General features: G+C 54.1%; 49 protein-coding genes, 1 pseudogene and 1 riboswitch (1 of these 51 running past the window's edge). Of the genes and pseudogenes, 28 read left to right on the top strand and 22 right to left on the bottom strand.

Translation table 11 applies throughout. The features are described from left to right. The 8 genes from GO984_RS15845 to GO984_RS15810 all read right to left on the bottom strand — a co-directional run. Window positions 1–766, bottom strand: partial view of an NAD-dependent epimerase/dehydratase family protein gene (locus tag GO984_RS15845; protein WP_157023597.1) — the 5' portion only. The gene continues 260 nt to the left of window position 1, outside the view; only the first 766 of its 1,026 coding nucleotides appear in the window; its start codon is at window positions 764–766; its stop codon lies off the left edge, out of view. Window positions 767–904: 138 nt separating this feature from the next. Next, the gene (locus GO984_RS15840) at window positions 905–2,284 is read right to left on the bottom strand and encodes a M20 family metallopeptidase (protein WP_157023596.1); all 1,380 of its coding nucleotides are present in this window, start codon (window positions 2,282–2,284) and stop codon (window positions 905–907) included. After that, window positions 2,281–3,864 (bottom strand): gamma-glutamyltransferase family protein, encoded by a 1,584-nt coding sequence (locus GO984_RS15835; protein ID WP_157023595.1) that lies wholly within the window; start codon window positions 3,862–3,864, stop codon window positions 2,281–2,283. Before GO984_RS15835 ends, GO984_RS15840 begins: the two co-directional genes overlap by 4 nt. A gap of 55 nt (window positions 3,865–3,919) precedes the next feature. Continuing rightward, window positions 3,920–4,885, bottom strand: coding sequence for an ABC transporter ATP-binding protein (locus tag GO984_RS15830; RefSeq protein WP_157023594.1), 966 nt, complete (start codon window positions 4,883–4,885; stop codon window positions 3,920–3,922). Continuing rightward, window positions 4,882–5,919 (bottom strand): ABC transporter ATP-binding protein, encoded by a 1,038-nt coding sequence (locus tag GO984_RS15825; protein ID WP_157023593.1) that lies wholly within the window; start codon window positions 5,917–5,919, stop codon window positions 4,882–4,884. The genes GO984_RS15830 and GO984_RS15825 overlap by 4 nt, the downstream gene beginning before the upstream one ends. A gap of 3 nt (window positions 5,920–5,922) precedes the next feature. Continuing rightward, a complete protein-coding gene (locus tag GO984_RS15820) occupies window positions 5,923–6,834 on the bottom strand; it encodes an ABC transporter permease (RefSeq protein WP_157023592.1) in 912 nt (303 codons plus the stop codon). A gap of 1 nt (window position 6,835) precedes the next feature. Then, window positions 6,836–7,753, bottom strand: a complete 918-nt coding sequence (locus GO984_RS15815; protein WP_138163591.1) for an ABC transporter permease — start codon at window positions 7,751–7,753, stop codon at window positions 6,836–6,838. Window positions 7,754–7,883: 130 nt separating this feature from the next. Continuing rightward, a complete protein-coding gene (locus GO984_RS15810; RefSeq protein ID WP_157023591.1) occupies window positions 7,884–9,398 on the bottom strand; it encodes an ABC transporter substrate-binding protein in 1,515 nt (504 codons plus the stop codon). 168 nt (window positions 9,399–9,566) lie between these two features. Between GO984_RS15810 and GO984_RS15805 the strand changes: the two genes are divergently transcribed. Continuing rightward, the gene (locus GO984_RS15805; protein ID WP_157023590.1) at window positions 9,567–10,346 is read left to right on the top strand and encodes an IclR family transcriptional regulator; all 780 of its coding nucleotides are present in this window, start codon (window positions 9,567–9,569) and stop codon (window positions 10,344–10,346) included. Between the two features lie 375 nt (window positions 10,347–10,721). Then, window positions 10,722–11,165: a hypothetical protein gene (locus GO984_RS15800; protein WP_157023589.1), complete on the top strand. Its 444-nt coding sequence runs from the start codon at window positions 10,722–10,724 to the stop codon at window positions 11,163–11,165. Window positions 11,166–11,858: 693 nt separating this feature from the next. Here the strand turns inward: GO984_RS15800 and GO984_RS15795 are convergent. Then, window positions 11,859–12,467 (bottom strand): helix-turn-helix domain-containing protein, encoded by a 609-nt coding sequence (locus GO984_RS15795; protein WP_157023588.1) that lies wholly within the window; start codon window positions 12,465–12,467, stop codon window positions 11,859–11,861. Between the two features lie 294 nt (window positions 12,468–12,761). Here GO984_RS15795 and gcvT point away from each other — a divergent pair, with 294 nt between their 5' ends. The 4 genes from gcvT to GO984_RS15775 all read left to right on the top strand — a co-directional run bounded on the left by gcvT (window position 12,762) and on the right by GO984_RS15775 (window position 18,315). Next, entirely contained in the window at window positions 12,762–13,859 is a 1,098-nt protein-coding gene (gcvT, locus tag GO984_RS15790; protein ID WP_157023587.1) for a glycine cleavage system aminomethyltransferase GcvT, read from the top strand. A gap of 18 nt (window positions 13,860–13,877) precedes the next feature. Further along, window positions 13,878–14,243: a glycine cleavage system protein GcvH gene (gene gcvH, locus GO984_RS15785; RefSeq protein ID WP_157023586.1), complete on the top strand. Its 366-nt coding sequence runs from the start codon at window positions 13,878–13,880 to the stop codon at window positions 14,241–14,243. 115 nt (window positions 14,244–14,358) lie between these two features. Next, window positions 14,359–17,214 (top strand): aminomethyl-transferring glycine dehydrogenase, encoded by a 2,856-nt coding sequence (gene gcvP / locus GO984_RS15780; RefSeq protein ID WP_157023585.1) that lies wholly within the window; start codon window positions 14,359–14,361, stop codon window positions 17,212–17,214. Between the two features lie 102 nt (window positions 17,215–17,316). Beyond that, window positions 17,317–18,315 (top strand): helix-turn-helix domain-containing protein, encoded by a 999-nt coding sequence (locus GO984_RS15775; protein ID WP_245231143.1) that lies wholly within the window; start codon window positions 17,317–17,319, stop codon window positions 18,313–18,315. Here the strand turns inward: GO984_RS15775 and GO984_RS15770 are convergent. Further along, window positions 18,312–19,307 (bottom strand): zinc ABC transporter substrate-binding protein, encoded by a 996-nt coding sequence (locus GO984_RS15770; protein ID WP_157023584.1) that lies wholly within the window; start codon window positions 19,305–19,307, stop codon window positions 18,312–18,314. The two genes, GO984_RS15775 and GO984_RS15770, sit on opposite strands and share 4 nt — an antisense overlap. A gap of 99 nt (window positions 19,308–19,406) precedes the next feature. Between GO984_RS15770 and GO984_RS15765 the strand changes: the two genes are divergently transcribed. The 3 genes from GO984_RS15765 to GO984_RS15755 are packed head-to-tail and all read left to right on the top strand — an operon-like array spanning window position 19,407 to window position 21,441. Further along, entirely contained in the window at window positions 19,407–19,889 is a 483-nt protein-coding gene (locus GO984_RS15765; RefSeq protein WP_138163601.1) for a transcriptional repressor, read from the top strand. Beyond that, a complete protein-coding gene (locus GO984_RS15760) occupies window positions 19,886–20,638 on the top strand; it encodes an ATP-binding cassette domain-containing protein (RefSeq protein WP_157023583.1) in 753 nt (250 codons plus the stop codon). Before GO984_RS15765 ends, GO984_RS15760 begins: the two co-directional genes overlap by 4 nt. Continuing rightward, entirely contained in the window at window positions 20,635–21,441 is an 807-nt protein-coding gene (locus GO984_RS15755) for a metal ABC transporter permease (protein WP_157023582.1), read from the top strand. The genes GO984_RS15760 and GO984_RS15755 overlap by 4 nt, the downstream gene beginning before the upstream one ends. Before the next feature lie 19 nt (window positions 21,442–21,460). On the opposite strand, the gene GO984_RS15750 is transcribed toward GO984_RS15755, so the two are convergent. Further along, window positions 21,461–23,740, bottom strand: a complete 2,280-nt coding sequence (locus GO984_RS15750) for a response regulator (RefSeq protein ID WP_157023581.1) — start codon at window positions 23,738–23,740, stop codon at window positions 21,461–21,463. Window positions 23,741–23,761: 21 nt separating this feature from the next. Beyond that, window positions 23,762–24,583: a PhnD/SsuA/transferrin family substrate-binding protein gene (locus GO984_RS15745; RefSeq protein WP_245231146.1), complete on the bottom strand. Its 822-nt coding sequence runs from the start codon at window positions 24,581–24,583 to the stop codon at window positions 23,762–23,764. 487 nt (window positions 24,584–25,070) lie between these two features. Between GO984_RS15745 and GO984_RS15740 the strand changes: the two genes are divergently transcribed. Beyond that, window positions 25,071–28,940 carry a PEP/pyruvate-binding domain-containing protein gene (locus tag GO984_RS15740; protein WP_167740380.1) on the top strand — a complete coding sequence of 1,290 codons (3,870 nt, stop codon included), beginning with the start codon at window positions 25,071–25,073 and terminating at the stop codon, window positions 28,938–28,940. A 76-nt stretch (window positions 28,941–29,016) separates the two neighbouring features. Here the strand turns inward: GO984_RS15740 and GO984_RS15735 are convergent, their stop codons facing one another. The 7 genes from GO984_RS15735 to GO984_RS15705 form a co-directional block, all read right to left on the bottom strand. Further along, window positions 29,017–30,450, bottom strand: coding sequence for a mannose-1-phosphate guanylyltransferase/mannose-6-phosphate isomerase (locus GO984_RS15735; protein ID WP_167740371.1), 1,434 nt, complete (start codon window positions 30,448–30,450; stop codon window positions 29,017–29,019). A 14-nt stretch (window positions 30,451–30,464) separates the two neighbouring features. Then, complete coding sequence (locus GO984_RS15730; protein ID WP_157023579.1) at window positions 30,465–31,631, bottom strand: DegT/DnrJ/EryC1/StrS family aminotransferase; 1,167 nt, start codon at window positions 31,629–31,631, stop codon at window positions 30,465–30,467. Continuing rightward, on the bottom strand, window positions 31,628–32,563 hold the full coding sequence (locus GO984_RS15725; RefSeq protein WP_157023578.1) for a GDP-L-fucose synthase family protein: 936 nt from the start codon (window positions 32,561–32,563) through the stop codon (window positions 31,628–31,630). Before GO984_RS15725 ends, GO984_RS15730 begins: the two co-directional genes overlap by 4 nt. Window positions 32,564–32,566: 3 nt before the next feature. Further along, window positions 32,567–33,688, bottom strand: a complete 1,122-nt coding sequence (gene gmd / locus GO984_RS15720; RefSeq protein ID WP_157023577.1) for a GDP-mannose 4,6-dehydratase — start codon at window positions 33,686–33,688, stop codon at window positions 32,567–32,569. 106 nt (window positions 33,689–33,794) lie between these two features. Then, the gene (gene tviB / locus GO984_RS15715; RefSeq protein ID WP_157023576.1) at window positions 33,795–35,069 is read right to left on the bottom strand and encodes a Vi polysaccharide biosynthesis UDP-N-acetylglucosamine C-6 dehydrogenase TviB; all 1,275 of its coding nucleotides are present in this window, start codon (window positions 35,067–35,069) and stop codon (window positions 33,795–33,797) included. A 320-nt stretch (window positions 35,070–35,389) separates the two neighbouring features. Then, window positions 35,390–36,451 (bottom strand): ABC transporter ATP-binding protein, encoded by a 1,062-nt coding sequence (locus tag GO984_RS15710; protein WP_157023575.1) that lies wholly within the window; start codon window positions 36,449–36,451, stop codon window positions 35,390–35,392. A gap of 18 nt (window positions 36,452–36,469) precedes the next feature. Next, complete coding sequence (locus GO984_RS15705; protein WP_157023574.1) at window positions 36,470–37,261, bottom strand: IclR family transcriptional regulator; 792 nt, start codon at window positions 37,259–37,261, stop codon at window positions 36,470–36,472. Window positions 37,262–37,397: 136 nt separating this feature from the next. Here GO984_RS15705 and GO984_RS15700 point away from each other — a divergent pair, with 136 nt between their 5' ends. The 18 genes from GO984_RS15700 to thiD all read left to right on the top strand — a co-directional run bounded on the left by GO984_RS15700 (window position 37,398) and on the right by thiD (window position 55,681). Further along, window positions 37,398–38,651 (top strand): ABC transporter substrate-binding protein, encoded by a 1,254-nt coding sequence (locus tag GO984_RS15700; RefSeq protein WP_157023573.1) that lies wholly within the window; start codon window positions 37,398–37,400, stop codon window positions 38,649–38,651. 81 nt (window positions 38,652–38,732) lie between these two features. Continuing rightward, a complete protein-coding gene (locus tag GO984_RS15695; protein WP_157023572.1) occupies window positions 38,733–39,665 on the top strand; it encodes a carbohydrate ABC transporter permease in 933 nt (310 codons plus the stop codon). After that, window positions 39,665–40,513: a carbohydrate ABC transporter permease gene (locus GO984_RS15690; protein ID WP_138163624.1), complete on the top strand. Its 849-nt coding sequence runs from the start codon at window positions 39,665–39,667 to the stop codon at window positions 40,511–40,513. The genes GO984_RS15695 and GO984_RS15690 overlap by 1 nt, the downstream gene beginning before the upstream one ends. Continuing rightward, on the top strand, window positions 40,510–42,576 hold the full coding sequence (locus GO984_RS15685; RefSeq protein ID WP_167740370.1) for an alpha-galactosidase: 2,067 nt from the start codon (window positions 40,510–40,512) through the stop codon (window positions 42,574–42,576). The genes GO984_RS15690 and GO984_RS15685 overlap by 4 nt, the downstream gene beginning before the upstream one ends. Next, complete coding sequence (locus GO984_RS15680; protein ID WP_157023571.1) at window positions 42,573–44,288, top strand: IlvD/Edd family dehydratase; 1,716 nt, start codon at window positions 42,573–42,575, stop codon at window positions 44,286–44,288. Before GO984_RS15685 ends, GO984_RS15680 begins: the two co-directional genes overlap by 4 nt. Beyond that, the gene (locus GO984_RS15675; protein WP_157023570.1) at window positions 44,288–45,058 is read left to right on the top strand and encodes an SDR family NAD(P)-dependent oxidoreductase; all 771 of its coding nucleotides are present in this window, start codon (window positions 44,288–44,290) and stop codon (window positions 45,056–45,058) included. Before GO984_RS15680 ends, GO984_RS15675 begins: the two co-directional genes overlap by 1 nt. Next, on the top strand, window positions 45,058–45,981 hold the full coding sequence (locus GO984_RS15670; protein WP_157023569.1) for a 2-dehydro-3-deoxygalactonokinase: 924 nt from the start codon (window positions 45,058–45,060) through the stop codon (window positions 45,979–45,981). The genes GO984_RS15675 and GO984_RS15670 overlap by 1 nt, the downstream gene beginning before the upstream one ends. Then, entirely contained in the window at window positions 45,978–46,583 is a 606-nt protein-coding gene (locus tag GO984_RS15665; RefSeq protein WP_157023568.1) for a 2-dehydro-3-deoxy-6-phosphogalactonate aldolase, read from the top strand. Before GO984_RS15670 ends, GO984_RS15665 begins: the two co-directional genes overlap by 4 nt. After that, the gene (locus tag GO984_RS15660; protein ID WP_157023567.1) at window positions 46,580–47,428 is read left to right on the top strand and encodes an SMP-30/gluconolactonase/LRE family protein; all 849 of its coding nucleotides are present in this window, start codon (window positions 46,580–46,582) and stop codon (window positions 47,426–47,428) included. Before GO984_RS15665 ends, GO984_RS15660 begins: the two co-directional genes overlap by 4 nt. A gap of 7 nt (window positions 47,429–47,435) precedes the next feature. After that, window positions 47,436–49,361 (top strand): beta-galactosidase, encoded by a 1,926-nt coding sequence (locus tag GO984_RS15655; protein ID WP_157023566.1) that lies wholly within the window; start codon window positions 47,436–47,438, stop codon window positions 49,359–49,361. Between the two features lie 120 nt (window positions 49,362–49,481). Continuing rightward, window positions 49,482–49,727: a dihydrodipicolinate synthase family protein gene (locus tag GO984_RS23845; RefSeq protein ID WP_167740369.1), complete on the top strand. Its 246-nt coding sequence runs from the start codon at window positions 49,482–49,484 to the stop codon at window positions 49,725–49,727. Continuing rightward, window positions 49,712–50,005 (top strand): dihydrodipicolinate synthase family protein, encoded by a 294-nt coding sequence (locus tag GO984_RS23840; RefSeq protein ID WP_342448102.1) that lies wholly within the window; start codon window positions 49,712–49,714, stop codon window positions 50,003–50,005. Before GO984_RS23845 ends, GO984_RS23840 begins: the two co-directional genes overlap by 16 nt. Before the next feature lie 436 nt (window positions 50,006–50,441). After that, window positions 50,442–50,562, top strand: a riboswitch (TPP riboswitch). Window positions 50,563–50,674: 112 nt separating this feature from the next. Next, complete coding sequence (gene thiC / locus GO984_RS15640) at window positions 50,675–52,474, top strand: phosphomethylpyrimidine synthase ThiC (RefSeq protein ID WP_157023563.1); 1,800 nt, start codon at window positions 50,675–50,677, stop codon at window positions 52,472–52,474. Then, window positions 52,471–53,412 carry an FAD-dependent oxidoreductase gene (locus GO984_RS15635; protein WP_157023562.1) on the top strand — a complete coding sequence of 314 codons (942 nt, stop codon included), beginning with the start codon at window positions 52,471–52,473 and terminating at the stop codon, window positions 53,410–53,412. The genes thiC and GO984_RS15635 overlap by 4 nt, the downstream gene beginning before the upstream one ends. Beyond that, window positions 53,409–53,606 carry a sulfur carrier protein ThiS gene (gene thiS / locus GO984_RS15630; RefSeq protein WP_157023561.1) on the top strand — a complete coding sequence of 66 codons (198 nt, stop codon included), beginning with the start codon at window positions 53,409–53,411 and terminating at the stop codon, window positions 53,604–53,606. Before GO984_RS15635 ends, thiS begins: the two co-directional genes overlap by 4 nt. A 1-nt stretch (window position 53,607) precedes the next feature. Beyond that, window positions 53,608–54,375, top strand: coding sequence for a thiazole synthase (locus GO984_RS15625; protein ID WP_157023560.1), 768 nt, complete (start codon window positions 53,608–53,610; stop codon window positions 54,373–54,375). Next, a complete protein-coding gene (locus tag GO984_RS15620) occupies window positions 54,375–54,968 on the top strand; it encodes a thiamine phosphate synthase (protein ID WP_157023559.1) in 594 nt (197 codons plus the stop codon). The genes GO984_RS15625 and GO984_RS15620 overlap by 1 nt, the downstream gene beginning before the upstream one ends. Further along, window positions 54,965–55,681, top strand: coding sequence for a bifunctional hydroxymethylpyrimidine kinase/phosphomethylpyrimidine kinase (gene thiD, locus GO984_RS15615; RefSeq protein ID WP_157023558.1), 717 nt, complete (start codon window positions 54,965–54,967; stop codon window positions 55,679–55,681). Before GO984_RS15620 ends, thiD begins: the two co-directional genes overlap by 4 nt. A 100-nt stretch (window positions 55,682–55,781) precedes the next feature. On the opposite strand, the gene GO984_RS15610 is transcribed toward thiD, so the two are convergent. From GO984_RS15610 to GO984_RS23380, 3 genes and pseudogenes are all read right to left on the bottom strand, one after another. Beyond that, window positions 55,782–56,330 carry a chemotaxis protein CheD gene (locus GO984_RS15610; RefSeq protein ID WP_157023557.1) on the bottom strand — a complete coding sequence of 183 codons (549 nt, stop codon included), beginning with the start codon at window positions 56,328–56,330 and terminating at the stop codon, window positions 55,782–55,784. A gap of 24 nt (window positions 56,331–56,354) precedes the next feature. Further along, on the bottom strand, window positions 56,355–57,296 hold the full coding sequence (locus GO984_RS15605) for a CheB methylesterase domain-containing protein (RefSeq protein ID WP_157023556.1): 942 nt from the start codon (window positions 57,294–57,296) through the stop codon (window positions 56,355–56,357). A 175-nt stretch (window positions 57,297–57,471) separates the two neighbouring features. Continuing rightward, window positions 57,472–57,671, bottom strand: a pseudogene (locus GO984_RS23380) (hypothetical protein); the annotation flags it as partial.

Here is a 57,671-nt window from a genome sequence, read left to right as displayed (position 1 = left end):
GGCTATCGCGATCTGAAACCGGAGCATCTCCGGGCACGGCTTCAATCAATCCGCAAATACCAGCAATCAAATCATCGATGTAAGTGAAATCACGACTCATGCGGCCATGGTTATACACGTCGATCGCTTCGCCAGCGAGCATCGCACGGGTGAATTTGAACAAGGCCATATCAGGACGACCCCAAGGCCCATAGACCGTGAAAAACCGAAACATTGTGGTGGGTAGCTGATACAAATGCGCATAGGAATGCGCCATAGACTCTGTCGCCTTCTTGGTGGCGGCATAAAAGGACATCTGCGTTTCGACCTGCATCCGTTCGTTAAACGGCATTTCGGTATTGGCACCATAGACGGATGACGTCGACGCCAGCAACATATGAGCAGGTGGATGAGCGCGGCCTGCCTCGAGCAATTCGAAGGTGCCAACCAGATTGGATTCCACATAGTCGCGCGGCGCATCAATGGAGTGACGGACACCTGCTTGAGCGGCCAGATGCACCACAGCATCGGGTTGATGTTCAGCAAACAATTGCATCAGCAAACCGGGGTCCTCCAGCTTGCCAATTACGGGGATGAATTCAGCGCTCTCTTGCAAGACCGCATGGCGGCGTTCTTTCAATGTGACGTCGTAGTATGGCGACAGGCAATCCAGTCCAATCACCCGCCAACCCTCTGCCAGCAAACGGGCCGAAAGATGATAGCCAATAAATCCGGCGGAACCCGTGACAAGCGCGGTACGGTGCGGGGTGAGCTTTTGATCCAACATGAGCCTTGACTGCCGCTATTTCCATTCGGTTGCAACGAGAAAGAGAGTGCTCGCACCATTGTACACAAAGAATAAGAGCTGAATGGAGCAACAGCTACTAAAACACAGCCTCTAGCCTAGTGGGCCACCGTTTTGGGTTCAAGGTGCCCCTGTTCCGATATCCCAAAACAGGCCAGCCATGAGACGTAGGGAATCTTGGCAAACCGCCTTTAAAACATGCTCGTTTGGTGCGTGCTGTGAGCAGCCGAGATAACTGTGCGGCACCCAGACGGTCGGCAGACCAAGGATATCCGCAAAACATTCGTTGGGCAAAGAACCGGCAAGGTTGGGAAGGATATGTGGCTTTTGACCACTGGTTCGGGTCAGCGAGTCTTCGACATATTTCACCCAGGGGTTTGCTGGGTCAAGACGGGTTGCCGGAAAGAATGCACGCTCATGTTGCTCGATCTGTACCTTCTGAAATCCGTGTTGATCAAGATGTCGGCGCAGCGCTGGCAAGATGTCTTCGGGCTTGGTCCCTACCACATAGCGCAATTGGCAAGTGGCGCGTGCCTTGGCAGCAATCGCATTCACTGGCGCTTCGGGGACTCCGCTCGTCATGGCGAGTATTGCAAAGGAATTCCACCCATAGACCCGTTCATTGGGCGTTAGGCTTTCCTCGCCCCAGTCCTCATCCACCTTTGGATCGTTGCTGTCATTGACGGGCAGTTCACTTATTGTGGCGCGGATATCGTCGGTGAGGCTGGTTGGGCGCCACGCGGGAATTTGGATTTGACCCCGGGCGTCGCAGATTGAGGCAATGGCATGTGAAAGGATGATGGCTGGATCTGCCAACAGGCCGCCCCAATTGCCGGAATGATGCGCTCCTTTACGCAAATCCAGTGTCAGATCAAATGATATGCCACCCCGCGCACCCATGAACATGGTTGGACGATCCGGCTGCAGTCGTGGCCCATCCGATGCAATCAGGACATCGGATTTCAGGCGGTCCTTATTGGCCTCCATAAATTCAGCCAAACCGGGTGAGCCTATCTCTTCGCTCATCTCGATCACGATTTTTATGTTAAAGCCCAACCTGCCACGTACCGCCAGAACGGACTCGAGTGCAGCGAGGTTGATGAGATGCTGAACCTTGTTGTCGGCTGTACCTCGGCCATACAGACGATCCCCTTCGTCAATCAGCTCAAACGGGTGCAACCCTTCGCGCCATTGTTCGGTCTGGGCCAAGACAACGTCACCATGCCCGTAGGTCAGGATTGTCGGCAAAGAAGGGTCTTCAATGCGGGCGCCGGTTAAAATGGGACCACCGCCGGCGTCTGGGTTATTATGCAGCACGCATTCAAACCCCAATGCTTCAAGCCGAGGCACCATAGCATCGGTCAAGTACTGCCCCAGTATGGAGGCTTGGTCCGGGTTCTGGCTCTCTGTCGCGAAAGCCACTAGCGTGGCCAGATCGGTGAAAAACTCACCACCTTGGAAATAGGTTTCTACGTGCTCCAACGCATTGTTACGGCTCATTGCGCAACCTCCTGCTCATGTATTGCATCGCCCCATGGCGACATGATTTCTGTACACCCCGAGTTCATTCCTTTCCGCCGCATGACCCCAGCCGGGCAGGCAAAAGCATAGGGAAAGACGGTTCGGCGCGTGGTGGTCACCGGATGCTCTGCGGCAAGCGCAGAAATCACATCAGGCGGCAGGCTTTCATCGGCCATAATTCGTTCCCCCCCCGAGACATCAATCCTTGCATGATGAAACGCAGCTGCCAGATCCATGTCAAAATCGGTGGCAAAGCTGCTGAGCTGAGCTACGGCTGAAACAATTTTGCGCCCCCCCGAAGCGCCAAAGGCAAAGCGTGTATCGCCTGTTTCGCCGATCACCGGGCAAACATTCATCAAACAAGGCTTACCACCGGCAAGGGAGTTTGGCCGTCCCTGTACCGGATCAAACCACATGATACCGTTGTTCATAACAAACCCTGTAGAGGGAGAGACAACTCGGCTGCCAAATATCGACAGCAACGTCTGGGTTTGTGACACCATGTTTCCGTCACGGTCGACCACTGAAAAATGTGTGGTACAGCCCTCAGTACCGGGGGCCTCGCCATCGTGGCCCATATGGGCTTGGCGATCTGCATAGGCCGACTTTAGTCCTGTAGCATAGGCGGTAAAGGCCCCTGCGCCCGGCACAGCGCCTTGCATATTGGTTTGTTCCATCACCCCCAAGGCATGACGGAATGTGGGCCCGGCTGTCAGGCCCGGTAGTGCGTGAAACTGTGATTCCCGATAGGCAAAGGTAAGCGCATCAGCAAAATGGGCATGGTAACTTCGCATATCCTGCATTGACAAACAGCCGCCTTTGGCCTGCACATCCTTGACCATGGCCTCGCCCAGGTCGCCGTCATACAGATCCCGCGCGCCTTTATCTGCCAATTGTTGCAAGCTGGCGGCCAGCGCCGATTGATCCAGCCGCTTTTCTGCAAGTGCCGTCCAGCCAGTAATCGTTGGCCAATGGCCATCTTCCAAAAATAGCTGTGCCGCATCTGGATCCTGGGCCAAGGCACGAGTGGTCGAGGCAATGATCAGGGCCGCATACCAATCAACCAGCAGCCCCTCTTGGGCAAATTCGATAGCTGGGGTCAGCAGTTCTGCCCAGGGCATTTTGCCATAGCGCCCATGCATCTTGCCCATGCCATCAACCACCCCGGGCACTGCGATGGATGTCGCGCCCTGCAGGTTTCGATCATCCACGACATGTTCCCAAGGGAACAGGTCGCCTGCCTGCCCTGCCCCACTCAACGGATAGTTGGCCGGGTCCAGCGCCGCAGGGGAGCGCATACCGTAATTCAACGCTTGTGCTTGGCCGTCTTCTGCCCGCCATAACATCAATGCACCGCCTCCTGCCGGGCCGCTCATCCAGGGTTCCAGCACACCAATGGCAAAGGATGTCGCGACAGCTGCGTCGACTGCATTCCCACCAGCGGCAAGAACCTGGGCACCGACCTCAGCCGCCAGGCTATGCTGAGCGGCAACAACACCGTATTCAGTTTCAATGACTGTTTTGGTGGTGGTTTGACTGCGCGATAGGCTGGAACGCATAGAGCGTCCTTTCTTAGGATAAAAACAAACGTTGAGGAAAGTAGAGTCCGATGCCTTATGGGCTATGCAAATGGCATTCGATTCTGCCATTTGGGTCAAACAAAGGTTCTGGGCGTTTTGATTTGCACAGATCCGAAGCGGCAGGACAGCGCGGGTGAAAATGGCATCCCTCAGGCGGCGCAATTGGGTTGGGATAGGACATGCCAAGATGGGTGTCCGGAATGCCAAGTTCAGGTTCTGGTGTAAGGACGGATTTCAGCAAAGCATCTGTATAAGGATGGCGCGCGGCGTCGAATAAGCCTCCAACGCTTGCTTCTTCGACAATACGTCCAAGATACATCACCGCCACGCGCGTCGCCAAATGTTCGATCACCGCCAGATTGTGGCTGATGAACAAATACGTGAGGCCAAATTCCTGACGCAACTCGTTCAACAGGTTCAGGATCTGGCTCTGTACGGATACATCCAGTGCCGAGGTCGGCTCATCGCAAATGACAATTTCGGGTTTCATGATCAAGGCCCGAGCAATAGCGACCCGCTGACGCTGGCCGCCTGACATCTGGCTAGGATAGTTGTTCATCACCCGCGCAGGCAGGCCGACAATATCCAGAATCTCACGAACGGATTTTTGTCGGCTGGCCTCATCCCCTATGCCATGCACGCGTAGGGGCAGCGCTATGATATCATAGATATTTTTGCGTGGGTTTAGCGAGGAATACGGATCTTGAAAAATCGGCTGTATCCGTCGCGCCAACGCTAAACGGTCCTGGCCACCCAAGGTTTGACCATCGACCAGGACCTCACCCGAGGTTGGAGCCTCAAGCCCAAGCAGGATGTTTGCTAAGGTAGACTTGCCACATCCGCTTTCGCCGACAAGTCCAAGCACCTCTCCACGAGCCAGTTTGATCGATACATCACTAATCGCGGTTAGCGGTTTGGATTTTCCAAGCAGACCCTGCTTAACTGAATAGGTCTTGGTCACATTGCGGAGTTCAAGAACAGGTGTGTCTGACTGGCTCATGCGTTGGCTCCTGTAGACTGAACAGCATCGGTTTCGAGGTCTTCGGGTTGATGAATACAACGGAAGGTGTGGGTCCCGGTTGGCGACGTATGCAACGGGATTGTGCCACGACAGGCAGGGGACGCATGCTCGCAACGGGTTCGGAAGGTGCATCCATTGACCTCGCCTACCAGCGACGGAACAATACCGGGAATGGTGCCCAGAACGGAACCACGTTTGGTTTTGCCCGGCAGAGGAATGCAGCGCAGCAACCCGCGTGTGTAAGGATGGGATGGCGCGGCGAAAATTTCGTCAACCGGCCCGGTTTCGACCAGCTCGCCCGCATACATCACAGCCACCTTGTCAGCGACCCGTGCAACCACACCCAGATCATGGGTGATCAGGATCATCGCCATGTTCATTTCGCGCTGAAGTTCCGCCAACAGCCGCAGGATTTGCGCTTGAATGGTGACATCCAGCGCGGTTGTAGGCTCATCTGCGATGATTAACTCCGGTTCACACATCAATGCCATTGCGATCATTACCCGCTGTCGTAATCCGCCAGACAGCTGGTGCGGATACTGGGACAAACGGCTTTCAGCAGCGGTGATGCCGACCTTCTCCAGCAGTTCGATGGCGCGCGCCCGTGCCTTTTTCCGATTGGTGCTACCGTGCAGGGTCAAGGCCTCCATCAGCTGATCCCCAATGGTGTAGGCGGGGTTCAACGAAGTCATCGGCTCTTGAAAAATCATCGACATCCGGGCGCCGCGCAGATTGCGCATGGTGCGGGCACTGGCCGTGGTCAGTTCAACTCCGTCAAACTCCATTTTGTCGGCGCGTGGGGTGATATTCTTCCCCAGCAACCCCATCAGCGCCAATGAGGTCAACGACTTACCAGACCCGCTTTCGCCCACGATGCACAGTGTCTCACCGCGTTTTAGGTCGAAACTGATGCCACGCACCGCATGTAGCGTGCCAGCAGCAGTGGGAATGTCGATTGTAAGATTGTCGATTGACAATAAGGGGATGTCCTGGCGGAAATTGTTCTGCGACATGGGTCAGCTCCGGTTTTCAGGGGCAGTGACGTCACGCAGACCATCGCCCATCAGATTGATTGCCAGCACCAGCACGAAAAGCACCGCACCGGGGATCAACACCAGCCAGGGTTCGAACAACATCATGTTTTTGCCTTCTGACACCATCAGTCCCCAGGACGGAGTCGGAGGCTGCACCCCCAGACCCAGGAACGATAGGGTTGCCTCTAGAAGAATGGCATGGGCCATCTCCAGCGTGATCACGACGATCAGATTATTCAGAATATTGGGCATGATTTCAGACAGCAGGATCCGAGGGGTCGAGGCCCCAACCGCCTGCGCTGCGGAGACATATTCCCGCCCCCTTACCTGTAATGTCGAGGCGCGCATGACCACCGCAAACCGATCCCACAACAAGAGCCCCAGCACACCAATAACCACTTGCAAGGACCCGCCCAGAATGGCCACGACGGCCAGCGCCACCAGTACCACCGGCATCGCAAGTCGGACGTTGATCAGGAAGGTAACAACAGCATCAGTGCGGCCCCCAAAATATCCAGCTGCGACGCCCATTGCAGTACCGATGGTGCCTGAAATCAATGCTGCCACAAAGCCGATAAGCAGCGAAACTCGGGCGCCGTAGATCAGCCGTGACAGGTAATCCCGGCCTAGATGATCAGTGCCCAAAATATGCTCCCAGGTGCCGCCCAGAAACACTGGCGGTTTCATCCGCGCCAACAGGTCCTGCGCATAGGGATCATGTGGGGCAATAACGGGAGCTAGCAGTGCAATCACCAATAGAACCGCCACCACCGAGGCGCCAATCATCAGCCCCCGATGGCCGAAGAACCGCCGCCGCAGCTGTTGACCCGGAGTGGGGCCGACGATGTCCTGCAGTAAAGGATCAACACTGTTTGTCGAAGGTGCAAGGGTCATATCAGCTGCTCCTCATGCGGGGGTCAAGCCAGGCGTTAAGCACATCGGCCAGAAAGGTGAAGGTGATATAGAACATTGAAAAAACCAGGATCAGTGCCTGAACTGTCGGTAGGTCATTGCGTGAAATGCTTTCCCAGGCGAGATAGCCGGCACCATGCAGCGCAAAGATCGATTCAACGACGATAGATCCGCCCAGCATGAATCCCATCTGCACCGCAGCCAGACTAACCACCGGAATAATCGCGTTGCGTAGTGCATGTTTGAACATTACCCGCATTTCCGACGCACCCTTGGCGCGCGCTGTACGGATGTAATCCGATGACAGCACATCCAACATACCAGCCCGGGTCAGGCGCATGATTGCTGGCATCGCGTAATAGCCCAGCACCACGGTTGGCATGATAAAGTGCCGCCAACTGTCTGTGCCTGACGGTGGCAGCCAGCGCAGCTTGATCGAAAACGCAACAATCAGAATAAGGCCAAACCAGAATGACGGCATCGCCTGTCCGGCAACCGACAGAAACAAAGCAAATCTGTCGATGATGGAATTTGGCCGAATGGCGGCAATCACCCCCAATGGTACCGCAGTGAGCAGTGCAAAGCTGATGCCGCATAGCCCAAGCAGCATTGTGACCGAGAGGCGGTCTGCAATCAGCGACGACACGGGCAGTTTAAAGTAATAGCTTTCGCCAAAATCACCCGAAAGTGCGTTCACTAACCAGCTTGCATATTGCACCAGCATTGGCCGATCGAACCCATAAAGCTCTCGAATGGCTACAACGTCCTGATCGGTGGCGCCCTCGCCTGCTAAGGCAATGGCGGGATCCCCCGACAGAAACAGCAGGCTAAAGCTGATGAAAGAGACGGTAAGCGCCACCAAAAAGGCCAGCCCTAGTCTTTTGAGGATGAAATTGAGCACGGGGAAGCAGGCCTCCGGTTGTCGTCGTCCAGCTAGATCTGCAGCAGTCCAAAGGAGCGGCTGTCAAATCCGACATAGTTTTTGGAAAGTGGCCCGACCGCCATCAAGGCAATCGGGCTGTGACAGTGGATTAGTTCCAGGTCATCGTAGTGAACCGCAGAACCTCGTCCGGAGTAGGTGTATAAGAGATGTCATTTCCATATACATAGTTGGTGTTGTACGAGAACATTGGCACCCAATAGGCATTGTCAGCAATTTTGTTCAGCGCCTTTGAGTAGAACTCTTTGCGGGTGTCTGGATTTGTTGAACTGTCTGCAACGTCCAGCCAATCGCGCAGTTCCGGGTCGCGGGCATCGTCCAATGCACCTAGTTTAAAGAACTGACTGGTGATCGCTGAGGTGTCGTTGATCGAGTAAGACCCCCAAGTCTGGAAAGATACGGGTGTACCCTTGGCTGTACGCAACTCGCGCAGGGCCGAATACTTCAGCATCTTGAAGTCGGTCTTGATACCAACTGCATTCAGATAGCTCGAAATCGCTTCGGCATAGTCCCGGTTACGATAGGCGTAAAATTCAGTTGTGAACCCATCCTCATATCCGGCCTCAGCCAACAACGCCTTGGCTTTTTCGGGGTCATAGTCATAGCTTTTGACAGCTTGATCACAGCCAAACTGGCTGGGGAAGCAGGCCGTCGAAATCACCTGACTCTTACCCTTTAGCAAAGCAGAAACCAGTGCTTCGCGGTTGATCGCATGGGCAACGGCTTGACGGACCTTCAGATTGGTGAAGGGGTTGTCCTCGCCTGTGCGGCCGGCAGCATCCAGTGTCAGATACCCAATGCGCATGGTGCTTTCGTTGGCGACGGTAAACTGATCCATCTGGGCCAGCTTTTCAGCCTGATCCGCAGGGGTCTGCCAGATCAGATCCAGCGTGCCGTTGAACAGTTCTGCAATCTGCGTGTTGATGTCGGGGATGGTGCGGATGTCTACACGTTCAATACTGGGCTGACCCTTAGGGCTATCATGGTAACCAGCATTTTTTTCCAGCACGAACCGCTGCCCAGGAATGACTTCTGCAACTTTGTAAGGGCCAGTGCCAACCGGGTTTAGCCCCATGCCCTTTGGCCCAACTTCGGCGTAGTATTCATTTGGATACATCGAAACCGGACCAGACAGAAACTCGATCGCTGCAGGGAAAGGCGCCTTGAGGTTGATACGAACGGTATAGTCGTCGATTTTCTCAGCTGATTTCATCCAGCTCACATTGCGCTGGGTTTTGACCCCATTTTCTGCGTCGGCGACAAAATTGACGGTAAAGACAACATCGTCAGCATTAAAGGCTTCGCCGTTGTGGAATGTGACCCCTTCGCGGAGCTTGAACTCCAGGGTGACATCATCAATCCACTCCCAGGCGGTTGCAAGGTTGCCTTTATATTCGCTGGTCACCGGATCGCGATATACCAAGCCGTCCCAGACCGCGCGCTGAAGCACCACACCTTCGCGGGATGAGTTGAAGTAGCTATCAACGTTTTCAAGTTCTTTGGTAAAGGCCACCGACAGCGTGCCGTCCGATTTGTCGGCATAGGCCGCTCCTGCGGCACATATCGACAGTACGGCGACGGCCGATTTCAATTTGCTATAAGCCATGTCTCTTCCCTTGCTGGTCGGCCGGAGCCGATAAGTTGCTGGTTGACAAGATATCATAATATGATATTCTTTATTGTTATATGCGCTAAGTAATCATTTTTCACATCAACCAGTCAAGCCCGTTTCGGCTTGGGCTGACGAAACGCGGGTTAACAAGTTGGTATCTGTATGAAAGAAAAGCAAAATACACTGTTTGTTGGCTCTTTGGCCAAGGGCCTGAAATTGCTACGGGCCTTTGACGAAACCACAACTGAGATGTCATTGACGGATCTTGCCCGCCGCACAGGGCTGGACAAAAGTGCGACTCAGAGATTGGCGAATACACTTCACGTCGAAGGCATGCTGGACAAAGATCCGGAAACCAAACGCTTCCGCCCGTCGCATGCCTGGCTAGAGTTGGCCTATGCGTATTTCTGGTCTGATCCGCTGGTCAGACAAGCTATGCCACAACTGATTGACCTGTCTCAGCGGTTAGGATCGACCGTCAACCTGACCGAACTTTCAGGGGATCATATTATCTACGTCAGCCGATTGCCCAACGGCATCAGCCAGTTTTCAGCCACACTTGTTGGACGGCGCCTCCCTGCGCTGAACGCATCGGCAGGCCGTGTAATGATTTCAACTTGGCCAGTTGAGGAACGGGATCGTGTCGTAGAGAGCTGGCCGATCCACCAGTTCACACCTAAGACAACGATTGATCGTGATGTCATTCGCGAGGGTATCGAAGAGGCGGCCCAAAAAGGCTACGCCACAACCCAGAACCAAATGATCCTGAATCAAACCGGCGTTGCTGCGCCAATTATTGGTCCTGACGGTCGAGCCTATGCGGCTGTGCAATGTTCAGTATCCTCACATCACTGGGGCCAAGACCGGATTCAGGAAGAGCTCGTACCGTACATTCTGGATGCTGCACTAGCTATCGCGCCACAGTCGCGGGGTGTTTACTGACCTAGCGCTGATGTCAGGCCTATTCTATATGGTTTGGTACAGGCGGCATTGCTGCCTGCTGAACGCAGCCATCGTTTTGTCTTTAGCTGCTGTGACGTTCTTGATCACATGCAAAATCCAATTGGTCAGACATTATGAGTTTGTGAATCACATCTCTCAATAAATGTGAATATTATCTAAAATATTCAACGTATTAATGAGCCGTTAAAAGGCGTCGTTAACCGCCAACATGCTACCAAATTTTTCGCTGCGGAACATGGAGAGATCCATTTCTCAGGACGCGAAAAATTTGGGGGATGTATGGTGGTGTGGATAATACCTATTCGTAGGTCAGTGAAGGCTGTGGCCAGTAACAAAGGTCGCGGAAAAACAACATTGCGCGGCACATTACCAACCGCATTGGCGCTTGTCATGGGGTTGGCTGGGGCAGAAAATCGTGCCTACGCTAGCGTGCAGCCTTATGTGATTAACAACGATCGCGGCGGCACTGTCAGTGATCGCTTGCTCGAAATTGATACCCTGCGCACTACAGGTCAGCCGGTCGAAATCCGCGGTCAGATATGCTATTCCACCTGCACCATGTTGCTTGGCCTCCCCCAAACCTGCGTCTCGCCAGGAACTGTTTTTGGGTTTCATGGACCCTCTCGCAGCGGCAAGCGACTAAAGCCAGACGAGTTTGAGTATTACTCACAACTGATAGCGGAGCATTATCCCGAAACTCTGCGAAATTGGTACATGAAGAAAGGCCGAAAGAGGATCCGAGGCATCTACCGAATGAGTGGCACCGAGATCATCAGAATGGGAGTGAAGGCCTGTTAGCATGGACCTGTTGAACCTGCCCACCGAGCAGCGCTCTGGTGGGTTGGCCCCCGGGCCACCTGGCTCAGGGCCTGGGGTCTTTAGGGCAAGCCCTTCATCAGCGGCTTACAAAATTCCTCTCATTAACGACAAAATCTAATTTGTTGTGCCGTCACCCGCCACATTGTGGACACAAAGCTTCATGAAATTGACTCCTTAACTTGGGTTTTCATAATAAGCTGCTAACGTTTTCGACTTTATACTGATCATCACGCATTGCTTTGTTTCGGAGGGAAAAATGGTTGTTGGTATATTAGCCTTGGCAGTGATTTCCGGCAGTGTGTTGGCTGGTGCAGCTCTCGTTGCGGGCCATTCGTTTCTCTTCGCTCTTGCAATTTACATGGGCGCCGGATGTCTGAGTGTTTTTCTGACCTCGATCTTGGTTTTCGCTGGGTCAACACTTCGGAACTCTCATTTGAGCAACCCCACATAGACTGAAATCGAATTTTCCACGTCTACGACTTCTGCATACCTTCGCACGGGCAGTTCCAAATCCGTTTGCGCCCCCACTAGTAACCGCATCTGGGACTATCTGAAACGGCGCGCAAGCAGTCTTACCGCAGAGAAACGACTTTCAATCTTCGCCGACGTTAGAGTGAATTAGGGCCCCTCTTGTTCCAGCAACGGAAAAAGCTTCCTTCCTGCCCAATCAGCTTACAGTGACACCCACAGCACCCGCGCATCTTCGGTGCTGGTAGACACGCAGCCATGCCCCATCCCGCTGTCATAATAGACACTGTCACCCTCAGTCATTTCCAGTGGTCGGTAATGTTCCGTGTACAGTGTTAGCGAGCCACTAATCACAAACATGAACTCTTCACCGCGATGGCGAACCCAGCTTTCAAACTCGCTGACATCTCGTGCCTTAATTGTGCTGATATACGGCAACATCCGTTTGCTGGTCAGCTCAGTGCATAGCAACTCGTGATCATAGGTTGCTGTCTCTTGGTGTTCCCCACGACCGGCCAGAGTATAGTCGCGGCGACCTGATATATCCCCATCGCCCGACTGCACAAACAGCTGTGGCGTCTTTAAGTCCAGTGTCTGCATCAACCGGCGAATGATGTCGAAACTTGGTTTGGTCAGGTTGTTCTCAATCTTTGAAAGGGTTGACCGACCAATCGCCGCAGCTTTGGCAGCCTCCTCCAGCGTCAATCCCTTTTCTTTGCGCGCATCTCGAATCATCTGGCCAAGAACCTGCCCATCCGGCGCGTCACGAGCGTCACGTGCTGGGCCTGTTTCTTCGGTCTGTACCGGTTCCATTTGGAATTTCTCCTATTTACAAGCGGCTTAATCCTGTCGCCTGCTTCAGCTGAATTCATCTTATCATCAAATTTGTTGCCAATAGGGAAAAAGTTTCCTAAAGGAACATTATTGCGTTATTCACGTATACAAGCGCATACATCGCTGATTTGACCCTGACATTCACAGAGGCCGCCAGATGAATATTGCTCGCCCTAACGGGATTGCCCGTTTCTCCATTAGACAGGTTCGCCCGGGCGTCTTGTCAGGCGCAATCTGCACCTCTGTTCCATCCCAAACCGAAAGGCCTCTGTCATGACTGACGCGCCAAAACGCACACCGCTATATGACCTGCACGTCGAGCTTGGCGGCAAGATGGTTGATTTTGCTGGGTGGGAAATGCCAGTGCAGTATCCCATGGGAATCATGGGTGAGCACAACCATACCCGCACCAAGGCCGGTCTGTTTGATGTTAGCCATATGGGTCAGGTGATCCTGCGCGGCGAGGGGGCTGCAGAAAAGCTCGAAACACTGGTGCCCTCGGCAATGACCACCCTAAAGGAAGGCAAGGCACGCTATACTTTCTTTACCAACCCAGACGGTGGCATCATGGACGACCTGATCGTCGCCAATGCCGGCGATTACTTGTTCCTCGTGGTCAACGCCTCGATGCGTCATCAGGATATACCGCATATGGCGGACAATCTGGACGGTATTGAGGTCACAGAAATTTTTGACCGCGCTCTGGTCGCGGTGCAAGGACCAGCCGCTGAAAACGTGGTCGGAGATCTCTGCCCAGCGGCCCGCGACATGACCTTCATGCAGACCATGGTTGCTGATATTAACGGCGTTGAATGCCGTATCTCTCGGCTGGGCTATACAGGCGAAGATGGTTTTGAAATTTCCATCCCAGAAGACAAAGCCATTGAAATCTGCCGCGCCTTTCTGGCGCACGAGGATTGTGAGCCCGTTGGACTGGGTGCGCGCGACAGCCTGCGTCTGGAATCTGGCCTCTGCCTCTATGGCAATGATATCGACAACTCCACCTCTCCGGTCGAAGCCTCGCTGACTTGGGCCATGCAGAAACGCCGCCGCGAAGAAGGTGGCTTTCCGGGCGCTGATCGCATCCAGCGCGACCTTGCCGAAGGCGCAGCTAAGAAACTGGTCGGAATTCGACCAACCGGCCGCGCACCAGCCCGTGCCGGTGTCGAAGTTCAGGATTTGGATGGCAACACTATTGGCAGCATTACCTCGGGTGGTTTTGGCCCAACAGTTGGCGCACCGGTTGCGATGGGCTATGTGGCAACCAAACACAGTGAGCCAGGTCAAAAGATCAATCTCATCATCCGTGGCAAGGCGCAGCCAGCTGAAATTGCAGCACTGCCTTTTGTCGCCCAAAACTACAAACGCTAAACCCCAGGAGTGTCCAAAATGACCACCTATTATTCCGAAGAGCACGAATGGCTGACTGTCGAGGGTGAAACTGCCGTAGTCGGCATTACTCAACACGCAGCCGACCAGCTGGGCGAAATTGTTTTTGTCGAGCAAAAAGAAGTCGGCGATGACTTCGAAAAAGGCGACGACATTGGCGTTATTGAATCCGTCAAAGCAGCTTCGGAAATCTACGCCGCCGTTGACGGTGAAGTGACCGAAGTTAACGAAACACTGGAAGAAAATCCAGGTACGCTGAACGACTCCCCCGAAGGCGACGCCTGGATCTACAAGATCAAGCTGACAAACACCGACCAGCTCGAAGAGCTGATGGACCTGGACGGCTACAAAGCCTTTATTGGCTAACCCATCCTGAAGCGGGTCCGCCATTCGGTGTGATCCGCTTTTCATCTAGCTAAAAATATCCCCGCCGGAGGCTCCCTTCCTCCCGGCAAGCGCTGATTTTCCAAAGGAACACCCCATGGCCTTCAAGCTGACCGACTACGAAGCCTATGACTTTGCCAACCGACGCCATATCGGCCCCAGCCCCCGCGAAATGGCGGATATGCTGCAGGTGATCGGCTTCAAAACGCTGGACGAGATGATCGACGCCACGGTGCCGCCTGCGATCCGGCAGGCTGAGGCATTGGATTGGGGTCCGGCAATGACCGAACGCGATGCGTTGTTCCACATGAAAGAGGTCGCCAATAAGAACAAGGTTCTGACGTCACTGATTGGACAGGGCTATTACGGCACCACCACACCGGCGCCGATCCTGCGTAATATCTTGGAAAACCCAGCTTGGTATACGGCTTATACTCCCTATCAGCCAGAAATCTCACAGGGCCGTCTCGAAGCACTGCTGAACTTTCAGACCATGGTCAGCGATTTGACCGGCATGGATATCGCTAATGCCTCGCTGCTGGATGAAGCAACTGCCGCTGCCGAAGCTATGGCTATGGCCAAACGGGGTAGCCGTTCCAAAGCCAATAACGCGGCCTTTTTTGTGGATGAGAGCTGCCACGCTCAGACCATAGCGGTGATCAAAACCCGCGCCGAACCACTGGGTGTTGAAGTCATCGTAGGGAACCCGGATGACCTGGTTGCCGAAACGGTGTTTGGTGCGATTTTCCAGTATCCCGGCACCTATGGCCATGTTCGCGACTTCACCCCTGAAATCGCGGCTCTACATGAAAACAAAGGCTTGGCCATTGTTGCAGCTGACATCCTGTCGCTGGCGTTGCTGAAATCCCCCGGTGAAATGGGCGCAGACATTGCCATTGGCTCCACCCAGCGCTTTGGCGTACCCATGGGGTATGGTGGACCACACGCCGCTTATATGGCCACAAGTGACAAACTGAAGCGCGCTATGCCCGGCCGTATCATCGGCGTCTCCATCGATGCGCGCGGCAACAAAGCTTATCGTTTGGCCCTGCAAACCCGAGAGCAGCACATCCGCCGTGAAAAAGCTAACTCAAACGTCTGTACCGCACAGGCGCTGCTGGCTGTCATGGCATCAATGTATGCAGTCTATCATGGCCCTGACGGCATCAAGGCCATCGCGCAATCGGTCCACCGCAAGACCTCGCGTTTGGCAGCTGGCCTAGAGGAAAATGGCTACAAGGTTGAGCCAGAAGTCTTCTTTGACACAATCACCGTTGAAGTTGGACCATTGCAGAAAACTGTAATGGAAGCAGCAATTGCCCGCGGCATCAACCTGCGTAAAGTTGGGGAAACCAAGGTCGGGGTCTCCTTAGACGAACAAACGCGTCCCGAAACAATCGAGGCTGTCTGGGGTGCCTTTGGCATCGACAAGAAAGACGACAGTCAGGCCAACCGCGCCTATCGTTTGCCAGAGCATGCGTTGCGGGAAAGCGAGTACCTGACTCACCCGATTTTCCACAAGAACCGGGCTGAAGCCGAAATCACGCGCTATATGCGCCGCCTTGCAGACCGTGATCTAGCACTCGATCGTTCGATGATCCCACTGGGATCCTGCACAATGAAACTGAACGCCACCATCGAGATGATCCCGGTGACCTGGCCTGAGTTCAGCAACTTGCACCCCTTCGTGCCTACCGATCAGGCCATGGGCTACACCCAGATGATCGACGATCTGAACGACAAGCTGTGCCAGATCACAGGATATGATGCGATCAGCCAGCAGCCTAACTCCGGTGCGCAGGGTGAATATGCCGGCCTGTTGACCATCCGCAACTATCACACCGCCCGTGGGCAGGGCGCCCGCAATGTCTGCCTGATTCCAACTTCGGCGCACGGCACCAACCCTGCCACTGCGCAGATGGTTGGCTACAAAGTGGTCCCAGTCAAAGCCGACGAAGATGGCAACATCGACATCTCTGACTTCCGCGAAAAGGCAGAAAAGCACTCGGATGCATTGGCTGCCTGCATGATCACTTACCCGTCTACTCACGGCGTGTTCGAGGAAACCGTGCAGGAAGTTTGCCAGATCACCCATGATCACGGCGGGCAGGTCTATATCGACGGCGCCAACATGAACGCCATGGTTGGCCTGGCCCAGCCCGGCAAGATCGGAGGTGATGTCTCGCACCTGAACCTGCACAAAACATTCTGCATTCCGCACGGTGGCGGCGGCCCCGGCATGGGTCCAATTGGGGTCAAATCTCACCTCATCGATTTCCTGCCCGGCCACCCCGAGTACGGCACGGATGTTGGCCCTGTTTCAGCAGCACCATTTGGCTCGCCATCAATTCTGCCTGTAAGCTGGGCTTATATCCTGCTGATGGGTGGCGCTGGTCTGACTCAGGCCACTAAGGTAGCGATCCTGAATGCCAACTACATCGCGGCCCGGCTCAAGGATGCTTATCCCATCCTCTACACCTCCAGAACGGGTCGCGTTGCGCACGAGTGTATTCTGGACACTCGCCCGCTGAATGATGCAGGTAACATAACTGTGGACGATGTCGCCAAACGTCTGGTGGATAGCGGTTTCCATGCGCCAACGATGTCTTGGCCAGTTGCAGGCACGCTGATGGTCGAGCCAACCGAATCCGAGCCCAAGGCAGAATTGGACCGCTTCTGCGATGCGATGTTGTCTATCCGGGCCGAAGCACAGGATGTGATCGACGGTAAAGCTGATCCTGAAAACAACCCATTGAAACATGCCCCACACACGGTGCGTGATCTGGTGGGGGATTGGGATCGCCCCTACAGCCGTGAAGAGGCCTGCTTCCCTCCCGGCTCGTTGGGGGTCGACAAATATTGGTCTCCCGTCAATCGGGTCGACAATGCCTATGGTGACCGCAACTTAATTTGCACCTGCCCGCCAATGTCGGACTACGAAGACGACGCTTGATTTTCTGACCCCGGCTGCTCCGCCCTATGCGGTGGGGCAGCCTTCTTCGTTTCAGTATATTTTGAACATCCCGCCGAACGTATTCCGCAGTAGGAGCCAGCCATGAACAGTCAGACTGCTGCCCCCTTTTGCGCCAACAAACAGTCAGGGCCCAACGCGGTCCATGACATTGAAATCATTCTGCCTGAAGGTGCCGCGGCATCGGGGGCGCAAATGTTTCGAGATCTGTTTGATGCCGCCAATGATCTGATCCCAGCACAGCATTACCGGGTGACTTTACGCAGTCTTTTGTCTCCCCTGCCCGAAGACCCGCAGCTGTGGCAACGTCGCACCGTGATTTTCTTAGGCGACATCCAATCTCGCTGGCAGGTTAGTCCAGCACAGCGCAGCCGACTGCGGCAACTGTTGCGATTGGCGGCCCGAGTGGTTTTGGTCGGCGGTGCCGTATTCCTGCCGCGCGTTGCGGGGCAACTAAAGACCTCGCCTCTTGCCATCCATCCCAACTTTGCAGCAGCCGCCGTCGAAGAGCAATTGGTCGCCAGCGACCCGGGGCAACATGTGGCATCGGCAGGAATCGTCAATAGCGCCAGTAGCCCCTTTGCGGCGTTACGACTGCTGTTAACGCTGATCCGTGACGATCACGGCCAACAGATTGCCAACGCGCTAGGCCAATACTTAGGCCTCTCTGACAGCTCAAAACATGAAGTAAGTAAGGTCTCGCTGCACTTGCGCCAGCGGGCCTGCGGTGACACTTTGATCGCCACCACATTACAATTGATGCAGGACAACCTGGAAGACCCAAAGCAGATCCGCGAATTGGCAGCACAGGTCGGTGTTTCAACTCGAAAATTGGAGCGGCGGTTTCAGGATAAAACTGACACTACCCCGCTGGCCGCCTACCGCATGCTGCGGGTTGAACGTGCGCACCAGTTGCTCGTTCATACCGATCTGCCGCTGGCTGAAATTGTGGTGGCCACAGGCTTTGGTTCGCGTACCAACCTACGGCACTGGTTCAAAAAGGGTTATGGCACCAGCCCGCAAACCCTGCGCCAGCAGTCCTTTGCGGGCAAGACGCCATCCGCCCTGCCCGCATATAATTAGTGACAGCTAGCCATTCGGTTACCCAGATCGAGCAACAGCGAAGGATAGAACTGCGGTCCCAGCGGCAAGGCAGTTCCCATGGGGTCAATTACAGCCGTTTTTGCGTTGGTCCCATCCAATACTGTCGCAACCAGTCCCTGGTTAAACTGTGGCTCTGAAAAGACACAGGTTGCTCCTAGCTCAGCCACCGTGTCGCGAACCTCGGTGATCCGCGACGGGCTAGGTGAAGACGCATCACTTAGCGAGATGGCCCCCAAAGCAGACAGGCCGAAGCTGGTCTCAAAATACTGATAAGCATCGTGAAACACCACAAATCCACCACTGCGCAGGGGATCAAGCGCAGCGTTGACCTTGGTCACAACGGCCTCGATCTCGGCCTGACCTTCAGCGGCGTTTTTTAAATATGAGTTTGCATTTTCTGGATCAAACTGCGCCAGTTCGTCCGCAATCAGTCCTAACCAGAGCTTGCCATTTTCCGGGGCTAGCCAGGCATGTGGATCAACACCTTCGTGATCATGCCCATCGTGCTCCTCATCGTGGTCACTTTCTTTCTCATGGTCGCCTTCGTGCTCATCTTCATGATGTTCTTCTTCCTCATGGCCATGCTCATCACCCTCTTCCTCGTGACCAGCAAAACGCGCACCGGTCCGAAATGCCAGCGTTGTTGTCCCTTCGGCGTGTAGCAATTCGATAACGTGTGCCTCTGCGGCCAGGGTTTCTAACGATCCCTCTAGCCAAGGGGTCAGAGCCTCTCCCATCCAAAACACAAAATCTGCTTGGTTCAATGCCAGCGCTTCGGAAGGACGCATCGAATATCCGTGTGGAGAGGCACCAGGTTGCACTACTAAATCTGGCGACCCGACACCCTGCATCACGCGCGCAACTAGTCCGTGAACGGGCGCGATGTCAGTGGCCACCCGTGGTACATCTGCCTGCGCTACCCCGGTTAGAATCAGTCCGGATAACGTGACAAAAGCAGTTGTTTTTAACATCAGTGACCTCATGTGATTTTATAACATTACGCGGCTTGTTAATTGTCATACTATAACATATCAAGCGCTAAATGATCTGGCCAAGCGGGGAAATGTAGAATGGGAACTATTGGCTTTGAAACCCACGACCATTCCAGTTGTATCAATGACTGTGTTGCTGTGGTTGACAAACACTGCAAGGCAGAAGGGTTGCAACTGACGCCAGTGCGGCGCCGTGTGTTGGAAATTTTATTGCAGGAACATCAGTCACTTGGCGCCTATGAAATTCTGGATCGTCTGCGCGAAGAGGGAATGGGGTCGCAGCCGCCCGTCGCATATCGGGCATTGGATTTCTTGGTTAAGCATGGGTTTGCTCACAAAATTGAGCGGCTAAATGCCTTTATAGCCTGTTCGCACCCTGGCCAAAGCCACACTCCGGTATTCATGATCTGCCGGGAATGTAGTGCTGTGGCCGAAACACATACTGACCTGGACAAAGGCCAGCTGGGTCAACTGGCTCGCGATGTTGGGTTTCAAATTGAATGCAGCGTGGTTGAGGCCGAAGGCCTGTGCCCCAAATGCCAACAGCAGGCCTCGGCATGAGCCTTGTTACCCTGAACAATCTAACTATCCACCATGGTGGGAACCCGGTGCTGACCGGAGTGAATTTCAACATTCAAGCTGGAGAGATCGTTACCGTAGTTGGGCCAAATGGATCCGGAAAATCCACTTTGCTGCGGGCTATTATCGGTGCTCTGCAGCCCAGTTCTGGGCAAGTAGTTCGCGCCAGTGGGCTGCGGGTTGGGTATGTCCCACAAAAATTGCATATAGACCCCACCCTGCCACTGACCGTGCGCCGGTTTCTGAGCCTGCCTTTGCGTGTTACCAATGCAGCTGCAACGCAGGCTTTGGAACAAGCAGGCGCAGGCCGATTGGCAAATCAACAAATGGCAGGGCTGTCGGGTGGCCAGTTTCAGCGCGTGCTGCTGGCACGCGCGTTGTTGTGCGATCCCCAGCTGTTGATACTGGATGAAGCGACCCAAGGGTTGGACCAGCCCGGGTCCGCCGCCTTTTATCAACAGATTGAAACGGTACGGCAACATCTTGGCTGTGCTGTCCTGATGGTCAGCCACGAATTACATGTTGTGATGGCCGCCTCAGACCGGGTGATCTGCCTGAACGGCCATGTCTGTTGTGAAGGAGAGCCGGAGCAGGTTGCCTCAGCTCCTGAATACCGGGCTCTGTTTGGCTCTGGGACCCAAGGGGCATTGGCCTTGTACCGGCATGAACATAACCATTCGCATGATCAAGATTGCACCCACGAACACCATGACCACGAGGCCGCGCAATGACCCTGCTTGACAGTTTTTTGATCCGCGCGGCATTAGCTGGGCTTGGCGTAGCCATTGCCGCGGCGCCTTTGGGTTGTTTTGTGGTTTGGCGCCGGATGGCCTATTTTGGCGATGCCACAGCTCATGCATCAATTCTGGGGGTCGCGCTGGCGCTCAGTTTTCAAACCTCTATTTTTACTGGCGTCCTGGTGGTGTCTTTACTGATGGCCACCACAGTTTCGACCCTCAGTAATCGGGGATACGCCATGGATACCCTGCTAGGTGTTCTGGCCCACTCTGCGCTGGCCTTTGGTCTGGTCGCAGTGTCATTTCTGCAGGGGGTGCGTATCGACCTGATGGCCTATCTGTTTGGTGATATTCTGGCGGTGGGGCGGCTGGATCTGGCGGTGATCTGGGGTGGTGCTCTCTTGGTGTTGGCGCTGCTATGGTGGCGCTGGTCTGCCCTGCTGACGGCAACACTCAACCCTGATTTGGCCTATGCTGCAGGCATCGACCCACGTCGCGAGCAACTGGTCCTGACCATCGCGCTGGCTTTGGTTGTCGCGGTTGCCATCAAAGTTGTTGGGGTTTTGCTCATTGCCGCAATGCTGATCATCCCTGCGGCCACCGCACGTCCTTTTGCATCTACGCCAGAGCGTATGGCGCTCATCGCTGCCGCTATAGGAGGATTGTCTGCTTTGGGCGGGCTACAGTTGGCTTTTGCGCTCGACACGCCAACCGGGCCAACCATCGTTTGCCTCGCCGCAGTAATGTTTGCTCTGTCCAGCTTGACCAGCCTGTTCCTCCGCGGCAACCGGATCTAGCCCCACATCCACCTGTGCATCAGCTTCCGGTCCGCACGATCTTATGTCGGCGTGAACTCTCCTCAATGGCGCCCCACAGCGCCTTTTTGTTGATTGGCTTGCTCAGGAAACCGTCCATGCCGGCCTGCAGACATCTGTCTTTGTCTGCGGGCATAGCATTCGCGGTCAAAGCAATGATTGGGCAGTGACCCACACCGTTTGCCTCCTCGTATTCTCGAATGACCATGGTGGCTTCAAGCCCATCCATTTCTGGCATCATCATATCCATCAGCACGACATCAGGTCCGGTTTCGCAGTACATCTCCACCGCCTCGACCCCATTGGCTGCAATACAGATTTCAACTGGGGCATCTTTTAGCATTTTGCGGACCACCAGCTGATTGGTTTTGTTATCTTCCGCCAATAGCACGCGGAGTGTACCTTCCATTGCCACTTGAACCTCGGGCGAACTACGTGCGCTGACATGGGTTCGTCCCGGACGTAGGGATCGGCTTATCACACTATGCAGCTGCGCTGATCGAACCGGTTTCAGAGCAAGCTCGCACACGCCCAAAGCGATGCGTGTTTTCGCATCCAGAGACTGCTCGACCGACGACAAGATGACCAAAGGCAGTTCAACATGCTCGGGGATTGCGCGGATCCGCTCTGCAAGCTCAAGGCCATCCATACCTGGCATCTGGTAATCCTGCACAACAAGATCGAAAGTCTCGCCACGCAATCTTGCCGCGGTTAGAGCCGCCAAAGCCTCGGCCCCTGAACCAGCCAGCGTACAGTGCATACCCCAGGTCGACAGCCGCTCAAACAGGATTGTTCGGTTCAGTTCCAGGTCATCTACAACCAGAACCCTTAGACCATTCAAGTTAACCTGATTATGCAACACAGGTTCACATCTACCCGCGCTGACCTGCAACGGTAGATCCATCGAGAAAACGGACCCCACCCCAGGATCTGAACGCGCCGAAATGTCACCGCCCATCAACCGAAGGAGACGAGTAGAGATCGCCAACCCAAGTCCTGAGCCCTCAAAATTCCGTGTTGCCGCGCCATCCACCTGTTCAAAGGCGTTAAAAATATGATCAATCTTATCGCTTGGAATACCAATACCAGTGTCGGTCACCGAAATTCTAAGATCACAAAGATCAGCGTCAGAGCTTCCAGAGACATCGATAAATACATAACCTTCCAGAGTGAACTTGACCGCGTTACCAGCGATATTGGTCACCACCTGACGAATACGCCCCACATCTCCTTCAAACACTGTTGGCAAATCTGGATCATAGCGCAAAGTAATTTCGACGTTCTTTTCTGCCGCCGTTGGTGACAGCAATGTTACGATATCCTCCATCGCTGTCTGCAGATTGAATGTTTCACAATCCAGCTCCATCTTGCCCGCCTCAATCTTGGAGAAGTTGAGGATATCATTGATGATGGTGAGCAGGGCAGAGCCCGATTTGGCAATTGTCTCGGCATACATAGTCTGGTCTTCATCCAGATCAGTTTCAAGGATCAACTCCGCCATACCAATTACCCCATTCATCGGGGTGCGGATTTCATGCGACATGTTAGCAAGGAATTCAGATTTTGCCCCGTTCGCAATGTCTGCGGCTTCCCGTGCCTGCTCCAATGCAAACTCTCGTTCGTCCCTTTCAACAAAGGTGTCTTCCATCACCCCAACTGAAAAGTTCAGCGCCCAGAATTCCCGAGAAGCAAACCAGGGCAAATGCAGGGTCGGTCGTTTAAGACCAGAGATAGCATCTGACATCCGTTGGTGAATCATTTGCAAAGGGCGCATCGCCAACAAATGGGTTAAGTACAATACCAGAGATGACAAGGCAGCGACGGTCAGGACAGTCCACCAGATTGTCTGATTTACCTTCTCCTGTACCATGGCCTGACCTTCGCTGATTGACCATTTGACAATCATATGGGCAAACACGACACCATCCCATTCGACGGGACGCTCATACATCACATAAGTCCATGTGTCTGGGCCTTGCGTAGCATTGGCCTCCGCAATGACACTTCGGTCTTCCGCAAGGATCTGGATTCCCAGAATTTGTGGTTTGCGCCTAATGGCTTCATTCAGACCGGTTTCCAGCACCGGTACGTCTTCGACGATAATGGCGTCAATCATCAAGCCGCTCAGCAAAGAAACCGTAAGGTCCGCCTGCTCAGACAGTTGTTGCGTCAGTCGCTGTGTCTCGTATCGGCGCGCAAGATCACCAACAACCCAGGCGACCAATGCCGCCGCCAGAGCCATCGAAACAACAATTTGGAACAGAATACCGGAACGCTTCATCTGGGATGGCCTTCGAGGTCATTAAAATAATTGACTTTTCTCCATTGCACTGCGGACAAGGTCATAATCCGAGTCCGAGCCTTCCAAAAATCCATTTTTGGCAATCTGCTGTACAATGTCTTCGTTCTCGGATGACAACATCACCCGGCGCATCGCCGCTACAATATTGGGTGGAACGTCTGCTCCGGCCAGCCAGGGTTTGGTTACATTATCGAAGGTCGCCAAAACGCGAATAGGAACCCCTTTGGCAACCAATTTTTTGTAGGTGCTTTCCTTGAGTGCACCAGCGCTAAAGCGCCCTGCTCCCACTGCTTCCCCAACCAGGTCATGGCGACCCAAGTAGGAAAAATCCTGCAGGTCTCCACTACCAACCCCCGCGTCCAGCAATTCAGCTTGTGCGAGATAGCGGCCAATGGTCGACAATTCGTTGCCAAAGGCAAAACTGTGTCCCCTTAGCTGTTCCAAAGACTGAATGTCGCTGTCTGCGTGAACAACGATCACGCCCTTGAAACGCTTGCCGCCCTTTTTTGACTCCATCGCAACCATCTGAACGTCAGAATTTTTGTTCACAACATGCACGTAAGACGCGGGGCCAAATCGAGCGAAATCCACAACACCGTTGGCCAGCTGCTCAATACCGGCTTCATACTCTTTGGCGATCTTCATCTTGATGATCACTGGTTCGCCCAGTTCTTCACTCATCCGTTCAGCCAGAAAGGACAGGAATGGACGATATTTTCGAACGGTTTCTGTAGGCTTGTCGGCGGCATAGGTACCAAAAGTCAGCGTCACATCTGCCTTTGCCGTCATTGGTAGCACCCACAGGCAAGCAGCCAAAGTCATGGCCCCGATTTTAGCCGCGATTTGCGGTTTGGGTATGTAGCCGTCGATCACTCGTAAACACAACATTGCACAATTCATTCTAAACCACCTCAGGTTTTAATTCCTGTACTCCTACAGGCTCGTTCCCACGCATATATTGGTCACATCGGTCAAAAGATAAGGTTAACCAGTCACCAGTCTGATCGTTCTTTTTCACGGTACAGCGGGCTTTTTACCGAACGGTTAACCAAACGGTAAGATTTGTGACGCTTTCATGACATCTTAATAAAAATTTTAGGGGTTGGCGCGAATCCGCCCAACAGACAGACACGTGAAAAATCAAATTTGCGCTCAGATCCAGAACAGGATCACCAATGTAACACGACCTTTGCTGGCCTTGGTAACAGCCGTTGTATTGTTGCCTGCGCCTGCCAATGCCATCCCATCGCCCGAACTGGTGATTGGCTCGGTTTCCTCGCTGGGTCAAATTTTTGCAGTTGGCATCGCGATGGTTTCCGGAGCGGGGGCCTTAGTCGCCCGAAAACTAGGATTTGCGTCAAAGAATGGGGCAGTAGCAGCACGCTATCCAGTGCGGTTGATTGCGGCGCTGGGTTTCATGGTTCTTACGCTTATCTATGTTAATTATTTGCAATATAACAATAATAAAACTGATGAGCTGAACCGGCTGCAGGCCACACTGGTGCGTCCTGCGCAATTCGATGGCACAACAATCCAAGATGCGACCCTCAAAGAAACGAGCTTTTCCCGGCAAGGCAATCACCCGCTGGCCATCTCAACCACACATGCTGCTGAATTGTTGAACGATGGCGACACACTATTTTATGACATCCGTGAAACAGGTGAGAATGCGATGGGCACGCTGCCCGGCGCCACTCACATTCGTTTCCCAGATTTTCTAGAGTCACGCCCCATCAGCGACCAATCCGTAGTCCTGTTCTGTCATAACGGTAATCGCAGCTCGGAAACCTGCGAGAAGCTGGCTGCACACGGAATTAACTGTTCTTTCATTGCTGGCGGCATTGAAAAGTGGATCGTTGAGGGTCGCGACTTTAGTGATGCAGAGGTAAAGACCCTATCCGATTTGCGCGCCATTCCAGAATACCCCAATAAGGATACTTTACTGAATACAGATGATTTCAAATCGCTGCTGGATACCGAAGATCTACAAATCGTTGACACACGTTATCCGGGCGATTTTGCCAGTGGTCACTTGCCCGGCGCAATTAACATACCAATCCGAAAATTGACCACCGATGACCTGATGCAGCGCATAAGTGCTTTGGACAGTAGTAAGCCAACCATAGCAGCTTGTTATGACCGTCGCAGTTGCTTCATGAGCCAGGTTTTGGGCTTGGAACTCGCCCAAAAGGGAGTGGATTTTCGCGGCCGCTATACCCTCCCGTGGGAATTTTTTATTCCGCCCGAGCCCAAGCCGCATATCCAGGATTGGCTAGGTGAGCAACAGACAGGACTGTGGGCCAAGATGATTTCCGCAGTCGCTGCAGGTTTGCTATGGGTTCACAGTCAAAGCCATATTCTATTAGGTCTGTTCGCACTGTCGTTGGCGACTCGCCTATTGGTTCTGCCAGTAGCGTTGAAATCCGAACGCGATCAGATCACCACCAGTCAAACTGCTGATGAACTATCGGCCATCAAAGCAAAGTTAGCCGATGATCCAGTGCGCAAAGGACGCGCGATACAGGCCTTTTATGCTGACAAGGGGCTCACACCACTGCGCAACTTAACTGCGCTGCTGTTCCTGCCGGTGATGATGATAGGTGTTTCAGCCGCGCAAGAGGCCAGTGCATCCCTGAAAGCCCCCTTTCTGTGGGTGACTGATCTGGGCCTGGCTGATCCAACATTTCTTATGCCCACCCTGTTTACTGCCTTGGGCGGCATCTATTTGATCTGGGCCGTAGCCAAAACCCGGCGCCAAACCTTGGTCTGGCTGGGTCTCGGACTGCCTGCCCTGTTTGCTATGGTGTTTTCGCTCAGCGCCGCGGCCAATGCCTATCTCTGTTGCAGTCTCGTCTTACTGCTTGTGCAGCGAGCCTATGTCACAGGATTGTTTACCCGACTACGCAACACACTGACCTTACACTACCATGCCCGCGCCCTGCGTCGTTTGCCACACGGTGTGATCCCCATGGGTTATTCAGAAGAGCTGAAAACCTCGGGAAACAAAGCGTTGCGTTTGTCGCTTCTCAAAAATGCAGGGTTGCCGGTCCCTGGTGGAGTGGTGGTCCGTGCTGACGCTATTCAGGACTACCGCCAAATGACACTTGCGCAAAAAGGGGTCTTTGCGGCGGAGATTTGGCAACTGGCGGGGCAAAAACCATGCGCCGTTCGCAGTTCGGCCAGCAACGAAGATGGTGCAGACCAAAGCTTTGCCGGGGTCTTTGAATCCGTTTTGGATGTTAGTGCTCTTACTATGCAAAGCGCGCTACAGACCGTGGTGGACAGCTTTACCTCTGAACGCGCCGCCAGCTATGATTCTGAGGCAACGGATGAAAACGCGGGAAATATTCTGGTGCAGGAAATGGTGGAGGCCGAGTATGCAGGTGTGATGTTCACCCAAGATCCCACCGCACCAGGCATGGTCATGATTGAGTGGGTCGAAGGTTGTGGCGAGGATTTGGTTTCAGGTCGTGTCACCCCAACCTCGCTGCGATTTGGCCGCTACACTGGCCTTGCAGCGGACACAGATCAGGACCAAACGTTGGATATGGCCCCGCTGCTGGAATTGGGCCGCCAGATCGAAGACATCTTTGGCAGCCCGCAAGATGTCGAATGGGCCTATGCGAATGGACAGTTCCAAATTGTGCAAAGCCGCGACATCACAACACTGAATTTAGGCAGCGAACAGGAACAGATCCGGTTGAGCGAATGGCGGAGCGTATTGGATCGCTTTGCTTGTGCCGAACCTGACCAGATCATACTGGAGCAGGATGAAATGTCAGAAGTCCTGCCCCGCGCGACCCCTCTGTCCTTTTCGTTGATGGGGCGTCTATGGTCGCCGGGTGGCAGCGTTGATCTGGCCTGCCGTGAATTGGGTGTTCCCTATGGCCTGCCCGAAGGTCCGGATGGCCACTTGGTCAACCTGTTTGGAAAAACCTATGTGGATGTTGCGCTGAAACAGAGCATGACGCTGAACCTTAGTTCTTCCAAGGCCAAACAGCTGCGCAAAATTGCGGACCCACTGATCACTCAATTCCGCGCTGAAACCATTCCGGCCCTAACCCAAAAACTGTCACTTTGGCAGGCGGTGGACTATACCGCCCTACCCTTACCCAAGCTGATTGAAACCATTGATCTGTTGCAGAAGATGCTAGTGCAGGACATTTATGTAGAGGCCGAGAAGGTCAATATTCTGGCAGGTTTCACGATGGGTGAGGCCAGCGCTGCCGCACAGGATGATCCCACATTGCGGACCCATTTGATGCAGGCAGAGCTGCCCAATGCTCCAACCAGCCTGATTGCAAGCTGCAAAGGTAAGTCGGCGCAGACCCGGGCGCTGCAACTGATGGGCCACCGGTCAATCTTTGACTACGAACTCAGTACACCGCGCTATATCGAAGCGCCGAGTTTGCTGTGGTCATTGCTGGACAATTCGGAGGCTGACACTGAAATCGCAAAACCACGCGCGTCTCAATTGCCAGCCAACTTGCCCGGTGAGCTCAGCACGGTGTTGGAACGGGCTTTGGCTTTTCAGGATCTCAAGGAACAGGCGAAACACGAAGCCCTGCGAGTTGTCGCTGAAATTCGTCGCGCGGCCTTGGCACTGGGCCGGGTCAGTAGACTGGAGGATCTTGTTTTCTACCTGAGCTTTGATGAGTTGCTTATGGGCGACTGGAGCCAACCCGCACAGCTCCGCCAAATGGCAACGACACGTAAAGATCAGGCTGCTTTGAGAAAAAAATCAGCTCCGACCGCAGTTACCCTGAGTCTGCGTGACTGCGAAATGTTGTCACTCGGAAAACTGGCTCAGAGCAGCGATGGTACACTTGGCGGGACTTGTGTAGCTGGCAGTGGTGCCTCCACTGGCCGGGTATTCTGGATCGAAGATGATAGTTCCGCTAATCCTGCTCTTTTTGATGGTTTCCGCGACGGTGACATTTTGGTTTGCCGGATGATCAATCCCGCCTGGTTGCCATGGGTACAAAGATCAGGCGCAGTGTTGTCCGAGGTCGGCGGTTGGCTTAGCCACATGGCAATCGTCGCTCGTGAAAAAGACATCCTGATGTTGGTGGGCTGCAAGGCGCTGGAACAACTTGACAGTGGTACTCGGATCACCGTTTCTGACGATGGTACCATTGAGCGGACCCCGCCAACCGAACTCAAGGTTGTCTCGGCCTGAACCAAACAAAAATGCCACGCAACAGGTGTTTCCCTGCTGCGTGGCATAAATATAAGCGGGTTAGTGCAACTCTGTATCAGCTGCGGGCGTAGACATCTTCATATCGGATGATGTCATCCTCACCCAGATAACTGCCAGTCTGAACTTCGATCAGCACCATTGGCACTTTGCCCGGGTTTTCCATTCGGTGTACCGCACCCAGTGGAATGTAAACTGACTGGTTTTCAGTCACCAGTTTTACATCGTTGTCCACCGTAACCTTTGCCGTCCCTTCGACCACAATCCAGTGCTCTGAGCGATGGTGGTGGCTTTGCAGACTTAGCGCTGCGCCGGGGTGGACCACGATGCGCTTGACCTGAAACCGGTCTCCCACCACCAAACTTTCGAACCACCCCCAAGGTCTGTGGTCTTTTGGGAAGGCCGTGGCCTGGTTGGCTTGTTTAGCCTTCAGTGCAGCAACCGCCAGTTTCACGTCCTGTGCCCGGCCGGCATCTGCCACCAGAACAGCATCCGGCATCGCAACTGCAATGATATTTTTCAAGCCGATGCCGACCACTTCCAGCCCTGCATCCTCGGACCGCAACAGGCTGCCTTCACAATCAATCGCTGTTGCCGACCCTTGCGCCACCACACCGTTCACGTCCGGGCCTGCCTCGCGCCAAACGGCATCCCAGCCGCCCAGATCGGACCAGCCAGCCGCAAAGGGAACCACTGTTAAGTTCTCAGCCTGCTCCATCACTGCATAGTCGATCGAAATATCATCGGCTCCGCTCCAAGTCTGAGGATCAAGACGCAAGAACCCCAAATCAGGTAAGCCATGTTCCACCGCCGCCTGCACAGGGGGCATCAGATCAGGCGCATGGGCCTGAAAAGCCGTGATAATACTTTTGACCGAAAACAGGAAAATCCCGGCGTTCCACAAGTAGTTACCCGCAGCCAGCATCTCCTCGGCGGTTTTGGCATCTGGCTTTTCGACAAACTGCTTTAACCCAATTGGGCGTGGAGAAAAATCGCCTGCATCCCCATCCAGTTCCAGATAACCATAGCCCGTTTCCGCATGGGTGGGCTTAATGCCAAAGGTGACCAGTTGCCCGTCTTGTGCCGCTGTCACACCGGCCTCAACTGCCGCACGGAAAGCGGAAGCATCAGGCACCACATGATCCGACGGGGCCACCAACATCAGCCCATCTGGATCGGACTTTTGCAAATGTAACGCCGCGGCCAGCACCGCAGGTGCTGTGTTGCGACCTTCGGGTTCGATCAAAATGGCGCCGGGATCAATGCCCACCTCAGCCAGCTGTTCGGTGACGATAAAGCGAAAGTCAGAATTGGTCAGTACCAAAGGCGCTGCATAATCTGCACCTGACAGCCGCTGCGCAGATGCTTGAAAAAGCGTGGTATCGCCAAGCAATGGTGAAAACTGCTTGGGATAGCTTTTGCGAGACAGGGGCCAAAGCCGGGTCCCGGAACCGCCGCAAAGGAGAACAGGGGTGATGGTTGATGTTGCCACGTTGTTATACCTCGTTACAGAGCTGCCAACGCATCAATTGCCTCGGGGGTAGCATAATGATGATTGCCAACAAACAATCCGAATTCATCTATATAGTCAGCGTTTTTCAGCTCGCCATGGATGTCGTAATCAAAGTATTTCATCACTTCGTTTTTAGCAAAGTTTCCGGCCACAATCGGGCGACATTCAAAGCCGGCTTCTGTTAGTTTTTTGACAAATTCGGCTCGCTCTAACCCCAGATCAGGGCGCAACACCAACGAGAACCCAAACCAACTGCTGTTGCCTATTTCGCGCTGGATGATGAATTTTGGGTGGTTGCCTAACTTGGCCTGCAGCATTGCTCCATTGGCGCGACGACCTTTGACCAGATCCGGAAGCTTCTTCAGCTGTTCAATACCCAAGGCGCCTGACATCTCCAGTGGCCGTAGGTTGTAACCAGGTAGCACAAAGCGGAAGCTTTCTTCAAACGGGTCATCCGACTTTTCACCTGTAACGTGATTAAATTTGGGCAGGTTACGGGTCCAACCATGGGCGCGCAGGCTCAACATCACATGGTACAGCTCTTCGTCATCAGTCACCACAATTCCACCTTCCATAGTCGAAATATGGTGCGAGAAAAACGCCGAGTAACTGCCGACTGCGCCAAAGGTACCGCATTCTTTGTCGTTGAATGTAGCGCCCATGGATTCGCAATTGTCTTCCATCACGACAATTTCGCGGCCGGCAATGATGCGTTCAATTGCATCAAAGTCATTTGGGTTGCCCAGCAGGTTCACGACCATGATCGCCCGTGTCTTGTCGGTCACTGCTTCGGCAAGTGCTTCCAGATCGTAGTTCAGAGTTGCCAGGTCGATATCCACAAACTTCATCTTCAGGCCATATTGGCCCAAGGGGTAATAGGTGGTCGACCAGCTGACTGCAGGCACGATGATTTCGTCGCCGCGTTCCAGCTTCAGATCCGGGTTCTTGGTAAAGCACAGCGCCGCCGTCATCAGCAAGTTGGCAGAGGAGCCCGAATTCACCATCACAGCAAATTTGCTACCAAATTGTTTGGCGAACTGCTCCTCAAAGGCCCGCACTTCCGGGCCCATAGAAAACATATCACTGTCGATCACCCGTTGCAGAGCGTCATATTCAGCCTGATCCCAGGACGAAGTAGCAAGTGGGTACTTAGGGCTCATGTCGCAAAGCTTTCCAGATAATAACGATAAGTCTGCGCGATCCCGTCGCGCAAAGAGGTGGGGGCCTGCCAGCCCCATTGAGTCTGACGCACAGTCGAGCAGAGCTTCTGCTTCATGCCCACCGGCTTACTCAGATCATGGGTAAACTCACCATCCCAACCGATAACGTCTGCCACAACAGCATAATAGTCGTTGATAGAATGATCGTGGCCCAAGCCAGTGTTCATGTTGTCAGGCAAGTTCTCGATGTCATCAGCCGCCCGCAAGACCGCATCGGCCAGATCGCCGGCATACATAAATTCACGCCGTGCAGTACCATCCCCCCAGATTTCAACAGTGGTTTCACCGTTTTCCTGGGCCTCGTGCACCTTGTGAATAATGGCAGGTACCAGATGCGAATGTTTGGGGTCAAACTTGTCATGCCGCCCATACAGGTTGCATGGGATCAATGTCTTGTATTGAGCACCAGCATCTTCACGACGAATGTAGTCACACAGGCGCATCGCCAGAATTTTAGCAATGGCATAACCTTCGTTGGTAGGCTCCAGCTCTCCGGTCAGCACCATATCTTCGCGCAGTGGGTTTTCTGCTGCACGGGGGTACATACAGGTCGAGGCCAAGTTCAGAAACTTACGCACACCATTTCGATGCGCGCCCATGATAATGTTACGACCCATTGCAGTGTTTTCATCCAGAAACGCCACTGGATTTGCCATATTGGCCTGAATACCCCCAACCCGGCCAGCGGCATGAACCACCAGATCCGGCTTGTGTTGTCTCAAATAGGCATCAACCGCACCCGCATCGGTCAGGTCAAGTTCACCGCTGCGTGGCGCTAAGATCGACCAATCTGCAGCCAAAGCATGTTCCTGAATATTCTGTCCAACCAAACCACCGCCGCCGGTCAGGAGCAAAGTGCCCTTCGTGCCCATGCATTAGTCCTCGCGCGCGACGGGTTCGTCATACCCGTGATCTTTCAAAACACGGGCGCGTTGTGCAGATTTCAAATCCGTACGGACCATCTCTGCACACATTTCCTGCACTGTAATCTCTGGCGTCCAGCCTAGTTTAGCTTTGGCTTTGGCCGGATCGCCCAACAGGGTTTCCACCTCAGCAGGGCGGAAATACCGGGGATCAATGCGCAAAATCACGTCACCCTCTTTCAGGGCTGGTGCCTCATCACCGCTAATGCTGTCGACAACAGCAACCTCATCCAGGCCAGAGCCTTCGAAACGGATTTTGATCCCCAACTCTGCGGCAGACCATTCGACAAACTGGCGCACCGAATACTGCACACCAGTGGCAATAACAAAATCTTCAGGCTCATCTTGTTGCAGCATCATCCACTGCATGCGCACATAATCTTTGGCATGGCCCCAGTCACGAAGCGCGTCGATATTGCCCATATACAGACAGGGTTCCAATCCCTGCGCTATATTGGCCAGTCCACGGGTGATTTTGCGAGTCACAAAGGTTTCACCACGTCTCGGGCTCTCGTGATTGAACAAGATTCCGTTGCAGGCATACATCCCATAAGCTTCGCGGTAGTTCACTGTGATCCAATAGGCGTACATTTTGGCTACGGCATAGGGACTGCGCGGGTGGAACGGCGTGGTCTCGGTTTGCGGCGTTTCCTGTACCAACCCATAAAGTTCCGAAGTTGAAGCCTGGTAGAAACGGCTTTTCTTCTCCAGTCCCAGAAAACGAATAGCCTCGAGCAGCCGCAGCGTGCCCATGGCATCCACATCCGCAGTGTATTCTGGTGAATCGAAACTTACCGCAACATGGCTTTGCGCACCAAGATTATAGACTTCGTCCGGTTGCACTTCTTTTAGAATCCGGGTCAGATTTGAACTGTCACTCAGATCACCGTAATGCAGCTTGAACCGAGCACTGTCCGTATGTGGGTCCTCAAAAATATGGTCCACTCGTTGGGTGTTAAATGAAGAGGCTCGCCGCTTGATGCCGTGAACCTCATAGCCTTTTTCCAACAAAAATTCTGCCAGATATGAACCGTCCTGACCGGTCACGCCGGTGATAAGTGCTGTCTTGGTCATTCACGTGCCAATCATATTTTTTGCGGCTATTCCGCCATGTTTACTTATCGCAGTCATGCCAGTTACTCGTGTGTTGAACAATAGAAGGTTACCAAGCTCTTGCGGATCAAAGCCGTAAATCACTTTGACCAGCAGGAAGAACATACTTCAAATCATAGACCACGGCCCCCGGTTTGCCCAAAGCTCGGATTTGAGCCTCACCCATTGCGTGAAATTCATCATGCGCAACTGCCAGAACAATCCCATCATAGACCCCTTGCTTCGGCGCCTCAACCAGATCGAGATTAAATTCAGTGCGGGCATCCGCTGGAGCGACATTAGGGTCTGACACATCAACCTCAACACCAAAGTCCTCTAACCCACGCACCACGTCGATCACGCGTGTATTGCGCAAATCAGGGCAGTTCTCTTTGAAAGTCAGTCCCATCACCAAAACTCGTGCATCCACCACCTGAATGCGGCGTTTTAGCATGGCTTTGATCATCTGCTGGGCGACGTAGGCCCCCATACCATCGTTTAGGCGTCGTCCTGCCAACAGAATTTCAGGATGGTATCCAACCTGCTCCGCCTTGTGCGTTAGGTAATAGGGATCAACACCAATACAGTGACCACCGACCAACCCGGGACGAAACGGCAAGAAATTCCACTTACTTCCTGCCGCCCGCAAGACCGCCTCTGTATCGATATTCAGCCGATTAAAAATCTTCGCAAGTTCGTTGATCAACGCAATGTTTATGTCTCGTTGGCTGTTCTCGATCACCTTGGCCGCCTCGGCGATCTGGATGCTCTCGGCACGGTAGGTGCCTGCAGTGATAATCTCACGGTATAGTGCGTCCACCCGGTCGGCTGTTTCCTGAGTCGAGCCTGACGTCACTTTAACAATAGTGGTTAAACGATGTGTTTTGTCACCTGGGTTGATCCGCTCAGGGCTATAGCCCACATAAAAATCCCGGTTAAAGGTCAACCCGGATTGAGCTTCAAGAATCGGTACGCAATCCTCTTCGGTGGCGCCGGGGTAAACGGTGGATTCGTAGATAACGATGTCACCCGGCGCCAGCACCCGACCCACCAGCTGCGATGCGCGCTCCAACGGTCCCAAGTCAGGGCGGCGACTGGCATCAATAGGGGTTGGCACAGTGACAATGTAGATGGAGCAAGCTGCGATTTCAGCGGTATCGCTAGTAAAGCTCAGGTGCTGGGCCAAAGCCATTTCACCCGGTTCAATCTCACGGGTCAGATCCTGCCCCTGGCGAAGCTGGTCGATGCGATCTTGGTTAATATCAAATCCCACCACCTCGCGGTGCTTGCCGAATTCAACAGCCAGCGGTAACCCGACATAGCCCAGGCCAATCACACAGATCCGATCCGCCGCATTGCTCATCTGTAGCCTACTCCTGATATCTCGCAAGACTCGCGCCCTTTGCCTCTCCTATAAGTCACGGAGTGTCACTGCAACCATCAGGACACCAACACAATATTCAGGCCCGCTGCGTTACTCAGGTTTAGTTTGGACAATTTAAGCAAGTTGAAGTTCTAGAAAGTGCAGCGGATTGCGGAAACGAGGTTGATGTATTTGCGGTCATTCGTTGGTCCCACAAAATTGGCCGAGAGTAAGGACGCAACCCTGAGACGCAGGTAAAACCCGTTCAAACAAAGACCATAGCCATCTACTGACCGACCACTGCGTTTGGTGAACTTGGTTTATCTCAACCTATTTTCGCTTACACCATCAAAGAACAATGCATCCGTTTCCTCAAAACCAACAAGAAGGGTGCTGCCTTCTGGAATTTCACGGTCGTCACGGGTTTCAACAATCAGTTTGGAGCCATCACCCAGCACAAGATAGTCATATGAAATACCGCCTAAATGCTCGCGAATATCCAGTTTGATATCAGACTGACCTTCGGTGATAGAAAGATGTTGCGGGCGGACTCCGACAGACACCGGGTGTCCTTCTCCGGGTAAATTGACGGTGGTTTTGACAATCCGGTTGCCCAAAGCCGGAACACGGACAGCGCCACCCTCAACAACACCCTCGATAAAATTCATACTCGGTGAACCGATAAATCCAGCAACAAATTTGTTATCCGGGTCGCGGTACAGATCCATCGGTTTCCCAACCTGTTCAATGCGGCCGGCGCGTAGGACCACGATCTTGTCGGCCAGGGTCATCGCCTCGACCTGATCATGTGTTACGTAGATCATCGTGGCGCCAATTTTGTTGTGCAAACGGGCGATCTCAACCCGCATATCAACGCGCAACTCAGCGTCCAGGTTGGACAGAGGTTCATCGAACAAGAACACCTCGGGGCCACGAACAATCGCCCGACCAATTGCAACACGTTGACGCTGCCCCCCGGACAGCGCTTTCGGTTTGCGACTTAGATAGTCGTCGAGCTTTAGGATGCGGCTGGCCTCACCCACCTTTGATTTGATCTCATCTTTGGGATGGCCATTCATCCGCAGACCAAACCCCATGTTTTCTTCGACCGTCATATGCGGGTACAAGGCATAAGTTTGGAACACCATTGCCACCCCACGGTCCGATGCATCAAGATGGGTAACGTCGCGATGGCCAATTTCGATTTGACCGTCCGTGGTTTCCTCGAGACCCGCAATCATCCGCAACAGGGTAGACTTGCCACAGCCCGATGGACCGACAAAAACACAGAACTCTCCGTCATCAATGCTCAAGTCAACACCATGGATAACCTGGGTTTCGCCGTATTTTTTGACAACCTTCTGAAGCTTTACGCCGGTCATGTGTTTATCTCCTGAAACTTATGTAGGGAACTGCCACGGCGTGGCTTCGTTGCCGATGCGGGCGGTTGCATCCAGCAGCATCTCGCGAAAGGTTTGCAGACTTTCAGGCGAATGGCGCGACGTCGAACTGGCAATGGAAACTGCCCCAACGACCTTGCCATTGCCCAACAAAATAGGGGCGGCGATGCTGATGATGCCCTGTTCGTGCTCTTCCCGGTCATAGGCTAGGCCTTCTGCACGGATCTGGACAAACTCTGCCTTCAGGCTTTCGACGTTATCGTGGGTGTTAGGTGTGTATTTGACAAAGGCCTGCTGCTTTAGGGCACGTTCCAAGCGTTCCGGGGACATAAAGGCCAAAATGGCTTTGCCAACCCCGGTACTGTGGGCCGGTGCAACACGTCCGGTCTGGGCTAGTGTCTCAAACAGGGCAGAGGCACGCCGCTTGTCAACAAACAGAACCTGTCCATTCTCCATTTGCGCGAGATGAATAGTTTCATTGGCCGCAGCTGCCAGCTCGTCCAGAATTGGGGCAGCAACGGAAGACAACGACGATTGGCTCCAGGCTGAATGTGCCATGCGCACCAAACGTAGCCCAAGCGAATAAGTCTGCTGATCCGAGTCGTAGTGCAGCATCTCTTGATTCGTTAGAGTTTGCAGAAATCGGTACAAAGTGGCCTTGGGATGCGGAGAGTCCGCCAATAGCTCACCAAACCGAACAGGGCGGCTCTTTGCAGCCACCGCATCAAGGATTTCCAAAGCTTTACCAACGGTTCCGTCACTCGATCCCTTGGTTTTGTTTGGTTCAGTCATCGTTCTCTCCGGCTTTCTCAATCGCATCCCGCGTCGAGAGTGTTGACATCGTTAAGCTGTTTCCAGCATAGTTTCAATAGTTGAGATTTGGTTTCATTATTTGGAACTAAAGCTGAATGTCAAGAGGGAGGAACTCATGTTTAAGAAACTCACCACGGCAGCGGCAGCGCTTGCCCTGACCACAGGCCTTGCATCACCTGCGATGGCCGAACTGAATGGCACTCTGAAAATCTTTTCGGATATGTCGAATCCAGCACCGCGCGCCGTCATGGAAGGCCTGGCATCGGATTTTGATGCACTGCATCCAAACCTGACGGTCGAACTGACTGTCATTGACCGCGAAGCCTACAAAACCCAAATCCGCAACTTCTTGTCCGCAAACCCGCCCGACGTTGCGAACTGGTATGCCGCCAACCGTATGGGTCCATATGTATCTGCCGGTCTGTTCGAAGATGTCAGCGATCTGTGGGAAGAACCCGCAATTGCTGACAACCTTGCATCGACAAAATCGGCGATGACCATCGACGGCAAGCAATGGGGCGTGCCCTATACCTATTACCAGTGGGGCGTTTACTACCGCAAAGACATCTTTGCTGAGCTGGGTCTGTCAGAACCATCCAACTGGGACGAGGAACTGGCCAACTGTCAAAAGATCGTCGACTCGGGCCGCGCTTGTTACACTATCGGGTCCAAATTCCTGTGGACTGCAGGTGGCTGGTTTGACTACCTGAACATGCGCACCAATGGGTTTGATTTCCACATGCAGCTGGCACGGGGTGAGGTCGAGTGGACTGACGACCGTGTCCGTCAGACATTTGCCAACTGGCGTCAGCTGATCGACATGAATGGTTTTGTTGCCAACCACCAGACCTACAGCTGGCAAGAAGCCCTGCCCTTTATGGTCAACGGTGAAGCCACTGCGTATCTGATGGGCAACTTTGCCGTTTCGCCCCTGCGTGAAGCAGGCCTGGATGATAGCAAACTTGATTTCTACCAGTTTGTTGAAATCAACCCGGACGTTGAAATGGCCGAAGACGCGCCAACCGATACGTTCCACATCCCGGCCAAAGCTGAAAACAAAGAAGCCGCGCGTGAGTTCTTGCGCTTTGTTGCGTCCGCAAGTGTTCAAACCAAGATCAACTCGGGCGGGGCTCTTGGTCAGCTGCCTGTAAACGCACAGTCTTCGGTTGATGCTGACAAGTTCCTCGAACAGGGCTTTGACATGTTGTCATCAAACAGCCCCGGCGGTGTAGCCCAGTTCTTTGACCGGGATTACCCAGCCGAAATGGCAGCCGTTGCCATGGAAGGGTTCCAGGAGTTTATGGTTATCCCGGATAATCTGAACGAAATCTTGGAGCGCCTCGAGTCGGTGCGTCAGGACGTCTACTAAACGATTAAAACCCGGCAGGGCGGTTTACTCGCCCTGCCCCTTTATTTCGCTGCAATAGCGACTGCGCAGGATACTGATCAGATGAGTAATGCTCCTCAAGCCTCGGCCCGGGCTAAGACGTTCCGCCCTGGGTTTATGGCACGTAACCGACAGGTCATCACGCCACTTCTGTTTCTTACCCCTGGCATTCTGTTTTTCCTGTTTTACGTGATTTTCCCAGTCATCCAGAGTTTCAACCTGTCTTTTTACAAATGGGACGGGCTGGGCGAAGCTGAATATGTCGGACTGAAAAACTACAAGAAATTGCTAACTGACCGGGCGTTCGAAGTTTCGCTATGGAACAACTTCAAATGGCTGATCCTATACCTGTTGGCGATACCGGCGGGACTGTTCATTGCGCTGTTTCTGAACCAAACAGTAACCGGTATTCGCATGTACAAGTCTTTGTTCTTTTTCCCTTTTGTGATTAGTCAGGTTGTTGTTGGGCTGGTGTTCACATGGTTCTACGATCCAACTTTTGGCCTGCTCAATACAATTTTGGAACAATTTGGACTGGAGCCCCTAAACGTTCTGGGTGACCCAAACCTGGCCACATATGGTATTATTCTTGCAGGTCTTTGGCCACAGACAGCTTATTGCATGATCCTCTACCTGACAGGTTTGAACGCAGTTGATCCCGAGCAAATTGAGGCCGCGCGATTGGATGGAGCCAAGGGGTGGCGGATGTTATGGCATATAATCATCCCGCAACTGCGCCCCGCGACGTTCATTGCCTTTGTGGTCACTATCATCGGAGCGTTGCGCTCGTTTGATCTGATATCGATCATGACATACGGCGGCCCATTTGGATCTACCCGCGTATTGTCCTTCTACATGTTTGAAAAAGCACTGAGCGAATACGGATTCCGCATGGGATATGGCGCAGCAATCGCCGTTGTACTGTTTGTCATCATGTTGGCCTTTATCGCCTACTTCCTGTGGTCGATGTACCAAGACGAAAAAGGGGCACGCTGATGTTTCCCAGACCTATCGAAAAATCCTCCCGCAGCTGGCAGATGACCTATCAGTCGCTGTTGCCCGTTGCATTGACCCTGTGGCTGCTGCCGTTGATTGCCGTTGCCATTTTTTCTGTCAAACCAGACACCGATTTCACATCGGGAAATTATTGGGGAATGCCGAGTTCATTCGAAGGCTTCAACAACTACGGCAAGGTGTTTTTCGCCTCGGATATGCCACGCTATTTGATGAACTCGATCCTGATCACAGTCCCAACCGTCATTGGCGCTGTTGCGCTGTCTTGCATGACCGGCTTTGCCCTTGGAATTTACAAATTCCGCGGCAACCTGATCCTGTTCTTCATGTTCATCGCTGGCAACTTTGTCCCGTTCCAGATCTTGATGGTTCCAGTCCGCGATCTGACATTGGATTTAGGCTTGTATAATACCAAGACCGGCCTTGTGCTGTTCCATATAGCGTTTCAAACCGGGTTCTGTACTCTGTTTATGCGCAACTTCATCCGGGCGCTTCCCTATGAGTTAATCGAAGCAGCGCGGGTCGAGGGTGTCGCGGAATGGCGGATTTTCTGGTACGTTGTGCTGCCGCTGATGAAGCCCGCGATTGCCGCGCTGTCTGTGTTGATCTTCACCTTTATCTGGAACGATTATTTCTGGGCCGTGGTGCTGACCCAAGGCATTGAAAGCCAACCTGTGACCGCAGGCATTACATCTTTCAACGCGCAATATCGCGCAGCCTATCATCTGATGAGCGCGGGCTCGATCGTGGCTGCCCTCCCTCCCGTGGCGATGTTCTTCTTGATGCAGCGCCACTTCATCGCTGGTTTGACACTGGGAGCGGTGAAGTGAGCAAAGAAACACAAGTCTGGCGGATCGATGCGCCGGGGCAAACTTTGGTTTTATCCTCGAACGGTGGGCTTCCCGGCGCGGTCTACTGGGGCCCTGCTCTGCCAGCCGCAGCGGATCTGAACGCAATTGCCAGTGCTGAGATCCGCGATGTCACTGGCGGCATGATCGACAGCCTGCCGACATTGACCCTGTGTCCGCAAGCCGCCGATGGCTTTCAAGGGCAGCCTGGATTGGTCACTTACCGAAACGGCAAACCTCTGCATCCACAGTTCAGACTAACCGCAACTGACGGTCAGTGCTTTACTTGCCATGATGATGCACTGGGACTGACCCTGTTCTTTGATTTTGAGCCCGTTGGCGACACGCTGGCTGCTATGACAACGCTGGTCTCTAACGATGAAATCACCTTGCATCACCTGTCCGCACCTGTGGTTCCCGGCCCGCAGATGGCTCAGGAAATCATCGATTTTGCAGGGCGATGGATAGGTGAGTTTCAACTGCAAAACACGCCTTGGCGCGCCGGTGTCCATATGCGTGAATCACGCACGGGCAGGTCCGGGCACGAACATCCACCGCTGGCCTATTTCCCTGAAACTGGGGCAACCAACACAAGCGGCACCGTGTTTGCTATGCACTATGGCTGGTCTGGTGGCCATGTCATGTCCGCCGAAGAACTGCCAGATGGACGCCGACAAATCCAATGGGGTCACGCAACGGGGACCCAACGCATAGGAACCAAGTTCATAACCGCGCCGCTTTATCTGAGTGTCTCTGAAACGGGCCTCAACGGATGCGGAGTGGCCTTTCAGCGCCTGTTACGCGATCACGTCGTAACCTGGCCTAACACTGTCCGCCCGCGCCCGGTGCATTACAACTGCTGGGAAGCGGTCTATTTCAATCACGACCCGGACATCCTGACTGATATTGCCACCCAAGCCGCCGAACTCGGTGCCGAGCGGTTTGTGCTAGACGACGGCTGGTTTGGCCGTCGCGACGATGACACCTCATCGCTAGGCGATTGGGATATAGATCCGCGCAAATGGCCAGATGGGCTGACGCCGTTAATCCAACATGTTCAAAAGCTGGGCATGACATTTGGCATCTGGTTTGAGCCGGAAATGGTCAACTTGGACAGCGATCTGGCGCGGGCTCACCCGAATTGGATCCTTGGGCCGTCCAACCAGATCGAAGGGCGTCAGCAGCGCGTGCTGGATCTTTCGACCCCGGATGTCCGCGATCATTTGTACCGCAAAATGTCCGGAATCTTGTCGTCCAACAACATTGACTACATCAAATGGGATCATAACCGGCTGTTGCCCATCGCTGATTCCGCGCAGACAGAGGGCGTGTATGAATTGCTTTTGGATCTCCGCACCGCCTTTCCATTAGTCGAAATTGAAAGCTGCGCGTCGGGGGGCGGACGGATTGATGCAGGCATTCTTGGTCTGACCCAGCGTGTCTGGCTGTCAGACAGCAACGATGCGCTGGAGCGACTACGTATTCAGCACGACTCTGCGCTGTTGCTCCCCGCTGCGATCACCGGCAGCCATGTGGGACCGCGCCAATGCCACACCTCTGGCCGGACACATAACATTCACTTTCGAGCTTGGGTGGCAGCGCAGCGGCACATAGGGTTCGAAATGGATCCGCGTGAGCTGAGTGAGGAAGAGGCAGATGTTCTGCGTCGCGTGGCCAAATGGTGGAAATCCAATAGGGATTGGCGGATGGGTGCGGACATTTTGCGATTAGACAGTGCAGACCCCAGTGTCATTGCTGAGCAACAGATGGCACAGGATGGCAGCCAGTTTGTGGTTTTTGCGGGCAAGGCCGCCACCGGCACCCAGATCCTGCCACGCCCATTACGTCTGACCGGTTTACAACCATATGCCAGTTATGAAATCGATCTCATAAACCGCGACGAGATCCATCACCTGTCACGTGGATCAACTCCGCTGAAAGAGGGTCCGCTGACCCTAGACGGCCAATACCTGATGCAACACGGGCTCACCCTGCCCTGGTCATTCCCAGACCGCATATGGGTGATCGAAGGAAGACGGATATGATCAAGAAAAGGCGCAGCAGCGCATGGTATGGCAAACATGACAAGGACGGATTTATTCACCGCAGCTGGATGAAGAACCAGGGTTTTCCAGATCACGCATTTGATGGTCGACCGGTTATCGGCATCTGCAACACCTGGTCTGAGCTCACTCCTTGCAATTCTGGCCTGCGCGATCTGGCTGAGGGCGTCAAACGCGGCGTTTGGGAGGCCGGCGGGTTTCCTGTCGAGTTCCCGGTGATGTCGCTGGGTGAAACCCAGATGAAACCCACCGCGATGCTGTTTCGCAACCTTTTGGCCATGGATGTCGAAGAGTCGATCCGCGCCTATGGGATTGATGGTGTTGTGTTACTGGGGGGGTGCGACAAAACCACACCAGGTCAGCTGATGGGTGCCGCTTCAGTCGACCTGCCCACTATTGTTGTCAGCTCAGGGCCGATGCTGAATGGCAAATGGAAAGGTAAGGATATCGGTTCTGGCACAGATGTCTGGAAATTCTCCGAGGCTGTGCGCGCAGGGGAAATGACCCTTCAGGACTTCATGAACGCTGAAAGCGGTATGAGCCGCTCCAAAGGCGTTTGCATGACAATGGGCACGGCCTCCACCATGGCCTCAGTCGTCGAGGCAATGGGCATGTCCCTGCCCACCAATGCCGCCCTGCCTGCAGTAGATTCTCGCCGCATGGCGCTGGCCCATCTGACCGGAAAGCGCATTGTGGAAATGGTGGATGAAGACATCAAGCCTTCGGATATCATGACGCGCGAAGCCTTTGAGAATGCCATTCTGGCCAATGCAGCGGTTGGTGGGTCCACAAATGCGGTGGTTCACTTGCTGGCTATGGCTGGTCGCGTTGGCGTTGACCTTGCGCTGGACGATTTTGAGCTGGGCAGCGAAATCCCGTTGTTGGTCAACTGCATGCCATCGGGAAAATATCTGATGGAAGATTTCTGTTATGCGGGCGGGATGCCTGTAGTGCTGAGCAAGCTTGCCAAACATGGGCATCTGCGCAGCACAAAAACCGTTCTGGGCGGTGATATTCATGCCTATGCCGATGGGGCTGAATGCTACAATGACGATGTGATCCAAAGTTTCGACAGCCCGGTCAAACCCGCTGCAGGTCTGCGGGTGCTTCGTGGAAATCTGGCACCGCGTGGGGCGATCATCAAACCTTCGGCGGCTTCGGATCACCTGCTGGAACACGAAGGTGAAGCCTATGTGTTCGATAGCATCGAAGACATGAAAGCCAATATCGACCGCGACGATCTTCCAGTGACGGCAGACAGCATTCTGGTGCTCAAAGGCTGCGGTCCCAAAGGCTATCCGGGAATGCCGGAGGTCGGCAATATGCCTATCCCGCGCAGGCTGATCACCCAGGGTATCAAGGATATGATCCGCATCTCGGATGCACGGATGTCAGGTACAGCCTTTGGCACAGTCATTTTGCACGTCAGCCCCGAGGCACAAGCCGGCGGTCCGCTGGCACTGGTCAAAACCGGCGACCGCATTCGCGTCTCAACTAGCACTGGCGCATTAGAGCTGCTGATATCAGATACCGAAATGGACGCCCGGCGCGCCAGTTGGCAACCGGATGAACCCCATTACACTCGTGGGTATGCCAAGATGTACGTCGACCACGTTTTACAGGCCGACAAAGGCGCTGATTTGGATTTTCTGGTGGGCAAAGATACCCGCCTCGTCACGAGAGAGAGCCACTAATGCAATCCTCAGCTACATTTCACGACCTTAACGAGGCCTCAGTTTTCATCACCGGTGGTGGGTCCGGCATCGGCGCGGCCCTGACCGAAGGATTCTTGCGACAGGGTGCCAAGGTTGCCTTTGTCGGGCGATCGGATGCCAGTGATTTCGTAGATCAGATGGAACAGGCAACCGGTGCGCGGCCCTTGTTCATTCAATGTGACATCACCAACATTCCCGCGTTACAGGCCGCTATCAGTCAAAGCGCCGAGGCCCATGGCCCCATCAAGGTTCTGGTGAACAACGCCGCCAATGACCAGCGCCATCAAACCGCCGAAGTGACCGAAGAATTCTGGGACTGGTCGCAGGAGATCAACCTAAAGGCCTATTTCTTCGCCTGTCAGGCCGTCGCGGAAGGCATGAAACAACTGGGCGGCGGGTCGATTATCAATTTCTCATCGATCAGCTATATGATGGGAAATGCAGGGTATCCTGCCTATGTCACCGCCAACGCCGGCATCAATGGCCTGTCACGGGCACTGGCACGCGAGTTTGGTCCTGACCACATCCGCGTGAACGCCTTGGCCCCGGGCTGGGTGCTAACCCAAAAACAATTGGACCTCTGGGCTGACCCCGATGCATTAGCCGCACATCTGGACCGCCAGTGCCTGAAGGACCATCTAGAACCACAGGATATTGTTGACGCCGTGTTGTTTATGGCTTCACAGACCAGCAAGATGATGACCGGACAAACAATGGTCGTCGATGGTGGCGTAGTGGTAACTGGATAATGATACAGACAACTGAACAACTGACTTGGATCGCAGCAGACTGGGGCACATCAAACCTGCGGATCTGGCTGATGGCGGATACAGGCGATGTCCTACACCGGATCAGCGCAGACTGCGGTATGGGCAGCCTGACGCCGGATCAATTTGAGCCAGAATTGATGAAGCTGATCGCTGAACATCTGCCAAATGGGCGTACTGTCCCGGTTTTCATCTGCGGTATGGCCGGGGCGAAACAGGGCTGGGCAGAGGCGCCTTATACTGCAGTGCCCAGTGAACCGCCCAACGCGACGACGGCCACCAGGATCAAAACCAAGGACAGTCGAATTGATGTCTACATCCTGCCCGGAATGAAACAAAAAGCGCCCGCCGATGTGATGCGCGGCGAAGAAACTCAGATTGCCGGTTTTCTGGCCGCCAACCCCAAATTCGACGGGGTGATATGTCTGCCCGGCACTCACACCAAGTGGGTCCATATCAGTGCGCGTGAAGTGGTCAGCTTCCGCACTTTCATGACAGGGGAGCTGTTCGCGCTGATCGCCGATCAGTCGGTATTGCGCCATTCCACCGCATCCAGTGACTGGGATGCCAAAGCCTTTGCTGCGGCTGTTGAGGATGCCATGTCCAACCCGGCGACACTGGCGTCAAAGTTGTTCTCGATCCGAGCTGAAGCCTTGTTGCACGGGCAAAGCAACGCAGTTGGTCGTGCCAAGGTTTCAGGCCTGCTGATCGGCGCTGAACTGGCAGGCGCGCGGCCTTACTGGTTAGGGCAAAACATTGTCATTCTTGGCGAAGATGGACTTTCATCCGCCTACCAAGCCGCATTGTCTGCGCAGGGATTGCCAGTGCCGACAGTACCATCAGAAACTATGACTTTAGCCGGCCTCTGCGCCGCTTACTTGGCCCTAGAAAGCAAACCTCAATGACCCGCGAAATCATCGCCATTCTACGCGGCATCCAACTGCACGAGGCTTGCGCCATCACAGATGTCCTAATCGAGGCTGGTATCACCAAAATCGAAGTGCCGCTAAACTCACCGCAACCACTGGACAGCATCTCCGCGATGGTTGCCCACGCTGGGGATCGCGCAATCATTGGGGCGGGTACGGTTTTACAGGTCGACGATGTTTCCAAGCTGGCCCGGATCGGCGCTCAGATGGTGGTTTCGCCAGATTGCTGCGCAGATGTCATTTCGGCGACAAAATCCGCAGGCATGTTGTCTTATCCCGGTGTTCTGACCCCAACCGAAGCCTTTGCCGCCTTGCGCGCAGGGGCCGACGGGCTGAAGTTTTTTCCAGCCTTCAAACTTGGACTAGATGGATTGTCTGCACTCAAGGCGGTTTTGCCACCGGAAGTAAAAACCTATGCTGTTGGCGGGGCTGGGCCAGGCAATTTTGCCGATTGGCAAGGGGCAGGTATTACCGGTTTTGGCATTGGCACCGGCATCTACAAACCTGGCTTCAGCGCTCAGGATGTTGCAGCTCGCGCCGCTGAAATCGTCGCGGCTTATGACAAGGCATTTGCATGACAACCGCCCAGATCTTTAGTGACACCCGCTGCACCTTGGGAGAAGGCCCCCTGTGGCACCCCGAGCGCCAACAACTGTTCTGGTTTGACATTCTATCCAAGCAGTTGCTTACGATTGTTGACGGCGAGCAGCGGCATTGGCAGTTCGACGAATGTGTTTCTGCGGCTGGATGGGTGGATCATGACACCTTGATCTTGGCCAGTTCTTCCGCCCTATGGCGGTTCGATATCAAAAGTGGCGAACAGGAATACCTGATCGCGCTGGAAGCCGATAATCCTGTCACCCGGTCCAATGATGGCCGGGCTGATCCCTGGGGTGGGTTCTGGATTGGAACTATGGGATATAATTGTGAACCCAGCGCAGGGGCGATCTATCGCTATTATCAGGGCGCACTGCGAAAACTGGTGCCAAACGTCACTATCAGCAATGCCATCTGTTTTGCCCCAGACCAATCCTGCGCATATTACACGGATACCGCCAAAGGTCGTATTTTGCGACAACCCCTGAACCCAGATAGTGGCTGGCCCGAGGGCAAACCTCAGCTCTTTGTTGACCTGTCCGATCAGAATTTTGGCCCAGACGGCGCGGTTGTGGATGCAGATGGCAACCTGTGGAATGCACAATGGGGCGCATCACGTGTGGCCTGCTATGCTGCGGATGGTAGTTTCAAAACTGCCCTGCCCGTTCCCGCAAAACAGGCGTCCTGCCCGGCCTTTGGCGGTGCAGATCTGACAACATTGTTTGTGACCACTGCTGCCGAAGGCGATGACGCGCCAGAAGCGGGCCAAACTTACCTATTCAAAACGGATGTCGCCGGTCAACGCGAACACCAAGTTCTTCTCTGAGGTCCTTATGCAGCGCACTCTCGGCACCTGTTATTACCCTGAACACTGGCCCTCTGAGATCTGGGCTGACGACGCTCGTCGCATGGTTGACGCTGGCCTAACCTGGGTCCGCATCGGCGAGTTTGCCTGGTCGCGGATAGAACCCCAATCTGGAAAATTGAACTGGGAGTGGCTGGATCAGGCGATCGACGTGCTTGGGCAAGCCGGTTTACAAGTTGTGCTGGGAACGCCAACGGCAACTCCGCCAAAATGGGTGCTCGACAAACATCCCGACATGCTTGCTGTAGATGCAAACGGCAACCCGCGCAAGTTTGGGTCTCGTCGACATTATTGCTTTAGCAATGCGGGTTATCTGGATGAATGCCGCCGCATTGTGACCCTTTTGGCAGAACGTTATGGCCAAAACCCCTTTGTCGCTGCTTGGCAAACGGACAACGAATACGGTTGCCACGACACGGTCATTTCTTACTCCAATGCCGCACGCGATGCCTTCCGCCACTGGCTGCGCACGGAATTCCACAAGCCCGGCGGCAATGCTGGTGACATCGACGCATTGAACAGCGCCTGGGGCAATGTGTTCTGGTCGATGGAGTATTCCGATTTCGACGATATCGACCTACCCAACCTTACGGTAACAGAACCCAATCCATCTCATGCACTGGCGTTTCGCCGGTTCAGCTCGGATCAGGTTGTTGCCTTCAATCGCGTGCAGTCGGACATACTCCGCGCCCATTCAACGGCACCAATCGCCCACAATTATATGGGTCGAATTACCGAATTCGACCACTACAAGGTCGGTGCAGATCTGGATATCGCCAGCTGGGACAGCTACCCGCTTGGCTTTCTCGAAGATCGTGTTGGCGCATCTCCCGAGCACCAACGTGCCTATGCCCGTCAGGGCGATCCGGATTTCCAAGCCTTTCACCATGATCTGTACCGCGCTGTCGGGCGCGACCGCTGGTGGGTGATGGAACAACAACCGGGCCCAGTGAACTGGGCGCCCTACAACCCAATCCCTTTGCCCGGAATGGTCCGTTTGTGGACTTGGGAGGCTTTTGCCCATGGGGCGGAAGCGGTCTGTTACTTCCGTTGGCGACAGTCGCCATTCGCGCAAGAACAGCTACACACGGGCATGCTCCGCCCTGATAGTGTTGATGCGCCAGCAATCGTTGAAGCACGACAGGTTTCAGCTGAACTGGCCGCGGCGCCAGACGTGCAGCCCTATCGCGCACCTGTTGCATTAATTTTCGACTACGATGCTGATTGGGCCTGGGCAGTACAGCCTCATGGGCAGGATCTCAGCTACTTCGGCCTGATCTTTGACACCTACCGCGCCCTGCGACGGGCAGGACTATCCGTAGACATTTTGCCGCCGGATAGCGACACATTTGATGACTACTCTATGATTCTGGCACCGGGCATGATGCATATGTCCGATACGCAAAAGAAAGCACTCGCCAACAGTTCTGCACAGGTGGTAATCGGGCCTCGCTCTGGCGCGCGCGATAGTAACATGGTCATTCCAACCCCAATGCCCCCTGCCCTGCCCGATTTGGATGTGACCGTTGCCCGTGTTGAAAGCCTGCGGCCGGACATGCCAATACCCTTAAACGGCGGAGGCGCTGTGACCGGTTATTTCGAAGAGGTAGAGGGCACAGCTACAGCAACGTTACAAACTGAAGCCGGCCACGCCGTGCTTATGAACAATGATAACGTCTACTATCTAGCTGCCTGGCTGGATGATCCGGGGATGGATCGAATGGTCGGTCTCATTTGTCAGGCGGCAGGGGTTAGAACCATGTCCCTCCCCGAGGGCATTCGCATTCGAGACACCGCAACAGAACGGTTCTGGTTTAATCATTCAACGATCCCCATAAAAACGGAAGTTGGAGAACTCCGTCCGGCTGACGTAGTGCGCGTTTCCAAGGAATAGGCCCTGCAGTTGAGGCAGCAGTTTACGTGGCAAGTGATCAAAGTTGTCATAGCCCGGAACCATAACAAGTCGGCATTGCTCTAGCCCGCATAAGCAAACAGTCTGGGCAAAGCCAATACCGTGGTCGCAAATGGATGTGATGGTGTAACACTTTTTGGCACAACAGGCGAAGGATATGGCTTTTCCCTGCCAGAGCGGCACGCCATTTTGACGGCGCTCGCCGAGGCATTACCTGACAGAACAAAAATTCATGCTGGTGTGCTGAACCACTCCATTGACGATGCGGTGAAACTGGCCCAAGCCGCCTTTGAAGACGGCCTATTCAGCTGGTTCGGGACTGCATTTGAAAAATTGGACCACCCCTAAGAAACGTAATTCTACACCATATTCCTGCCCAGACAGCTGTGCCCCTCCCAGTCTCACTAGTGTCAAGATTACGCGCCGCCTACCCTGGCGTTGTCATCGGTATCAAGGACAGTTCTGGAGATTGGGCGACAGCAGAACAGTTTCTTGCAGTCCATGGAGACATTGCCGTTTTGGTGGGCGATGAGCGGTTGTTGTCCAAGGCAATGTCCCACGGGGCTCAGCGGGCGATGGAAAAATGGTATCCGAAATTGTCGAAACTGTTATTTCCCTTCTTGTAACCGCGGCAGTCAAGACACTGACAGCTCATCTCAATCGCGATGCAACCTTTGTACAAACTCGCTCCCCTTCATCACCCTTATTTGCACCTCAGCGGCAAGCATTGGTAGAGGCCTTCGAAACATTGATGATCACTGCGTAATTTCTACCAGACATCGCCCCCCCTGATCTCGATACATCCCATCCCTGGATCAGCGCCTTTTCGGTTTGTCATCTGTGTGACATATCTGACCATACAACATAGTGGCGCGATGGAGACCCGTAACTCTGAACAGGCAACAGCATTGATGCGCAAACATATTATCGGCGCCCGTAACCGAGCTTTGGAAAGCCACCACACCAGGTTTTTAGTTGGTGGATGAGAGCCCTTGGGCATAAGCCTCACCGCCCTGTCTTTTAATTTTTTTCGTTGACCCATCTGTTTTCCTCGTCTAGCCGGTCCTTATGCAGGGGAGTCCCACCTAAGGGACTGAGAGGCGTTCAGGACATCTGTCCGGTGGCGCGACCCTTTGAACCTGACCCAGTTGACACTGGCGTAGGAAGCGAGGCGCGCGACGGGCCGGGATCAATTCGCCCAACCTTCATTCGCCTAACTGGGGGACTCTGTCCCCTTGTTTCCAGCCAAACCTCATCTGGTGTTTTTTTGAGACTTGAGCTTAAGGAGCGCCAAAATGAATATCCCTAACCCAAAAATTACGTCCGGGAACCTGCCGGCATCGCGCAAGATTTACGTAGATGGATCGCTTCACAGCGACATCCGCGTCCCAATGCGTGAAATTTCGGTGCACCCAACCGCAGGCGAAGCCCCACTTCCGGTCTATGATACGTCCGGGCCTTACACCGATATGAATGTGGAGACAGATATCCGGCAGGGTCTGAACCCGCTGCGCCAAAACTGGATCCGGGCGCGCAACGATGTTGAAGAATACGATGGCAGGGACATAGAACCCGCCGATAATGGCTTTGTTGAAGGGGACCGCCTGACGCCGGAATTCCCAATCCGCCCACGCCCGCTCCGTGCTAAGGACGGTAAGGCCGTGACCCAATTGGCCTATGCCCGCGCAGGACTCGTCACACCAGAAATGGAATTCATCGCAATCCGCGAAAACCAACTGCGTGAGATCACGCCCATCCCCCGCGATGGTCACGACTGGGGGGCAAACATCCCTGACTACGTCACCCCCGAATTTGTACGTGATGAGGTAGCCGCAGGACGTGCGATCATCCCTGCCAATATCAACCACCCTGAAAGTGAACCGATGATCATCGGGCGTAATTTTCTGGTGAAAATCAATGCCAACATGGGGACCTCGGCTGTCACCTCTTCGATGGAAGAAGAAGTGGACAAGATGGTTTGGTCCATTCGCTGGGGCGCAGATACGGTGATGGATCTATCAACCGGGCGTAACATCCACAACACACGTGAATGGATTATCCGCAACAGCCCTGTGCCAATCGGCACAGTCCCGATGTATCAGGCCCTGGAAAAGGTCAATGGCATTGCCGAAGATCTGACATGGGAAGTATTCCGGGATACGCTGATCGAACAGGCCGAACAGGGCGTGGACTATTTCACCATCCATGCCGGTGTACGCCTGCATATGGTGCCAATGACAGTGAACCGGGTGACGGGAATTGTGTCGCGTGGTGGTTCTATAATGGCCAAATGGTGCCTGCATCATCACCGTGAATCCTTTCTGTATGAACATTTCGACGAAATCTGTGACATCTGCCGCGCCTATGATGTGGCCTTTAGTCTTGGCGACGGCTTGCGCCCCGGTTCCCTTGCAGATGCCAATGACGAAGCCCAGTTCGCTGAGCTGGAAACTCTGGGGGAACTGACCAAAATCGCTTGGGCAAAAGATTGTCAGGTGATGATCGAAGGTCCAGGCCATGTCGCCATGCACAAGATCAAAGAGAACATGGATAAGCAGCTGGAATGCTGCGACGAAGCGCCGTTTTACACATTGGGGCCGCTGACCACCGATATTGCGCCGGGCTATGACCACATCACCAGTGGTATTGGCGCCGCGATGATTGGTTGGTTCGGCTGCGCGATGCTGTGTTATGTGACGCCCAAAGAACACCTTGGCCTGCCGGATCGGGATGACGTGAAAACCGGCGTGATCACCTATAAGATTGCGGCCCATGCGGCAGATTTGGCCAAGGGATTGCCGGGTGCCCAACGACGCGACGACGCCCTGTCACGCGCGCGGTTTGAATTCCGTTGGGAGGATCAGTTCAACCTGTCGCTTGACCCGGACACCGCACGCAAATTCCATGACCAAACCCTGCCAAAACAGGCCCATAAGGTTGCGCATTTTTGTTCCATGTGCGGACCCAAATTCTGTTCAATGCGCATCTCCCACGACATCCGCGCCGAGGCGCAGAAAGAGGGAATGGAAGCGATGGCCGCCAAGTTCCGCCAAGGTGGCGATCTGTATCTGCCGATCGAGGACAACGACACATGATCACCATAGCTGGGGGCGGGCTTGCGGGTCTGGCCTCGGCCTATGAACTTGCCCGGCGTGGGGTATCCGTACGAGTGTTTGATCCGGGCGATAGCCCCGGCTCCAACAGTGTCGCGCGGTTTGCCGGCGGCATGCTGGCCCCGTGGTGTGAAGGTGAAAGCGCCGAGGATGAGGTTGTAGCACTTGGCGCATTGGCAGCCGATTGGTGGGCGCAAGTTACACCTGTCTTCCGACGTGGCACTTTGGTCGTGGCCCCACCGCGTGATACGCCTGATCTGACCCGTTTCGCCCGCCGCACCAGCGCCCACCGACCAGTCACAGGGGCCGAAATTAGCGAATTGGAACCTGTTTTGTCAGACCGGTTCCAACACGGTCTGTTCTTTGAAGGCGAGGCACATCTTGATCCGCGGCGGGCATTGCGGGATTTGGCTCAATCCCTACAAGATATGGGTGTCGAACTGCTGTACAACACTCCAACACCAGCACTGATTGACCTTGATTGCACCGGTATGGCCGCTGATTTGCCTGACCTGCGCCCTGTGCGCGGTGAAATGGCGATCCTGTATTGCCCTGAAATCGAGATCAACCGGACACTGCGGTTACTGCATCCGCGCATGCCGCTTTACCTCGTCCCACGCGGCGATGGTCACTACATGATCGGCGGCACCATGATCGAGAGCTCATCTTCCCGGCCCCCGTCCTTACGCTCCCTGACAGAACTGCTATCAGCCGCCTTTACTCTACATCCGGCCTTTGCCGAGGCCAGTGTGGTCGAGATTGGCGCAGGCCTGCGTCCCGCCTTTCCCGATAATTTGCCACGTATCATCACTCATAACGGCAGGTTGCACCTGAACGGTTTCTATCGTCACGGGTTCCTTTTGGCACCCGCAATGGCTGCCCGTGTGGCCGATCAAATCTTACCCGGAGATAAGCGATGAAAATCACTGTAAATGCCCAAGACTATGAGGTCGCCAGCACAACTCTTGCCGCTGTTCTTTTAGAGTTGAAAATTACCAAGCCAGCCATCGCAACCGCGCTAAACAGCGTCTTTGTCCCACGCGAAGAACGACGAGCAACAACATTAAGTGAAGGGGACCGGATCGAAATTCTGGCTCCCATGCAGGGTGGCTGACATGCAAATTTATGATACAGAAATCAATTCACGGCTGCTGGTAGGCACCGCACAATATCCATCTCCTGCCGTTCTGGTGGATGCGATCAACAGCTGTCGCTGCGAAATCGTCACCGTTTCCCTACGCCGTGAAAATGCTGATGGGTCAGGTACTGGGTTTTGGGATACCTTACGCCAGACGGGAACACGGATACTGCCCAACACGGCAGGATGCCATTCGGTGCAGGAGGCGGTGACCACCGCCCAGATGGCGCGTGAATTGTTTGGGACCAACTGGATCAAACTTGAAGTCATCGGCCACGCCGACAACTTACAGCCTGACGTATTTGGACTCGTCGAAGCAGCACGTATTCTCTGCGCTCAGGGGTTTCAAGTGTTCCCCTACACCACCGATGATCTGGTAGTTGGTGAAAAACTGCTGGAGGCAGGCTGCGAGGTGCTGATGCCATGGGGTGCCCCCATAGGATCTGGTCAGGGGCTGCGTAATCCCGATGCTTTGCGGGGCATGCGCGCGCATTTCCCCAATGTGCCGCTGATCGTCGATGCCGGAATTGGACGCCCGTCTGATGCCTGTCAGGCAATGGAACTGGGCATGGACGCGGTGCTACTAAACACCGCCATCGCCAAGGCCGGGGATCCGGCAGCCATGGCGCAAGCGATGGCACAGGCAGTCGATGCAGGACGGGCTGGCTACCTTGCCGACCCAATGGAGCGACGCAATATGGCAATCCCTTCAACCCCGATACTTGGAATGGCAGAGCTGGCGTAATGGAACGGTTTTACCTGATTACGGGCCATGTAGCCCAAGTCGAATTGTTGGTGCCACAGGGCGTCAAACTGGTGCAGCTTAGAATAAAGGATCAGCCCAAAGCCGAAGTGACGCGACAGATCGCTCGTGCCCGCGACTTCTGCGCCGTACATGGCGCGCAACTGGTGGTAAATGACTATTGGCAGGTGGCGCTGGATTTGCGCTGCAGTTTTGTCCACCTTGGACAGGAAGACATGGAAACGGCTGACCTGGCCGCCCTGCGTCGAGCCGGTATACGTTACGGTCTGTCCACCCATGACGAGACCGAACTGGACCGCGCATTATCCCATGATCCCACTTACGTGGCCCTTGGACCAGTCTTTCCCACCCTGCTCAAGAAAATGAAATGGGGGCCACAGGGATTAGATCGGATAACCCAGTGGAAGGCAATGGCAGGGACAACACCGTTGGTGGCAATTGGCGGGATGACACCTGAACGTCTGCCTGGCGTGTTTTCTGCCGGTGCCGATAGTGTTGCCGTTGTAACAGACATCCGGACCGCAAATGACCCCGAAGCCCGCACCCGCGAGTGGATCAGGACATGCGCAATATGAGCTACATACTGGCTATCGCTGGTACGGACAGCAGCGGTGGCGCGGGCCTGACCCGTGACGCTGCAACAGCTCAGGAATTGGGATTTAAGATCAAACCTGTAGTGACATCGGTAACGGTTCAAACCGATAAGTCGTTTAAAGACAGCCATGCCGTCCCGCCCCGGGTCATCAAAGCACAGCTTGAAGCGGCCCTACAGGGTACAAAACCTGCTGCGGTTAAAATTGGAATGTTGGGAACAGCAGAAACCGTCGGTACCGTATTAAGCTCACTGTCTGGTTACTGCGGCCCCGTCATCCTCGACCCGGTTCTTAAATCCAGCTCAGGGGGTACCCTCTTTTCCGGCCGGGACATCTACAGACTGTTTGCCATCATCACAGTTTTAACGCCCAACTTAGACGAAGCAGCGATTTTGACCAACCGTGCCAAGGCCACCGATGAAGATGAGATCAAAAAACAGGCTGAAATGTTACTTGCACAGGGGGCCGCGGCTGTTCTGATCAAAGGCGGCCATGCAGATGGTTTTGACTGTGTTGATCATGCCTTTAGTCCAGACCACCATGTCAGACTTGTCGCCCCTCGGTTGACCCAAACCAAACGTGGTACCGGCTGCACACTGGCAACCGCTATCGCCTGCAATCTTGCCTCTGGGCATCGCTTGTCAGAAGCATGTCGCTTGGCCAAAGACTATGTTCACAAATGGCTACAATGCTAATTTGAGTGCAGGTCAAGCATCTATAAAATAGCCCTATATGCAATCTGGCCGCCACGAAGTTAAACGCAGCGACCAAGTGTCTTACATCGTTTTGCAGGTGTTAGAACAGTGTCACAGCACCAACGTCTGCTGCCACTGGCGCTGGCTTCGCCGCTGCGCGTTCCTGCTCGCCCAAACGGCGGTCGTTCTCAACGCGGGTTTGTTGCGCATTACCAGTTACGGGATGAAATCTCACCCTACGGGCTGAGGTGCCTCCAACGCTGGATGATACACAAGAGATACCTTCATCCCGCAGAAACCGTTGCACAAATTCAGCATTCGACAGACCGATGTCAGACAGGTTGGCTGACATTTTCGCGCCCCCAAAAACCTTAGCCTTCAAATGTTGTCGCGTGGCCCCTTTCTTGAGCACGCCATTGATCAGCAATTCCATGGCATGAACACCGTAGCGGGCATTTTTGCTGTCCTGGCTATTGGTGCTGGGCAACAAAAAATGATTCATTCCACCTACACCATTTTCGGCGTCGTAAAGACAGGCCGCAATGCAGGATCCCAACACGGTGGAAAACATAACCGATGGGCTGTTCGACACACGGAATTCACCCTGCAGAACGGTGACTGAAGAAGTGTTTGCAAATACAGAGCTCAAAGCGGCTTCCTTCCTGTTATAAGTTCAGGCCTTGCAGGCTTGAAGTAGTGTGCCGGCCATACGGGCCAGGGACACCTGTTTTTGTGCGGCGCCGTTCTGCCACGCAACGCGCGGCATCCCGTAAACAACGGAGCTTTTTTCATCTTGGGCAAAGGTTGTGGCCCCAGCCTTGCGAAGTTCTAGCAATCCTCTTGCACCATCTTGCCCCATTCCGGTTAAGATTGTTGCTACGACATTTTTGGCAAATGGTACTGCAGAGCTGAAAAGTGCATCAACTGACGGTGTATGCCCAGAGATCGGCGGGCCTTCTTTGAGTCGGGTGCGGTGGGGTTTGCGTGGTGTCAGGCCAAGGTGTTGCGACTGGCCAGCAGCGATGTGTACGGTTCCAGGCTGCAGCTGAATGCTATCCTGGGCAGCCACAACGGATGCAGCACAGATCCGGTTTAGCAGCGCCACCAATCCAGGTCCAAAATTTTTGCCGGTATGTTGTACAATCACCGTTGGTGGGCAATTTGCAGGAAACCCAACCAAAAGGCTGCGCAGCGCTTCGACCCCACCGGTTGATGATCCAATGAGGATGATTTTATCCGTGGTACTAACGGGAGCCTTAGTGCCATTCATGGCGGGACCACGGCCACTCGCTGTGCGACGTGGGGCTTTTACCATCATGTCAAAATACTGCACAAACTGAACGGGGTGATCAGACTTGCTCAGTTCAAAAATCCCGGCACCGCGATCCAGCAAAGGGTTCGATTTACGGGCTGGTGCTTCCGAATGGCTGTCCATCACAGAAACCCAGCGGGTATCCAGCGCAGAAAACAGCGCCATCATCATTTCAAATTCCGGTAACTTGGTGAAACCATCTTCGATAAAGGCAAAGGTTGGTTGTACCGATTCAGCCTGATTATAGGCCGTCATCAAGTTGTTGGCCAAAAGAACCTGCATACCAGGGTAAGCAGATTCCATGTGGCTTTGCAAAGTTCTAGCAAAGCTACGGTCCGTAGTTACGATCAATAGGCTTAAAGAAGACAAAGGTTTACCCATTCATAATTGCTCGGTTGAACGACAACCTGTTTCAGGGAGCCCGCGCCGACTACAGATCTGGGCAGCCCCAGATTTTGTGCCCGGCGCGGGCTAGGGATTAAAAGTCCTGCCAAACCTTGGAGGATCCAAGGTCACCATTGGCAGCTGCGGCAAGGGGCTGGGCTTCGGGTTCCATGTCCCAATCCGAACCATGTGCCGATGGGGTGTTGAACTCGACGAGGCTGTCCTCTGCAGGTGCTTGCTGGTTGCCGTCGATGTTAAAGTGCGACACCAGTTTGGCCAGTTTGTTGGCATCGG

Origin of the sequence: Parasedimentitalea huanghaiensis, from assembly GCF_009753675.1 — a bacterium.
Taxonomy (GTDB): domain Bacteria; phylum Pseudomonadota; class Alphaproteobacteria; order Rhodobacterales; family Rhodobacteraceae; genus Parasedimentitalea; species Parasedimentitalea huanghaiensis.
Note: the sequence above shows the minus strand (reverse complement) of the source record. Positions and strands in the feature narration are given on the sequence as shown.

What these genes read in the sequence shown, in the direction of transcription:
- GO984_RS15840 (WP_157023596.1), bottom strand. Translation starts at nt 2,284, where the DNA reads ATGAGCCGTAACAATGCGTTGGAGCACGTAGAAACCTATTTCCAAGGT.
- GO984_RS15835 (WP_157023595.1), bottom strand. Translation starts at nt 3,864, where the DNA reads ATGCGTTCCAGCCTATCGCGCAGTCAAACCACCACCAAAACAGTCATT.
- GO984_RS15830 (WP_157023594.1), bottom strand. Translation starts at nt 4,885, where the DNA reads ATGAGCCAGTCAGACACACCTGTTCTTGAACTCCGCAATGTGACCAAG.
- GO984_RS15825 (WP_157023593.1), bottom strand. Translation starts at nt 5,919, where the DNA reads ATGTCGCAGAACAATTTCCGCCAGGACATCCCCTTATTGTCAATCGAC.
- GO984_RS15820 (WP_157023592.1), bottom strand. Translation starts at nt 6,834, where the DNA reads ATGACCCTTGCACCTTCGACAAACAGTGTTGATCCTTTACTGCAGGAC.
- GO984_RS15810 (WP_157023591.1), bottom strand. Translation starts at nt 9,398, where the DNA reads ATGGCTTATAGCAAATTGAAATCGGCCGTCGCCGTACTGTCGATATGT.
- GO984_RS15805 (WP_157023590.1), top strand. Translation starts at nt 9,567, where the DNA reads ATGAAAGAAAAGCAAAATACACTGTTTGTTGGCTCTTTGGCCAAGGGC.
- GO984_RS15795 (WP_157023588.1), bottom strand. Translation starts at nt 12,467, where the DNA reads ATGGAACCGGTACAGACCGAAGAAACAGGCCCAGCACGTGACGCTCGT.
- gcvT (WP_157023587.1), top strand. Translation starts at nt 12,762, where the DNA reads ATGACTGACGCGCCAAAACGCACACCGCTATATGACCTGCACGTCGAG.
- gcvH (WP_157023586.1), top strand. Translation starts at nt 13,878, where the DNA reads ATGACCACCTATTATTCCGAAGAGCACGAATGGCTGACTGTCGAGGGT.
- gcvP (WP_157023585.1), top strand. Translation starts at nt 14,359, where the DNA reads ATGGCCTTCAAGCTGACCGACTACGAAGCCTATGACTTTGCCAACCGA.
- GO984_RS15775 (WP_245231143.1), top strand. Translation starts at nt 17,317, where the DNA reads ATGAACAGTCAGACTGCTGCCCCCTTTTGCGCCAACAAACAGTCAGGG.
- GO984_RS15770 (WP_157023584.1), bottom strand. Translation starts at nt 19,307, where the DNA reads ATGTTAAAAACAACTGCTTTTGTCACGTTATCCGGACTGATTCTAACC.
- GO984_RS15765 (WP_138163601.1), top strand. Translation starts at nt 19,407, where the DNA reads ATGGGAACTATTGGCTTTGAAACCCACGACCATTCCAGTTGTATCAAT.
- GO984_RS15760 (WP_157023583.1), top strand. Translation starts at nt 19,886, where the DNA reads ATGAGCCTTGTTACCCTGAACAATCTAACTATCCACCATGGTGGGAAC.
- GO984_RS15755 (WP_157023582.1), top strand. Translation starts at nt 20,635, where the DNA reads ATGACCCTGCTTGACAGTTTTTTGATCCGCGCGGCATTAGCTGGGCTT.
- GO984_RS15750 (WP_157023581.1), bottom strand. Translation starts at nt 23,740, where the DNA reads ATGAAGCGTTCCGGTATTCTGTTCCAAATTGTTGTTTCGATGGCTCTG.
- GO984_RS15745 (WP_245231146.1), bottom strand. Translation starts at nt 24,583, where the DNA reads ATGACTTTGGCTGCTTGCCTGTGGGTGCTACCAATGACGGCAAAGGCA.
- GO984_RS15740 (WP_167740380.1), top strand. Translation starts at nt 25,071, where the DNA reads ATGGTTTCCGGAGCGGGGGCCTTAGTCGCCCGAAAACTAGGATTTGCG.
- GO984_RS15730 (WP_157023579.1), bottom strand. Translation starts at nt 31,631, where the DNA reads ATGAGCCCTAAGTACCCACTTGCTACTTCGTCCTGGGATCAGGCTGAA.
- GO984_RS15725 (WP_157023578.1), bottom strand. Translation starts at nt 32,563, where the DNA reads ATGGGCACGAAGGGCACTTTGCTCCTGACCGGCGGCGGTGGTTTGGTT.
- gmd (WP_157023577.1), bottom strand. Translation starts at nt 33,688, where the DNA reads ATGACCAAGACAGCACTTATCACCGGCGTGACCGGTCAGGACGGTTCA.
- tviB (WP_157023576.1), bottom strand. Translation starts at nt 35,069, where the DNA reads ATGAGCAATGCGGCGGATCGGATCTGTGTGATTGGCCTGGGCTATGTC.
- GO984_RS15710 (WP_157023575.1), bottom strand. Translation starts at nt 36,451, where the DNA reads ATGACCGGCGTAAAGCTTCAGAAGGTTGTCAAAAAATACGGCGAAACC.
- GO984_RS15705 (WP_157023574.1), bottom strand. Translation starts at nt 37,261, where the DNA reads ATGACTGAACCAAACAAAACCAAGGGATCGAGTGACGGAACCGTTGGT.
- GO984_RS15700 (WP_157023573.1), top strand. Translation starts at nt 37,398, where the DNA reads ATGTTTAAGAAACTCACCACGGCAGCGGCAGCGCTTGCCCTGACCACA.
- GO984_RS15695 (WP_157023572.1), top strand. Translation starts at nt 38,733, where the DNA reads ATGAGTAATGCTCCTCAAGCCTCGGCCCGGGCTAAGACGTTCCGCCCT.
- GO984_RS15690 (WP_138163624.1), top strand. Translation starts at nt 39,665, where the DNA reads ATGTTTCCCAGACCTATCGAAAAATCCTCCCGCAGCTGGCAGATGACC.
- GO984_RS15680 (WP_157023571.1), top strand. Translation starts at nt 42,573, where the DNA reads ATGATCAAGAAAAGGCGCAGCAGCGCATGGTATGGCAAACATGACAAG.
- GO984_RS15675 (WP_157023570.1), top strand. Translation starts at nt 44,288, where the DNA reads ATGCAATCCTCAGCTACATTTCACGACCTTAACGAGGCCTCAGTTTTC.
- GO984_RS15670 (WP_157023569.1), top strand. Translation starts at nt 45,058, where the DNA reads ATGATACAGACAACTGAACAACTGACTTGGATCGCAGCAGACTGGGGC.
- GO984_RS15665 (WP_157023568.1), top strand. Translation starts at nt 45,978, where the DNA reads ATGACCCGCGAAATCATCGCCATTCTACGCGGCATCCAACTGCACGAG.
- GO984_RS15660 (WP_157023567.1), top strand. Translation starts at nt 46,580, where the DNA reads ATGACAACCGCCCAGATCTTTAGTGACACCCGCTGCACCTTGGGAGAA.
- GO984_RS15655 (WP_157023566.1), top strand. Translation starts at nt 47,436, where the DNA reads ATGCAGCGCACTCTCGGCACCTGTTATTACCCTGAACACTGGCCCTCT.
- thiC (WP_157023563.1), top strand. Translation starts at nt 50,675, where the DNA reads ATGAATATCCCTAACCCAAAAATTACGTCCGGGAACCTGCCGGCATCG.
- GO984_RS15635 (WP_157023562.1), top strand. Translation starts at nt 52,471, where the DNA reads ATGATCACCATAGCTGGGGGCGGGCTTGCGGGTCTGGCCTCGGCCTAT.
- thiS (WP_157023561.1), top strand. Translation starts at nt 53,409, where the DNA reads ATGAAAATCACTGTAAATGCCCAAGACTATGAGGTCGCCAGCACAACT.
- GO984_RS15625 (WP_157023560.1), top strand. Translation starts at nt 53,608, where the DNA reads ATGCAAATTTATGATACAGAAATCAATTCACGGCTGCTGGTAGGCACC.
- GO984_RS15620 (WP_157023559.1), top strand. Translation starts at nt 54,375, where the DNA reads ATGGAACGGTTTTACCTGATTACGGGCCATGTAGCCCAAGTCGAATTG.
- thiD (WP_157023558.1), top strand. Translation starts at nt 54,965, where the DNA reads ATGAGCTACATACTGGCTATCGCTGGTACGGACAGCAGCGGTGGCGCG.
- GO984_RS15605 (WP_157023556.1), bottom strand. Translation starts at nt 57,296, where the DNA reads ATGGAATCTGCTTACCCTGGTATGCAGGTTCTTTTGGCCAACAACTTG.